Origin of the sequence: Streptomyces ziwulingensis (assembly GCF_039542605.1) — a bacterium.
In the GTDB taxonomy this organism is placed as follows: Bacteria; Actinomycetota; Actinomycetes; order Streptomycetales; family Streptomycetaceae; genus Streptomyces; species Streptomyces ziwulingensis.
On the sequence record NZ_BAABIG010000070.1, the window covers coordinates 1 to 57,671 of the forward strand.

41 protein-coding genes, 1 other RNA gene and 2 pseudogenes (1 of these 44 running past the window's edge) are annotated in these 57,671 nt (G+C 73.8%); 23 read left to right on the forward strand and 21 right to left on the reverse strand.

The window, feature by feature from the left end; translation table 11 throughout:
* Positions 1-67: 67 nt before the first annotated feature.
* The 4 genes and pseudogenes from ABEB00_RS28530 to ABEB00_RS28545 form a co-directional block, all read right to left on the reverse strand.
* Positions 68-1,840, reverse strand: a complete 1,773-nt coding sequence (locus tag ABEB00_RS28530) for a glycosyltransferase family 2 protein (RefSeq protein WP_345623322.1) — start codon at positions 1,838-1,840, stop codon at positions 68-70.
* Entirely contained in the window at positions 1,837-4,029 is a 2,193-nt protein-coding gene (locus ABEB00_RS28535) for a CDP-glycerol glycerophosphotransferase family protein (protein WP_345623404.1), read from the reverse strand. The genes ABEB00_RS28530 and ABEB00_RS28535 overlap by 4 nt, the downstream gene beginning before the upstream one ends.
* Before the next feature lie 309 nt (positions 4,030-4,338).
* A pseudogene (locus tag ABEB00_RS28540) lies at positions 4,339-5,196 on the reverse strand (ABC transporter ATP-binding protein); the annotation flags it as partial.
* Positions 5,171-6,100, reverse strand: a complete 930-nt coding sequence (locus ABEB00_RS28545) for an ABC transporter permease (RefSeq protein WP_345623324.1) — start codon at positions 6,098-6,100, stop codon at positions 5,171-5,173. The gene ABEB00_RS28545 and the pseudogene ABEB00_RS28540, both read right to left, overlap by 26 nt.
* Before the next feature lie 176 nt (positions 6,101-6,276).
* Between ABEB00_RS28545 and ABEB00_RS28550 the strand changes: the two genes are divergently transcribed.
* A complete protein-coding gene (locus ABEB00_RS28550) occupies positions 6,277-6,903 on the forward strand; it encodes a TetR/AcrR family transcriptional regulator (protein WP_345623326.1) in 627 nt (208 codons plus the stop codon).
* Between the two features lie 133 nt (positions 6,904-7,036).
* Here the strand turns inward: ABEB00_RS28550 and galE are convergent, their stop codons facing one another.
* From galE to ABEB00_RS28565, 3 genes are all read right to left on the reverse strand, one after another.
* Entirely contained in the window at positions 7,037-8,017 is a 981-nt protein-coding gene (gene galE, locus ABEB00_RS28555; protein ID WP_345623328.1) for a UDP-glucose 4-epimerase GalE, read from the reverse strand.
* Positions 8,018-8,081: 64 nt separating this feature from the next.
* Positions 8,082-9,842, reverse strand: a complete 1,761-nt coding sequence (locus ABEB00_RS28560) for a glycosyltransferase (protein ID WP_345623330.1) — start codon at positions 9,840-9,842, stop codon at positions 8,082-8,084.
* 123 nt (positions 9,843-9,965) lie between these two features.
* Entirely contained in the window at positions 9,966-10,427 is a 462-nt protein-coding gene (locus tag ABEB00_RS28565; protein ID WP_345623331.1) for a MarR family winged helix-turn-helix transcriptional regulator, read from the reverse strand.
* A 109-nt stretch (positions 10,428-10,536) separates the two neighbouring features.
* Here ABEB00_RS28565 and ABEB00_RS28570 point away from each other — a divergent pair, with 109 nt between their 5' ends.
* Positions 10,537-10,950 (forward strand): organic hydroperoxide resistance protein, encoded by a 414-nt coding sequence (locus tag ABEB00_RS28570; RefSeq protein ID WP_345623332.1) that lies wholly within the window; start codon positions 10,537-10,539, stop codon positions 10,948-10,950.
* 40 nt (positions 10,951-10,990) lie between these two features.
* On the opposite strand, the gene ABEB00_RS28575 is transcribed toward ABEB00_RS28570, so the two are convergent.
* From ABEB00_RS28575 to ABEB00_RS28615, 9 genes are all read right to left on the reverse strand, one after another.
* Positions 10,991-12,553, reverse strand: coding sequence for a hypothetical protein (locus tag ABEB00_RS28575; RefSeq protein WP_345623333.1), 1,563 nt, complete (start codon positions 12,551-12,553; stop codon positions 10,991-10,993).
* Between the two features lie 108 nt (positions 12,554-12,661).
* Complete coding sequence (locus tag ABEB00_RS28580; protein ID WP_345623334.1) at positions 12,662-13,933, reverse strand: hypothetical protein; 1,272 nt, start codon at positions 13,931-13,933, stop codon at positions 12,662-12,664.
* The gene (locus ABEB00_RS28585) at positions 13,930-16,158 is read right to left on the reverse strand and encodes a bifunctional glycosyltransferase/CDP-glycerol:glycerophosphate glycerophosphotransferase (RefSeq protein WP_345623335.1); all 2,229 of its coding nucleotides are present in this window, start codon (positions 16,156-16,158) and stop codon (positions 13,930-13,932) included. Before ABEB00_RS28585 ends, ABEB00_RS28580 begins: the two co-directional genes overlap by 4 nt.
* Before the next feature lie 7 nt (positions 16,159-16,165).
* Complete coding sequence (locus ABEB00_RS28590) at positions 16,166-18,367, reverse strand: CDP-glycerol glycerophosphotransferase family protein (RefSeq protein ID WP_345623337.1); 2,202 nt, start codon at positions 18,365-18,367, stop codon at positions 16,166-16,168.
* A gap of 181 nt (positions 18,368-18,548) precedes the next feature.
* On the reverse strand, positions 18,549-20,792 hold the full coding sequence (locus ABEB00_RS28595) for a bifunctional glycosyltransferase/CDP-glycerol:glycerophosphate glycerophosphotransferase (protein ID WP_345623339.1): 2,244 nt from the start codon (positions 20,790-20,792) through the stop codon (positions 18,549-18,551).
* 247 nt (positions 20,793-21,039) lie between these two features.
* Complete coding sequence (locus tag ABEB00_RS28600) at positions 21,040-21,942, reverse strand: carbohydrate ABC transporter permease (RefSeq protein WP_345623341.1); 903 nt, start codon at positions 21,940-21,942, stop codon at positions 21,040-21,042.
* Positions 21,939-23,222 (reverse strand): carbohydrate ABC transporter permease, encoded by a 1,284-nt coding sequence (locus tag ABEB00_RS28605; RefSeq protein ID WP_345623343.1) that lies wholly within the window; start codon positions 23,220-23,222, stop codon positions 21,939-21,941. Before ABEB00_RS28605 ends, ABEB00_RS28600 begins: the two co-directional genes overlap by 4 nt.
* Positions 23,223-23,289: 67 nt before the next feature.
* On the reverse strand, positions 23,290-24,732 hold the full coding sequence (locus ABEB00_RS28610; protein ID WP_345623344.1) for an ABC transporter substrate-binding protein: 1,443 nt from the start codon (positions 24,730-24,732) through the stop codon (positions 23,290-23,292).
* 236 nt (positions 24,733-24,968) lie between these two features.
* Positions 24,969-29,117, reverse strand: coding sequence for an FHA domain-containing protein (locus tag ABEB00_RS28615; RefSeq protein ID WP_345623345.1), 4,149 nt, complete (start codon positions 29,115-29,117; stop codon positions 24,969-24,971).
* 411 nt (positions 29,118-29,528) lie between these two features.
* On the opposite strand from ABEB00_RS28615, the gene ABEB00_RS28620 reads away from it, so the two are divergent.
* The 4 genes from ABEB00_RS28620 (at position 29,529) to ABEB00_RS28635 (ending at position 35,116) form a co-directional block, all read left to right on the forward strand.
* On the forward strand, positions 29,529-31,238 hold the full coding sequence (locus ABEB00_RS28620; RefSeq protein ID WP_345623346.1) for a serine/threonine-protein kinase: 1,710 nt from the start codon (positions 29,529-29,531) through the stop codon (positions 31,236-31,238).
* A 207-nt stretch (positions 31,239-31,445) separates the two neighbouring features.
* The gene (locus tag ABEB00_RS28625) at positions 31,446-32,696 is read left to right on the forward strand and encodes a serine/threonine-protein kinase (RefSeq protein ID WP_345623347.1); all 1,251 of its coding nucleotides are present in this window, start codon (positions 31,446-31,448) and stop codon (positions 32,694-32,696) included.
* Positions 32,697-32,805: 109 nt separating this feature from the next.
* Complete coding sequence (gene prfB, locus ABEB00_RS28630; RefSeq protein ID WP_345623348.1) at positions 32,806-33,912, forward strand: peptide chain release factor 2; 1,107 nt, start codon at positions 32,806-32,808, stop codon at positions 33,910-33,912.
* A 277-nt stretch (positions 33,913-34,189) separates the two neighbouring features.
* Positions 34,190-35,116 (forward strand): hypothetical protein, encoded by a 927-nt coding sequence (locus tag ABEB00_RS28635; RefSeq protein ID WP_345623349.1) that lies wholly within the window; start codon positions 34,190-34,192, stop codon positions 35,114-35,116.
* Between the two features lie 123 nt (positions 35,117-35,239).
* Here the strand turns inward: ABEB00_RS28635 and ABEB00_RS28640 are convergent, their stop codons facing one another.
* Complete coding sequence (locus tag ABEB00_RS28640; RefSeq protein ID WP_345623350.1) at positions 35,240-35,431, reverse strand: hypothetical protein; 192 nt, start codon at positions 35,429-35,431, stop codon at positions 35,240-35,242.
* A gap of 224 nt (positions 35,432-35,655) precedes the next feature.
* Here ABEB00_RS28640 and ftsE point away from each other — a divergent pair, with 224 nt between their 5' ends.
* From ftsE to ssrA, 5 genes are all read left to right on the forward strand, one after another.
* Complete coding sequence (gene ftsE, locus ABEB00_RS28645; protein ID WP_345623351.1) at positions 35,656-36,345, forward strand: cell division ATP-binding protein FtsE; 690 nt, start codon at positions 35,656-35,658, stop codon at positions 36,343-36,345.
* A gap of 46 nt (positions 36,346-36,391) precedes the next feature.
* Positions 36,392-37,309, forward strand: coding sequence for a permease-like cell division protein FtsX (ftsX, locus tag ABEB00_RS28650; protein WP_345623352.1), 918 nt, complete (start codon positions 36,392-36,394; stop codon positions 37,307-37,309).
* A gap of 68 nt (positions 37,310-37,377) precedes the next feature.
* Positions 37,378-38,550: a S41 family peptidase gene (locus ABEB00_RS28655; protein ID WP_345623353.1), complete on the forward strand. Its 1,173-nt coding sequence runs from the start codon at positions 37,378-37,380 to the stop codon at positions 38,548-38,550.
* A 103-nt stretch (positions 38,551-38,653) separates the two neighbouring features.
* Positions 38,654-39,193: an SsrA-binding protein SmpB gene (gene smpB, locus ABEB00_RS28660; protein ID WP_345623354.1), complete on the forward strand. Its 540-nt coding sequence runs from the start codon at positions 38,654-38,656 to the stop codon at positions 39,191-39,193.
* 132 nt (positions 39,194-39,325) lie between these two features.
* Positions 39,326-39,725, forward strand: a transfer-messenger RNA (tmRNA) gene (gene ssrA / locus ABEB00_RS28665).
* Between the two features lie 48 nt (positions 39,726-39,773).
* Here ssrA and ABEB00_RS28670 read toward each other — a convergent pair.
* Positions 39,774-41,202: pseudogene (locus ABEB00_RS28670) on the reverse strand (MFS transporter).
* An 83-nt stretch (positions 41,203-41,285) separates the two neighbouring features.
* Here ABEB00_RS28670 and ABEB00_RS28675 point away from each other — a divergent pair.
* The 4 genes from ABEB00_RS28675 (at position 41,286) to ABEB00_RS28690 (ending at position 47,207) form a co-directional block, all read left to right on the forward strand.
* The gene (locus tag ABEB00_RS28675) at positions 41,286-42,254 is read left to right on the forward strand and encodes a LysR family transcriptional regulator (protein ID WP_345623355.1); all 969 of its coding nucleotides are present in this window, start codon (positions 41,286-41,288) and stop codon (positions 42,252-42,254) included.
* A 167-nt stretch (positions 42,255-42,421) separates the two neighbouring features.
* Entirely contained in the window at positions 42,422-43,735 is a 1,314-nt protein-coding gene (locus ABEB00_RS28680; protein WP_345623356.1) for a hypothetical protein, read from the forward strand.
* Positions 43,735-45,933, forward strand: a complete 2,199-nt coding sequence (locus tag ABEB00_RS28685; RefSeq protein ID WP_345623357.1) for a bifunctional polysaccharide deacetylase/glycosyltransferase family 2 protein — start codon at positions 43,735-43,737, stop codon at positions 45,931-45,933. Before ABEB00_RS28680 ends, ABEB00_RS28685 begins: the two co-directional genes overlap by 1 nt.
* A 32-nt stretch (positions 45,934-45,965) precedes the next feature.
* The gene (locus tag ABEB00_RS28690; protein WP_425586586.1) at positions 45,966-47,207 is read left to right on the forward strand and encodes an acyltransferase family protein; all 1,242 of its coding nucleotides are present in this window, start codon (positions 45,966-45,968) and stop codon (positions 47,205-47,207) included.
* Positions 47,208-47,276: 69 nt separating this feature from the next.
* On the opposite strand, the gene ABEB00_RS28695 is transcribed toward ABEB00_RS28690, so the two are convergent.
* From ABEB00_RS28695 to ABEB00_RS28705, 3 genes are all read right to left on the reverse strand, one after another.
* Positions 47,277-47,498 carry a DUF397 domain-containing protein gene (locus ABEB00_RS28695; RefSeq protein ID WP_345623360.1) on the reverse strand — a complete coding sequence of 74 codons (222 nt, stop codon included), beginning with the start codon at positions 47,496-47,498 and terminating at the stop codon, positions 47,277-47,279.
* Complete coding sequence (locus tag ABEB00_RS28700; protein ID WP_345623361.1) at positions 47,495-48,043, reverse strand: DUF5753 domain-containing protein; 549 nt, start codon at positions 48,041-48,043, stop codon at positions 47,495-47,497. Before ABEB00_RS28700 ends, ABEB00_RS28695 begins: the two co-directional genes overlap by 4 nt.
* 85 nt (positions 48,044-48,128) lie before the next feature.
* Entirely contained in the window at positions 48,129-48,365 is a 237-nt protein-coding gene (locus ABEB00_RS28705; protein WP_345623362.1) for a helix-turn-helix domain-containing protein, read from the reverse strand.
* A 295-nt stretch (positions 48,366-48,660) separates the two neighbouring features.
* Here ABEB00_RS28705 and ABEB00_RS28710 point away from each other — a divergent pair, with 295 nt between their 5' ends.
* The 8 genes from ABEB00_RS28710 to ABEB00_RS28745 form a co-directional block, all read left to right on the forward strand.
* Positions 48,661-49,113 carry an ATP-binding protein gene (locus ABEB00_RS28710; protein ID WP_345623363.1) on the forward strand — a complete coding sequence of 151 codons (453 nt, stop codon included), beginning with the start codon at positions 48,661-48,663 and terminating at the stop codon, positions 49,111-49,113.
* Between the two features lie 131 nt (positions 49,114-49,244).
* The gene (locus ABEB00_RS28715) at positions 49,245-50,603 is read left to right on the forward strand and encodes a nitrate/nitrite transporter (protein ID WP_345623364.1); all 1,359 of its coding nucleotides are present in this window, start codon (positions 49,245-49,247) and stop codon (positions 50,601-50,603) included.
* Between the two features lie 132 nt (positions 50,604-50,735).
* The gene (locus ABEB00_RS28720; protein ID WP_345623365.1) at positions 50,736-51,917 is read left to right on the forward strand and encodes a uroporphyrinogen-III synthase; all 1,182 of its coding nucleotides are present in this window, start codon (positions 50,736-50,738) and stop codon (positions 51,915-51,917) included.
* Between the two features lie 221 nt (positions 51,918-52,138).
* Positions 52,139-52,762 carry a CGNR zinc finger domain-containing protein gene (locus ABEB00_RS28725; RefSeq protein WP_345623366.1) on the forward strand — a complete coding sequence of 208 codons (624 nt, stop codon included), beginning with the start codon at positions 52,139-52,141 and terminating at the stop codon, positions 52,760-52,762.
* Between the two features lie 90 nt (positions 52,763-52,852).
* Positions 52,853-53,437 carry a sigma-70 family RNA polymerase sigma factor gene (locus ABEB00_RS28730; protein WP_345623367.1) on the forward strand — a complete coding sequence of 195 codons (585 nt, stop codon included), beginning with the start codon at positions 52,853-52,855 and terminating at the stop codon, positions 53,435-53,437.
* A 53-nt stretch (positions 53,438-53,490) separates the two neighbouring features.
* Positions 53,491-54,264 (forward strand): anti-sigma factor, encoded by a 774-nt coding sequence (locus tag ABEB00_RS28735; RefSeq protein ID WP_345623369.1) that lies wholly within the window; start codon positions 53,491-53,493, stop codon positions 54,262-54,264.
* 59 nt (positions 54,265-54,323) lie between these two features.
* Positions 54,324-56,693, forward strand: a complete 2,370-nt coding sequence (locus ABEB00_RS28740) for a HelD family protein (RefSeq protein ID WP_345623370.1) — start codon at positions 54,324-54,326, stop codon at positions 56,691-56,693.
* 439 nt (positions 56,694-57,132) lie between these two features.
* On the forward strand, positions 57,133-57,671 hold the 5' end (the start) of the coding sequence (locus ABEB00_RS28745; RefSeq protein ID WP_345623371.1) for an NAD-dependent malic enzyme. Its footprint extends 880 nt past the window's final position; only the first 539 of its 1,419 coding nucleotides appear in the window; the start codon lies at positions 57,133-57,135; its stop codon lies beyond the right edge, outside the window.

The following is a 57,671-nucleotide window of genomic DNA, read 5'->3' on the forward strand; positions in this document are numbered from 1 at the left end:
GCCCGGCGGGCGCGCCCGCCGGGCCGGCGGACCTCAGGCGGGCAGGCAGTTCTCCGGCGGGCGGTCCTCAGCGCAGTACGCTCGCCGCCAGGCGGGCCGCTCGCTTCAGGCGGGGGCGGGCCAGCCCGCGGACCACCGGGCGGATCAGCCGGGCCGTCACCCCGACGGGTTCCCAGCGCACCTGGAGGCGGCCCGGAGCGTGCCCCTCCGGTTCGACGGTGACGCGGTGCGGGGTGGCGCCGGAGCGGTACGGGACCCGGGCGGTCAGCGCCGGGAAGCCGAGCGGGCCCAGCAGCAGACCGGTGTGGAACTGGCCCTGGTGGCGCAGGCGGAGCACGGGGTGCCGCAGCCCCGCGAAGCCCTGGAGCGGCGGGCGGGCCGTCGCCAGGTCCAGCCGGACCCGGCCCTCGAAGACGCCCGGGCGGACCGGCGAGAGCCGGAAGGGCACCGTCAGCCGGCGCCCGCCCGGCGCGAGCAGGAGGGCGGCGCGCTGGGGGCCGACCGGCAGCCGCAGCGCCGGGTCGTAGGTGCGCACGGCCAGGTCGACCGAGGCGCCCGCGCCCCGCACGACGTCCGTGATCTCGTGCCGGAACCGGGCGCCGGCGAACGGCCGGACGTCCAGCTCCAGTGCGGTCAGGTCCAGCTCGCGGCGGGCCCGCCCGCTCCTCGGGACCTCCGCGCCCCAGTACGTCCGCCCCTCGGCGTCCGTCGCCGTCCACCGGGGCGCCACCCCGTGGCCCAGCCCGCGCGCCGCCTGCCGGACGTCACCGAACCGCCGGTCGCGCAACAGTTCGAGGACGATCCGTTCGGCGCGCGGCAGCCGGGCGTACGCCCCCTCGGACAGCGTGTCGAGGTAGGGGTTGACGACGTCCGCGAAGGCGGCCAGCCAGGCGTCGTCGCGGTACGGCAGGTCACCGGCGTACATCCGGAAGTCGTGCTTGAGGAACTTGAAGTCCTTCTCCTCGCGCAGCGACTCGTGCCCGCTCTCGGCGAGGAAGGCGTCGATCAGGCGCTGGACGTGGACCCGGTCGGCGACGTTGCTCAGCCGGTCCCGCTGGTTGGAGATGGAGGCGGCGCCGGCGGCGGCGTACGGGGCGATGTACCAGAGGTAGACCGGGTCGGGGACCACGGTGAACGCCTTGGCCAGGCAGTACGCCTGCGCGGAGAAGAGCTGGTCCTCGTAGTGGATGTCCTCGGGGAAGCGCAGGGAGTGGCGGTCGAGGAAGGCGCGGGAGTACATCTTGCTGGTCGCCAGGTGCTCGAAGAGGAGCCGCGGGTCGTCCTCGATGCCGTCCAGTGTGCGGCCCTCGGCCACCAGGTGCTCCATCCACGTCGAGCGGCGGCCGGTGTCCACCCGTACCCGCCGCACCGCGCCCATCGCGAAGTCGATCTCGCGCGCGCGGTGGGCGGAGAGCAGTACCTCCACGGCGCGCTCGGGCAGTTCGTCGTCGCTGTCGAGGAACATCAGGTACGGCGCCCGCGCGATCTCAAGGCCGCGGTTGCGCGGGGTGCCGCAGCCGCCGCTGTTCTCGTCCAGCCGCAGGTAGATGATCCGCGGGTCCGCGGCGGCCAGCGCGCGGGCCACCCGCGGGGTGTCGTCGGTGGAGTGGTCGTCGCTGATGACGATCTCCAGATTGGCGTGGGTCTGCCGGCGGACGGACGCCACGGCCCGGGGGAGGCGGGCGGCGTCGTCGTGGACGATCACCGTGACGGTGACGTCCGGGGGGCCGGTGGTGCCGGGGGGACTGGCGGTACCACGGGTTCCGGCGGGACTGGCGGTACTAAGGGTTCTGGCGGGACTGGTGGTGTCGGTGGCTCCGGTGGGGGGTGTGCGGGTCATGCGGTCTCCTCCGGGCTCGGGGCCGGGGTGCGTTCCTCCAGGGGCAGGACGGGGGGCAGCGACTCCTCGTCCGCGCCGAGGAAGACCCTGCGGACGACGCGTTCGGCGGCGCGGCCGTCGTCGTACTCGCAGAACCGGCGCCGGAAGGCGGCCCGGGCCTTCGCCGCGCTCTCGTCGCGCCAGGCGTCGGTGGTGAGCAGCTCCGTCAGCTCCTCCTGGGTGCGGGCCACCGGACCCGGCGCGTCGGCCATCAGGTCGAAGTAGACACCGCGGGTGGTGCGGTACGTCTCCCAGTCGTCGGCGTGGATCACGATCGGGCGGTCCAGGTTGGCGTAGTCGAACATGATCGACGAGTAGTCCGTGACCAGGGCGTCGGCGGCCAGGCAGAGATCCTCGACGGGGTCGTAGGCGGAGACGTCGACGAGGCGGCCGGTGCGGCGCAGGCCGGCCAGGGGGGAGGCGGTGCCCTCGTGGAAGTAGTGCGCCCGCACCAGCAGGACCGTTTCCTCGCCGAGGCGGTCGGCGAGGGCGGCGAGGTCGAGGCGGGGGGTCCAGCCGGACTCGTAGTCGCGGTGGGTCGGGGCGTAGAGGACGGCCCGGCGGCCCGGTGCGATGCCGAGGCGCTCGCGCACCGCGCGGACCTGCTCGGCGCCGGCCGTGTAGTACACGTCGTTGCGCGGGTAGCCGTGGTCGAGGGAGACGTGGCGGGCCGGGTAGGCGCGCTCCCACATGCGGGTGGAGTGGGTGTTGGCGGAGACGCTGTAGTCCCAGCGGTCCACCCGGGCCAGCAGGGCTTGGAAGTCGAACCCCCTCGCGGCGGCCGGGTAGGGCATCTGGTCCAGGCCCATGCGCTTCAGCGGGGTGCCGTGGTGGGTCTGGAGGTGCACCGCGTCGGGGCGTTTGACCACGGCGTCGGGGAAGTTGACGTTGTTGACCAGGTACTTCGCGCGGGCCAGCACCTCCCAGTAGCGGCGGGTGCCGGGGACGACGTGGTCGGTGCCGGGCGGCAGCAGGGCGGCGTTGTCGGCGCTCACCACCCACACCGGGTGGATGTCCGGGGCGAGTTCGCCGAGCTTCGCGGCGATCGCGGCCGGGCTGCAGGCCACGCCGCGGTTCCAGTAGGCGGAGAAGACCGCGAGGCGCGGGTCGACCGGGCCGGCGAGCGCGCGGCGGTACTGGTGCCGGCGGAGCTCCGCGACGGCCCGGCGGCCGCGGGCCCGTACCTCGCGGCGCACGGCGCGGTGGGCACGGTTGGCGGTCTGGAAGGCGCGGTAGCGGGGGTAGGAGCCCTGCTCCAGCAGCGACCGGCGGACCCCTTCGGGGCCGGCCGGGCGGCGGTGTCCCTCGGGGCGCCGGCGCAGCGCCGTCAGCGAGGCCCGGCGGAAGAACTCGCGGGCGACGGGCTCCGGGAGGCCGCCGCCGGCGAAGGTGTGCAGGAAGTCGCGGACCATGACGTCGTAGAGGACGGCGTACGACCGCGGCCGGTCCCGGGCGAGGTCCAGCAGTGTCTCGTAGCGCTCCACGAGGGCGTACTGCCGCTCGGCGGTGACCGGCGGGAGGCTCTCGGGGCGCAGCCGCCGGTCCTCGTACGCCGGGTGCGGCCACGCGGCGACGCGGTCCGCGAGGAGCAGGGCGGCGTAGGCGGCGAACGGCTCGTCGTCCGTGGTGAGGAGCCGCGCGTGGGCGTGCCAGAAGGAGGCGCGGAACACGCGGTTGCCGAGCAGCGCGGTGGTGCGCAGCAGGGGCGCGCGGTCGTCCGGCGCGGCCTCGGTACCGGCCGCGCGGGCGAGCCGGGGGCCGTCCGGGGAGGCCAGGTGGGAGGTCCGCCAGGTGGAGCGGACGTGGTCGACGAGGAGGACGTCCACCGGGCCGGGGAGGGCGGCGGTGTGCTCGGCGACCGCGCGCGGGGCGCCGGCGGGCAGTCCGTCCTTGGCGTGCGCGAAGTGCAGCCAGCGGCCGGTCGCCCGCGCGGCCCCCGCCGCGCGGGCCGCCGAGTCGCGCGCGCCGTCCGGCAGCGGCACCACCTGGAAGGCGGGGGTGTGCCGCTCGGCCGCCTCCCGGGCCCAGTCGCCCACCGCGGCGACGATCACCTCGGTGTCCCCCTGCGGGTGGGCGGCCAGGGAGTCCAGCAGCCCGGTGAGGTGGTCCTGGGTGTTGGGCCCGTGCACGACGACACTGAGTTCGGGCATCGCGGTGGACTCCTTCGCCTCGGTCGCTCCCGGCATGCCTATTCGGTCATAGTGGCACAAACCGATGAAAGGGTTAACCGAGGCTGCGCCTCGTGGGGGAGGGCGGGCGCGAGGCTACGGGGCGGAGGCGGTTCCCGGCCGGGGGGTGCCCTCCGGTTGCGGCTCGGGGCCCGCCTCGGGCTTGGGCTCGACCGAGGCGTCGGGCTCGACCGAGGCGTCGGGCTTGACCTGCGGGGGGACCGCGACCTCGGCCTCGGCCTTGGGCATGACCGCGACTTCGGCCTTGGCCTTCGGTACGACCGCGACCTCGGCCTTGGGTTCTGCCTTCGGCTTCGGCTTGGGCTTGGGCTTCGGCTTGGCCTTGTCCGGGCCGCCGGTGAACGCCTCGTACTCCTTGAGGACCTCGTCCGTGGGTCCGTCCATGCGCAGCTCGCCGCGCTCCAGCCACAGCACCCGGTCGCAGGTGTCGCGGATGGACTTGTTGCTGTGGCTGACCAGGAACACCGTGCCCGCGTGCTTGCGCAGCTCGCGGATGCGGGCCTCGGAGCGCTTCTGGAAGGAGCGGTCGCCGGTGGCCAGCGCCTCGTCGACGAGGAGGACGTCGTGGTCCTTGGCGGCGGCGATGGAGAACCGCAGCCGGGCGGCCATGCCGGAGGAGTACGTACGCATCGGCAGGGTGATGAAGTCGCCCTTGTCGTTGATGCCGGAGAAGTCGACGATCTCCTGGTAGCGCGCCCGGACCTGCTCGCGGGTCATGCCCATGGCCAGGCCGCCGAGGTACACGTTGCGCTCGCCGGTCAGGTCGTTCATCAGGGCCGCGTTCACGCCCAGCAGGGACGGCTGGCCGTCCGTGTAGATCCTGCCGTTCTCCACCGGCAGCAGCCCCGCCACCGCCTTCAGCAGCGTCGACTTGCCCGAACCGTTGGTGCCGATCAGCCCGATGGCCTCACCCCGGTACGCGGCGAACGACACGTTGCGCACCGCGTGCACCCGGCGTACGCCCGCCGCCTTCTCGCTCTGCTTGCGGCGGAACATGCGGTTGAGGGCGGCGGTCGCGGTGCCCCGCCCGCCGCCGGTGCCGTTGACCCGGTAGACGATGTCGACGCCGTCGGCGACGACGGTGGGGATCTTCTCGTTGGTGTCAGCCACGGCCGTAGGTCTCCTCAGCCTTCCAGAAGTAGATGAAGCCGCCGACCCCGGCGAGCAGGGCCCAGCCCGTGGCGAGCAGCCAGACGTGGGACGGGAGCTGGCTCGCGTGGAAGGTGTCGATCAGGGCGAACCGCATCAGGTCGATGTAGACGGCGGCCGGGTTGGCCTGGAGGACGGGGCCGACCCAGGACGGCAGGTCACCGTGTTTCGCGATGAGCTGGTCGATGCTCCACATCACACCGGAGATGTACATCCAGGTGCGCAGCGCGAACGGCATGAGCTGGGCGATGTCGGGGATCTTCGACCCGAGCCGGGCCATGATCATCGCCACGCCGGCGTTGAAGGTGAACTGGAGCACCAGGGCCGGGACCGCCAGCACCCAGGACGCGGCCGGCGGTACGCCGAACGCCAGCAGGATGACGACGAGCGCGGCCATGGAGTACAGCAACTGCTTGAGCTGCTGGAGGCAGAAGGAGACCGGCAGCGCGGCGCGCGGGAAGTGCAGGGCCCGCACCAGGCCGAGGTTGCCGGAGATCGCGCGGGTGCCCGACATGATCGAACTCTGGGTGAAGGTCCAGATGAACACGCCCGTGACCAGGAAGGGCACGTAGTCCGGCACGCCCTTCTTGGTCTGCAGCAGCACGCCGAAGATGAGGAAGTACACCGCCGCGTTGAGCAGCGGGGTCATCACCTGCCAGACCTGGCCCAGCTTCGCCTGGCTGTACTGCGCGGTCAGCTTGGCGGTGGAGAAGGCGCCGATGAAGTGCCGGCGGGCCCACAACTGGCTCAGGTAGGCGGGCAGGGAGGGGCGGGCCCCGCTGACCGACAGGCCGTGACGGGCGGCGAGGGCCGCGAAGTCCTCGGCGGCCGGGGCGGGTGCGGGGACCGGGGTGGGGGGCGGTGTGTCGAGGACCTGGCTCACATCCGCTGCTTTCGCTCGGGGGGAGGGGTGGGACGCCATGCGGACGAACACGGTGACGTACGGAGATCGCGCGGTCACCCACGTCGGGACGGGACCGTATCGTCGTAACGGGAGCGTAGGCGGAATCGACGTCGGAACGCAACCGTTTCGTCGTGACGCCCCTATGCTTGGGGCGTATGACGACCAACGCCGACGAGCCCCAGCCCCGTCCGCGCCGCAGGGCCCCCGCGGGGGCGGCCGTACTGCGGGCGGACGTGACGGAGGCGATCCGGGCGGCCGTCTTCGGGGAACTGGCGGCGGTCGGCTACGCGCGGATGTCCATCGAGGGGATCGCGCGCCGCGCGGGGGTGGGCAAGACCGCGGTGTACCGGCGCTGGCGTTCCAAGCTGCACCTGGTGCTCGACATCGTCTCGGCGCTGGCCGTGCAGGGGCTGCCCGCGCCGGACACCGGCACGCTGGAGGGCGATCTGCGGCTGCTCTACGAGGTGACGTCCAGGGCGCTGCGGCACCCGGTGGCCTCGCAGGTCATCCCCGACCTCCAGGCGGAGGCGGCCCGCAACCCCGAGATCGCCGAGGCGCTGCGGAAGGCGCTGCGGGAGGGGCAGGACTCGGTCGCCAGCTCGATCCTCGCGGCGGCCGAGCGCCGCGGTGAACTCCGCGGCGGCTTCGACCACGACCTCGCCCTGGACCTGATCTCCGGCCCGCTGTACTGGCGGTCGGTGGTCATCCGCGGCCCGAAGCCACCGAAGGGCTATCTGGCGGCACTGACCCGGGCCACGGCCGCGGCGCTGAAGGCGATGTAGGCGATGCGAGCGATGTAGGCGGTGCAGGCGATGCAGGCGATGCAGGCGATGCAGGCACTGTGCGGGTGTGACGGGTGTGACGGGTGTGGCGGGCGTGGCGGGTGCCGGCCGTTCTCCGGGCACCCGGCGGGTGTCAGGCCCGCGCCGCCTCCGGGTGCAGGCGTACCCAGCCCGCCCAGGCCGACGTGATCATGTCCTGTACGTCGTACTTGGCCTTCCAGCCCAGCTCGGTGGCGGCGCGTTCGGCCGAGGCGACGACGTTGGCCGGGTCGCCGGGGCGGCGCGGGGCCACCGCGGGGGCACGGTCGTGGCCGGTGGTGGCGTTGATGAGGTCGATCATCTCGCGGACGGAGACGCCCTCGCCGCGGCCGATGTTGAGGGTGAGGGTGTGGCCGGGGGCGGACCGCAGGGCGCGGGCCGCCGCCACATGGGCCTCAGCTAGGTCCAGTACGTGGATGTAGTCGCGCACGCAGGTGCCGTCCGGCGTCGGGTAGTCGTCGCCGAAGACGCGCGGGGCGGCGCCCTCGGTGAGCTTCTCGAAGACCATCGGGACCAGGTTGGTGACGCCGGTGTCGGCCAGTTCCGGGCTGCCCGCGCCCGCCACGTTGAAGTACCGCAGGGACGCGGTGGCGAGCCCGGTCGCCCGGCCGGTCGCCCGCACCAGCCACTCGCCGGCCAGCTTGGTCTCGCCGTAGGGGGACATCGGCACGCAGGGCGTCTCCTCGGTGACCAGGTCCACGTCGGGCGTGCCGTAGACCGCCGCCGAGGAGGAGAAGACGAAGGAGGGCACCCCGGCCGCCGTCACCGCCTCCAGCAGTACGCGCAGGCCCTCGACGTTCTCCCGGTAGTACTGGAGCGGCAGCTCCACCGACTCGCCGACCTGCTTGCGCGCCGCGAGGTGGACGACGCCGGTGACGCGGTGGCCGGTGAGGGTGCGGGCCAGTCGCTCCGCGTCGAGGACCGAGCCCACCACCAGGGGGACGCCGTCCGGTACGCGTTCGGCGATGCCGGTGGACAGGTCGTCGTACACCACCACCGCCTCGCCCGCCGCGGTCATCGCCCGTACGACGTGCGCCCCGATGTAGCCGGCGCCGCCGGTGATCAGCCAGGTCATGGTGGCCGTCTCCTCGTCAGTCAGTTGCCTCGTGACGGCCTGCCCCGCGTGACATGGCCGCCCTTCAGTGAAGCAGGCGCCGGAGCCTGCCGCGCACCACCGCCGCCACTCCCCGCACCCCCGGCGCGACCCGCAGCGCCAGCGCGCCGGAGTGCGTGGCATACGGCTGGACCAGCACGATCGCGTGCCGGGCGCTCGGCAGGGCGCGGCGGCGCAGCCGGCCGGCGCCCGTGCGGGCGTGCGCCGTGACCTCGCGCCGGGAGCCGTCCCGGAAGCGCAGCAGCAGCCGCAGGTCCCAGGTGCCGGGGCCGAGCCCGTCCGGGCCGGTGAGGGCCACTCCGGTCTCGGCCCGCCAGACCGGTCCGTCCGCACCCGCGGCGTCGGACGTGGTGCCGGGCGGGGTGCCGGAAGGGGCCTCGGGTGGGGCGCCTGGCGGAGTGCCGGGCTCGGGGGGTGCGAAGAGCGCCGTGCGCAGCGCGCGGACGCGGCCGTCCTCGCGCCTGCGCCACTCCGCCTCGACCGTCTCCGGGCCCGCCGCCGCCACCCGGCCGTACAGCTCGTACAGCCGCAGCCGCAGCCGCAGCCGCAGCCGCAGACGCAGCCGTAGTCGGGTGTCCCGCACGCGGGGGGACAGTTCCGCGTCGACGGCCAGGGGGAGCAGGGGCACCGGGCGGGTCAGCAGGGGTTCCAGGGTGACTTGGGGGAGGTCGTCGGCCCAGACGGGCGTGGTGTCGGGGGCGCGGGCGTAGGGCGCCAGCAGGCGGGCCGGGCGGGCCGCGAGGTCGCGCAGCCGGGGCAGGTCGCGCGGTTCGGCGCAGGCGAGCACGACCCGGCCGATCAGCCGGCCCGGCGCGGTCGGCGCGCGCGTCCAGTCGGCCGCGTCGTACTCGGCGAGGTACGCCCGCGTGTGCGCCCACCACGCGCGCTGGTAGCGCACGTCCCGCAGGCCCAGCTCGCGCGCGTACATCCGCAGTTCGTGGTCGAGGAACTTGGCGCGGGCCGCCCGCGCGAGTTCCTTCTGCCCGGCGGCCAGCAGGATGTCGTACGCCGTGCGGCACGCGTGGGTACGGTCCCGCCAGTTGCCGACGTCCGCGCGGTCCAGCGAGATCGACAGCGTCTCGGCGGACCGGCGCACGTGCCAGACGTAGACCGGGTCCGGGACGAGCGCCACGCGCGGGTCGGCGGCGAGCACCCGCGCGGTGAGGACGAAGTCCTCGTAGCGGAAGCGGCCCTCGGGGAAGCGGATGCCGTGCTCGCGCAGGAAGGCGGTGCGGTAGAGCTTGTTGACGCAGAGGGTGTCGTGGACCAGGCGCGGGCGCAGGGCGGGGCGTGCGACGACCGCGCGCGCCGCGTAGAGCGCCGGCTGCCACGGCACGTCGCGCCCGGCGGGCAGCTCCCGGCGTACGCACAGCCCGCCCGCCACCTCGGCGCGCTCCTCGACGGCCGCCGCCAGCAGCGCGTCCACCGCACCCGGCGGGAGGACGTCGTCGCTGTCCAGGAACATCAGGTACGGCGAGGTCACCGCGTCCATGCCGGTGTTGCGCGGGGTGCCGCAGCCGCCGCTGTTGACCGGCCGCCGCAGGACCGTCAGCCGGGGGTCCGTCCCGGCCAGGCGGTCGAGCAGGTCCGCGCTGCCGTCGGTCGAGCCGTCGTCCACCGCGACGACCTCACCGACGGCCGGCCCCTGCGCCAGCGCCGAGCGCACGGCGTCGGTCACATGGGCCGCGTCCTGGTGGCCGATGACGACGACGGCGACGGCGGCGACGGCGGCGACGACCTGGTCCGGTCCCGGGCTCGGGCTCGGACCCGGAGGTGGAGGGGGCATCGACGGATCGTAATCCGTACGAAAGTCATATGAAGTGCCGCACACGCCCCTTCAGGCGAACAAGGCGGCCAAACCGGTGAATCCGGTGAATCCGGTGAATCCGGTGCGGCCGGTGAACCCCGGCTACTCCCGGTCGGCTGTCGTCGCCGTGTCCAAGGCGTCCGTGAGGCGGTCCAGGCGGGTCCGGAGATCCTGGATCTCGTCCAGGTCGAAGCCGGTCGCGGCGGCTATCCGGCGGGGCACCTCCAGGGCCCGCTCGCGCAGCGCGCGTCCCTCCTCGGTGGGCCGCACCCGCACCGAGCGCTCGTCGCTCGCGCTGCGCTCGCGCCGGACCAGCCCGGCCGCCTCCAGCCGCTTCAGCAACGGCGAGAGCGTGCCGGAGTCGAGCCGCAGGTGCTCGCCGAGCCGCTTCACCGGCAGCTCGCCGTGCTCCCACAGGACCAGCATGACCAGGTACTGCGGGTAGGTGAGCCCGAGATCCTTGAGGATCACGCGGTAGACGCCGCCGAAGGCGCGCGCGGCCGCGTTCAGCGAGAAGCAGATCTGCTGGTCGAGGCGGAGCCAGTCCGCTGTGGGCGTGGTCATGGTCCCAGGATAACGACATCTCCTTGCGTGGCACTTGATTGTGCGCAACTTAATTGTGTGCTTCACTGGTGGTCGTCAGGACGCACCGCCTCAAGAGGGATGGTTTTCCATGGACCCGCTCTACACCGCCGTCGCCACCGCCACCCACGGCCGCGAGGGCCGCGCCGTCAGCTCCGACGGCAAGCTGGACCTCGGTCTCAGCGCCCCGGTCGAGCTGGGCGGCAACGGTCAGGGCACCAACCCCGAGCAGCTCTTCGCCGCCGGTTACGCCGCCTGCTTCGGCAGCGCCCTCGGCGCCGTCGGCCGCGCGGCCAAGGTCGACGTCACCGACGCCGCGGTGACCGCCGAGGTCGGCATCGGCAAGGAGGGCGAGGGCTTCGCGCTCGCCGTCACGCTCCGCGTCGAGCTGCCCGACACCGTGGACGAGGAGACCGGCCGCAAGCTGGTCGAGCAGGCCCACCAGGTCTGCCCGTACTCCAACGCCACCCGCGGCAACATCCCGGTCGAGCTGGTCATCGAGTAGTCACCGGATCTCACCGGCCACCGCAACACCGGCCACCGCCTCACCGGCCCGCGACCCGCGCCAGCACCTCGCCGGTCCGTTCGCTCCACGCCACCACCACGGCCTCCTCGGGCACCGGCTGCCAGCGCGTCAGCAGCAGCCAGCGCACCCGGTGGCGGCGGACGACGGCCGCCCGCTCGGCGCGGGTCGTCCCCCTGGCCAGGTACGACCGCACGTCCGCCTCGCGCCGCCCGCGCTCCCGCTCGTCCAGGGACGGGTCCGGCCAGGCGGGCGCGGCCAGGTTCGGGCCGTACCCGGCGATCGCGTGACCGGCGTAGTAGCCGTCGGTGATCACCACCTCGCCGGGGCCGATGTGCCGGGCCGCCCAGGTGTAGTCGGGCCACGCGGGCGGCTGCGCGAAGCCGACCGGGTCCAGGGCGCGCGGCACCACCGCCCCCGCGTGGACGGTGAGAAAGCCCAGCGCCGCCCCGGCCGCCGCCGCCCACCCCAGCACCCGCCGCCCCGGCCGCCACGGCCGGGGCGCCGCCAGTTCCACCGCCAGCGCGCACTGCAACGGCACCAGGGTGAGCCCGAGGATCCGGCCGTAGGTGTAGTGGCCGCCGGCCCAGCCGTACGCCACCACCAGACAGTCCAGGGCGAACATCAGCACCAGCGGGTCCCGCGGCGAGCGGCGCCCGCGCAGCCACAGCGCCGGCAGTCCCACCACCAGGGCCAGCCAGAACTGCCCGCCGAGATCGGCGTAGAGCGTGCGGTGGATCGCGTCCACGCTGTCGTCCCCGGCCAGCGCGTACACGTCGAAGTACGGCCACACCGCGCCGGTCAGCAGCGCCGCGGCCCCGGCCAGCGCCCAGCGGCCCAGCAGCGCCGGCCGCCACCGCCGCTCCCAGCCGGCGATCAGTGCCAGCGCGCCCAGCACCGCCGCCATCGCCGTGATCGGGTGGACCAGCAGGATCAGCCCGTACACCACGCCGAGCCCGGCGTACCCGGGCAGGCCGCGCAGGCCGCCGGGCCCGACGTACCGCACCCGGCGCAGGTCCCGGGTGCGCGCGCCGGTCAGTGCCCAGGCCCACAGGGTCAGCCCGATCGCGAAGGCGGACGGGTAGCCGAGGTTGCCGGTCATGGACATCAGCCCGAGGTAGCCGCTCCACCAGGCCCGCTCGGTGCCCCACAGCAGCGTCATCGCCCCGAGCGCCAGCACCGGCGCCCACCGGCGCGGGCTCAGCACCCGGACGAATCTCCTCAGGCCGGTCAGCAGCACCAGCAGGTTGACCGGCCCGGCCAGCCGGACCACCTCCCAGCCGCCGAGCCCGGTGAGCCGGGCGGACGCGCCCTGCGCGAGGGCGTACGGCGAGTAGTACGCGCTGCCCGCGCCCGGCAGGTCCGCCATCGGATGACGGGGGTGGAACAGGTCGGCCTTCAGCCGCTCGACGACGGCCGCGTGCTGGCCCGCGTCGCAGCACAGCGGCACCCGCCAGTACGCCAGCGTCATCACCAGCCAGAACAGGAAGCCCGCGACCAGGTACGGCGTGGGGCGCCGGAGCGGGCCGCCGCGCAGCGCGGTGGCGCCGTGCACGGCCCGCCGGGCGAGGACTCCGGTGCTCACCGGACGGGAGGGGAGGGGAGCGACGTGGGCATCTGCCGTATGTTCCCGATTGAGTCAACGGCATGACGTGTGATCACCCCATCGGGTGATTGTCCGGCGATGCGGTGATCAGTTGACCGCGCGGACCCGGTCGGTGTGCCCCTGCGCCGGCAGGGACATCCCGTCCCGCACCACCGGCGCCAGCAGCAGCGGCACCCCCAGGACCGGCAGCAGCCAGGCCATCACGATCAGCCGGCCCCCGATGCCGACGTCCGGATGCCCGGCCTGGGTGAGGACGCCGGTGGCCGCCGCCGCGACCACGAAGGCGCCGAACGCGGGGCGGCGCAGCGCGCCCCACACCCCGGCCGCCAACGCCGTGACGAACAGCGGGTCCCGCGCCTGCCGGCGCGACCACTCGGTCCAGAAGTTGCCCTGCAACTGGAAGAACTCCGCCCACGGCCGCGCCCGGTCCGGCCGGGCGAAGTGGTGGGTCAGCAGATCCTGGAGGCTCTCCGACTCCGAGGGGTGGTGCAGCAGCCGGGCCAGCGCCACCGTGGCCAGGGCGGACCCCAGGCCCACCGCCGCCAGCCGGAGCACGTCCGGGCCCGGCGGCCGGCCCCGCCGGTGCCGCCGCCACGCCACCGCCGCGCCCGCCGCCGCCAGGCACCCCCCGAGGAAGAGCGCCTGCGAGTGCTTCACGGTGAACAGCGCCGCCGACGCCCCCGCGACCAGCGCGAACCCCGCCCGCGCCCGCCCCGCGCACAGCACCAGCGCACAGCCCCACACCGCCGCCAGGGTCAGCGCCAGCAGCAGCCCCTCGGTCATCGGGCGCATGGCGGTCGCCCCGGTCGGCAGCACGTAGTACAGCGCCTGCCCGGTCAGCGCGAACGGCACCGGCACGGAGACGGTGCGCAGGATCAGGAAGGCCAGCACCCCGCCCCCGGCCGCGAGCAGCACGCCCGCCGTCCACACCCCCCAGGTCACCCCGAGCAGGGTCACGAAGGGCACCAGGAACACCGGGTAGCCGGGGCGCGCCTCGAAGATCCGCATGAAGCGCTCCGGCATGAACGGCGCGGTGTGGCCGCCGGTCCGCCCGGCCCGCAGCCCCCGCTCGATCGCCCGCCACTCCCGCTCCCGGCACTCCGCCCGCACCAGCGGCGCGGGGTCGGCCCGGTGGAAGCGGACCACATGCACGCTCTGCGCGCGCTTCGCGTCCGAGGCCCGGCTCGCGCAGAAATGCTCGATGGCACCCGCCGCCGCCTCCCGCTTCTGCGCCCCGGCCAGACTCAAGGCGTACGACACGTAGTTCTTGCTGTCCGGGGTGGACCGCCCGGTGACGTCGGTGAGCTGGAGCAGCGCGAAGACCGCCGCCAGGAGCAGGACCCAGGCGCGCGGTCTCACGAGGAGGTCATCAGGTCACGGCCGGCCGACCGGGCCGACCGGGCGTCCGGCACGGACACCTGCCCCGGCAGCTCCTCGCCCAGCATCAGCGTCCGCACCACCCGCTCGGCGGCCCGCCCGTCGTCGAACGCGCAGAACCGTCCGGCGAACGCCGACCGCAGCCGCCCGGCCTCCTCGTCCCGCCACGCGCCCGAGGTGAAGAGATACGCCAGTTCCCGGTAGGTGCCCGCCACCTGGCCCGGCGGCTCGGCGGTGATGTCGAAGTAGGTGCCCCGGCTCGCCGCGTACGCCTCCCGGTCGTCGGCGAGGATCACGATCGGCCGGTCCAGGTTGGCGTAGTCGAACATCAGGGCGGAGTAGTCGGTGACCAGGACGTCGGAGGCGAGCATGACCTCCTCGACGTGCGGTTCGTCGGTGGCGTCGACCAGCACGCCCCGCCGGTGCAGCTCGCTCAGGCCCAGACCGCGCGCGGGGGAGGCGGCGAGGGAGGGGTGCAGACGGACCACCAGGGTGTGCCCGGGGCCCAGGTCGGCCGCCAGCCGGGCCGGGTCGAACCGCTCGACGTGGCCGCCACGCCGGTAGTCGCGGCGGGTCGGCGCGTACAGCACCACCGTGTGGTCCGCCGGAATGCCGTACCGCAGGCGGAACCCGGCCCCGGCCGCCCGGTCGGCGCGCCCCCGGACCAGGACGTCGTTGCGCGGGCTGCCGGTGCGGGCCGAGGCGAAGTGGCACGGATAGGCCCGCTCCCACACCCGCTCCGAGTGCGGGTTGGCGACCAGGCTGTGGTCCCAGCGGTCGGCGCGGCGCAGCATCTGCGGCACGTCCACGCCCAGCCGGGCGCCGGGCTTGTCCAGCAGGTCCGCGCCCATGTACTTCAGCGGCGTCCCCTGGTGGGTGTGGATGTGGACGCTGCCGGGCCGCTTGCGCAGCGCGCCCGGCCAGTTGACGTTGTTGACGAAGAACGTGGCCCGCTCGGTCACCCGGCGGTAGGCGGCGCTGCCGAGGAGGACGTGCTCCACCCCGGCGGGCAGCAGCGGCACCTGCTCCTCGTCCCGCAGCACCCACACCCCGCGCAGGTGCGGGGCCCAGTGCCGGGCCGCCCGGTAGATCGCCGCGGGGTCGCCGTACACCCCCCGGTGGGAGAAGGCCGAGTAGACGGCCAGCTCCGGGTCGAGCGGACGGCGGACGGTGAGAAGCGGGCGGGCCCGGCCCAGCTTCCCGGCCGCCGCCGTCCGCGTCCGCCCCGCCCGGCGGGCCGCGGCGCGCACCGCCTGCCCGGCCCGCCGCCGGGCCGCGTAGACCGCGTACCCCTGCTCCAGCACCCGCAGCCCGGCCGGGACCGGCGCGCCCGGCGGCCGGTGGGCGCGGAAGAGTGCGGCGGTGCGGCGGAAGAACTCGGCCCGGTCGGACGGCGGCAGCCGGTCCGGCTTGGAGAGGATGTCCAGACAGTGCTCGCCCATCTTGATGTGCAGGTACGGCCGCCACCCGGCGAGCTGCGGGCGGGCGTCGAGGAAGGCGAAGACCCGCTCGTACTGCGCGTGGATGTCGAAGTGCTTGCGGCTGGTGGTGGAGAGGATGTTGCCCTGGCGGCGCTGCCGGTAGTCCAGGCAGATCCGGTCCAGCACCGCGATCCGCCCGGCGCTGAGCAGCACCGGGAAGGTCCAGGGCGTGTCCTCGTAGTAACCCGGCGGGAAGGTGAAACCCTCGCGCTCCACGAAGTCGCGCCGGTACGCCTTGTTCCAGACCACCATCAGCAGGTCGAGGATCTCGGGGCGTTCGGTGAGGGTGAAGGTGGCGCCCCGGGCGTCGGCGAGGACGTGGGCGAGGGCGTTGCGGCGGGTGCCGCCCCACCAGTAGGTGCGCGCGTAGTCGAAGACCAGCACGTCCGGGTCGTCGGTCTCGGCCAGCCGGTCGGCCATCGCGCGCAGCGCGCCGGGGGTGAGCGTGTCGTCGCTGTCGAGGAAGAGGAGGTAGTCGCCGGTGGCGAGCGGCATCCCGGCGTTGCGGGCCCGGCCCAGGCCCACGTTCTCCGCCAGGTGCAGCACGCGCAGCCGCTCGTCGCGGGCCGCGTACTCGTCCAGGATCGCGCCGCAGCCGTCCGGGGAGCGGTCGTCGACGGCGATCACCTCGACGTCCCGGTAGGACTGCCCGAGGACCGAGTCGAGGCACTCGCGCAGGAAGCCCTGCACCTTGTAGCAGGGGATGATGACGCTGAAGCGGGGCACGTCGGGTTCAGCTCCTTACGAGGGTGGCGGCGGCGGGGGCCGGGACCCGCTCGGCGAGCGGCAGCACGGGCGGGAGCGCCTCGGGGTCCTCGCCGAGCAGCACCCGGCGGACGACGCGCTCGGCGGCCCGGCCGTCGTCGAACTCGCAGAACCGCTCCCGGAACCGGGCCCGCAGGGCGGCCGACTCCGGTCCCGCCCAGGAGCCGTCGGCGAAGAGGCGGGCCAGCTCCTCGGGGGTGCGGGCGACGGGGCCGGGCGGCTCGGCCATCAGGTCGAAGTAGACGCCGCGGGTCTCCCGGTAGACGTCCCAGTCGTCGGCGTACACGACGATCGGCCGGTCCAGGTTGGCGTAGTCGAACATGATCGACGAGTAGTCGGTGACCAGCGCGTCGGCGGCCAGGCAGACGTCCTCGGCGGAGCGGTGCGCGGTGACGTCGATGATCCTTTCGCCGCCGAGCGCGCCGCCCCGGTCGTAGAAGTAGTGGGCGCGCAGCAGGATCACGACGTCCTCGCCGGCCGCCGCGCAGAACGCCGCCAGGTCGAGACCGGACTCGAAGCCGGAGCGGTGGTCGCGGTGGGTGGGGGCGTACAGCACGGCCGTCTTCCCCTCGGGGACGCCGAGTTCGTGCCGGATCCGGGCCACGTCCTCGGCGGTCGCCGTGGTGTAGACGTCGTTGCGCGGATAGCCGTACTCCAGGTGCTCGTAGGAGCCGGGGAAGGCGCGCTCCCACATCTGGGTGGAGTGGCGGTTGGCGGAGAGGTTGTAGTCCCAGCGGTCCACCCGGCCCAGCAGCCTGGTGAAGCTGCCGGAGGCCGCGGCCACCACCGGGTACGTCGACTGGTCGACACCCATCTTCTTCAGCGGGGTGCCGTGCTGGGTCTGGAGGTGGACGCTGCCGGGGCGCTTGACGACACCCTCGGCGAAGTTGGCGTTGTTCACCAGGTACTTGGCGCGGGCCAGCACCTCCCAGTAGCGGCGGCCGCCGATCACCGCGTGCTCCACGTCCTCCGGCATCGTGTGCGCCTGGCCGGCCTCGACCAGGAAGACCGCCCGCAGATGCGGGGCGAGTTCGCGGGCCTTGGCGTGGATCGCGGCCGGATTGCAGGCGTAGCCCCGGCCCCAGTAGGCGCAGTACACGACGAGGTTCTCGTCGAGCGGGCGGGCCAGGTGGAACCGGTAGCGCAGCCGGGTGCGCAGGCCGCGCGGCCGGGGCAGCCGGGTCAGTACGGCCGTCACCGCCCGGTTGGCGCCGCGCAGCACACGGAACGCGCCGTACGCGCCCCGGGCCAGCAGCCGGTGCTGCACCCCGAGGCTGCCGCCGGGCAGCGCGAAACCGGCCGGACGGTGCGCCCGGTACAGCGCGCTCGCCCGGCGGAAGAAGGCCCGGCGGTCCGCGGGCAGCCGCCTCGGGTGCGCCGCCGTCTTCAGGACCGCCGCGAAGAGCTGCTCGAACAGCGCACCCGCCCGTTCGGCGCCGAGCCCGAGCCCGGCGACGCGGACCAGCACCCGCTCGACCTGGTCCAGCAGTTCGGCGTGGTGCGCGCCCGGCAGGTTCAGCCGGTTGCCCTGGCGCCGCACCAGATGCCGCACGACGACCGACCGCAGCACCGCGATCCGCCGGGCCTCCGCCGTGACCAGAGCGCCGAAGCCGACGTCGGTGAAGTGCCCGGCGGGAAAGGACAGCCGCCGCTCGGCCAGGAAGGCACGGCGGTAGGCCGCGCTCCAGGCCGGCAGCCGCACACCGGTCAGTCCGGGCGCGGCACCCGGCGGGAAGGCGCCACCCGGGGCGTCCGCCAGCAGCGGGGCGGCCGGATTGGTCGGCTCGCCCTCCCACCAGGGGACCTTCTCGTGCTCGAAGTACAGGACGTCCACGTCGCCGGTGACGGTCAGCCGGGCGTCCAGCGCCGCCAGCGCGCCCGGGACGAGGGCGTCGTCGCCGTCGAGGAAGAGCAGATACGTGCCGGTCGCCGCCCGGACCCCGGTGTCGCGCGCCCCGGCCAGACCGTCCGCCGGCGGCGAGTGCACGGGCGCCACCCGCGAGTCCCGCCGCGCGAGGGCGGCGGCCACCTCCGCGGCCGGACAGTCCGGCGTCCGGCACACCGGGATCAGCTCGAAGTCGCCGAAGGACTGGGCGAGGACCGAGTCCAGCGCCTGGGCCAGCCGGCCGGCGACCCCGTGGGAGGGGACGATGATGCTGAAGCGGGGCATTGCGTTCTCTCTGTCTCACGTCGGCTTGCTGTCTTGAGCCCGCCGCCGGACCGGCGGCCGGGACCGGCTCAGGCGGCCCGGGGGCGGCCGGGCCGTCCCGTCGGCCGCCGCACGGGCGGCCGGATCGGCGTGGGCCGCGACGGGCTCAGGGGCATGGCGGACTCCCGGTGCACAACGGCGGTCAGTGGCGGTCGGTGACGGCGCGCGGACCGGCCGGGCCGGGCACGGTGACGAGCTGGGGACGGGCGCGCGCCGCGGCGGCCGGGGCCGGACGGCGCCCGGCGGGCGGGACGACCGGCAGCGGCTCGCTCTCGCCCAGCACGATCCGGCGCACCGCGCGCTCGGCGGCGCGGCCGTCGTCGTACGGGCAGAACCGCTCCCGGAACGCCGCCCTGAGCGCGGTGGCACGGGAGTCGCGCCACTGCCCGCCCGCGAAGACGCCGATCAGCTCGTCCTCGCTGCGCGCGAGCGCCCCCGGCGGGAAGGAGCACAGGTCGACGTAGGTGCCGCGGGCCGCCTCGTACGCCTGGAGGTCCTCGGTGTGCAGCACGATCGGCCGGTCCAGGCCCGCGTAGTCGAACATCAGCGGCGAGTAGTCGGTGACCAGGGCGTCCGAGGCCAGGCAGAGCGCGGCGAGGTCCGGGTGGCCGGTGACGTCGAGGAGACGGCCGGCGGCGCGGACGTCGGGCACACCGCGGGCCAGCACGACGAAGCGCGGGCCGAGGCGGCGCAGGACGCGTTCCAGGTCGAGGACGGGGCGCTGGGTGCGCCACCAGTCGCGGTGGGCGGGCGCGTACAGCAGCGCGACCGCGCCCTGCGGGATGCCGAACACCTCGCGCAGCCGGGCCACGTCCGCGGCCGTCGCCCGCTGGAAGACGTCGGTACGGGGCTGGCCGCACTCCAGCGTCGTGTAGCCGCCGGGGAAGACGCGCTCCCAGGTCAGGGTCGAGTGGCGGTTGGCGGAGAGCACCCAGTCCCAGGAGTCCACCTCGCGCAGCAGCCGGGCGAAGTCGGTCCGGCCGGCCGCCGCCGGGCGCTCCTGGAGGTCCAGGCCCAGGTGCCCCAGCGGGGTGCCGGCCCGCGTCTGCACCAGCACCTGGCCCCTGCGCTTGACCAGCAGCGGGTCCGTGGCGCCGTTGTGCACCAGGTACTTGGCGCGGGCCAGCGCGGTGAGGTACGCCGCCGTGCCCGGGGACAGCCGGCGCGGGCCCGGCGGGACGTCGTGGTGATGGGCGCGGCCGGTCGCCCACGCCGTACGGATGTGCGGCGCCAGATCGCGGAACGCCCGCTCCAGGGCGCCCGGGTTGCAGCCGTGCCCGCCGCCCCCGTCGACGGCGAACAGCGCCCGGTCGGCCCGGACGGGCAGCAGCCGCTGCACGCGGTAGTGCAGGCGCAGGGCGGCGGACCGCGCCGCGCGCGGCGCCCGCCCGGTGAGCCGCCCGGCGCGCCGGGCGAGGGCCGAGGCCAGTCGCAGGCAGTGGTAGGTGCGGTGCAGGCCGAGCCGGAGCAGGGCGTGGCGCAGCCGGACCGGCAGCGGGGCCGGGGCGCCGGGGACGCGGTAGCGGCGCAGGTGGGCGCGGACCTGCCGCAGGAACGCGGCGCGTGAGCCGCGCGGCAGCCGCGCGCGCCGGGTGAACACCACCGTCAGGTGGTCGGCCATCCGCCGGTACAGCACCGGCCGCCAGCGGGCCAGCGCCGGATCGGAGTCGAGGAACGCGAAGACCCGGTCGTACTGGTCGAAGACGTCGAAGTGCCGGTCGCTGGCCGTGCCCAGGATGGAGCCCCGGCGGCGCTGGCGGTAGTGCACGCAGACCCGGTCCAGGGTCGCGATGGACTCCGCCGCCATCAGCACGGGGTACGTCCACGGGGTGTCCTCGTAGAAACCCGGCGGGAAGGCGAGGCCGCGGCGCCGCACGAACTCCCGGCGGCAGGTCTTGTTCCAGGCCACCATCATCAGGTTCAGCAGCTCGGGGCGGTCGGCCAGCCGGAACGGGGCCGGGCCCCGCTCGCCGAGCCGGGCGGCGGCCTGGTTGCGCACCGCCTCGCCCGTCCAGTAGGTGCGCGCGTAGTCGTAGACCAGGACGTCCGGCTCGCCGGTCTCCTTCAGCCGGTCGGCCAGCGTCCGCAGCGCGTGCGGGGTGAGCGTGTCGTCGCCGTCGAGGAAGACCAGGTAGTCGCCGCGGGCGTGGCGCATCCCGGCGTTGCGGGCCGGGCCCAGGCCCTGGTTCTCGGGCAGCCGGACCGGCCGGACCCGCCCGTCGCGCGCCGCGAACTCCTCGATGATGTCGCCGCAGGCGTCCGGCGAGGCGTCGTCGACCGCGATCAGTTCGAGATCCGGGTACGACTGGGACAGCACCGATTCCAGGCACTCGTGCAGATACGCCTGGACCTGGTACGCGGGGACGATGACACTGAACCTGGGCACAGGGGGACATCCATGGGTCGGCGCGGGCGTTCCGGCCCGGGAACGGCCGATGGAGTGACTTGGTTACGCCGCCTGTGGCATACGGGGGACCCGGAGCCAGGGAAAAGCCAGGGAAAACGAGGGGAAGCGAGGAAAAGAGGTGGAAAGTGAGAGAAAAGGGACGAACCGGTGTCGGTCCGTCCCCCCTCGCTCACGTGTCCGCCGGCCGTGCCCGCCCGCCGGTCACTTCACCGTGCCCGCCCGCCGGTCACTTCACCGCGCCCGCCATCACGCCGGACACGAACTGCCGCTGGAACGCGAAGAACACGGCCAGCGGGATCACCATGGAGATGAACGCGCCGGGTGCCAGCACGTCGATGTTGTTGCCGAACTGCCGTACCTGTGTCTGCAGGGCGACCGTGATCGGCTGGTTCCCGGAGTCCGAGAAGATCAGCGCGACCAGCATGTCGTTCCACACCCACAGGAACTGGAAGATGCCGAGGCTCGCGATGGCCGGGCCGCCCAGCGGCATCACCACCCGGGCGAACAGCCGCAGTTCACCGGCGCCGTCCAGGCGGGCCGCCTCCAGCAGCTCCCGCGGGATCTCGGCGAAGAAGTTCCGCAGCAGGAACACCGCGAACGGCAGGCCGAACCCGACGTGGAAGAGGACCACGCCCAGCAGCGAACCGAACAGGCCGACCTTGCCGAACAGTTCGGCGATCGGGATCAGCGCGACCTGCACCGGCACCACCAGCAGCCCGACCACGCCCAGGAACCACCAGTCGCGGCCGGGGAACTCCATCCAGGCGAACGCGTAACCGGCCAGCGAGCCGATCACCACCACCAGGACGGTGGCCGGGACCGTGATCAGCACGGTGTTGAGCAGCGAGTCGGTGATGTCGCCGTTCTTCAGCAGTTCCTGGTAGGCACCGAAGGTGAGCCGGGAGGGCTCGGCGAACACCTGCCACCAGCCGTCGGCGGCCATGTCCTGCGAGGTCCGCAGCGAGGACAGCAGCAGACCGATCGTCGGGACCAGCCAGAACAGGCCCACCAGGAGCAGTACCACCCGCACCAGGCCGCCGCTCGCGCGCCCGGCCAGCCGGGCACCCAGCGACCGGCGGGGCCGGGCGCCCCGCGCCGCCTTCGGGACGGAGCCCGCGTCCGCGGTCATCGCCGCACCTCCCGCCGCAGCCGTCGCACGTTGAACCACATCACCGGGATCACCAGGAGCAGCAGGAAGACCGAGATCGCGCTCGCGACGCCCGGCTGGTCCTCGGCGAAGCCCTTGCGGTACAGCTCCAGCGCGAGGACGTTCGCGTCGTCCTGCGAGGAGCCCGGGGCGATGATGAACACCAGGTCGAAGATCTTCAGCACGTTGATCATCAGGGTGACGGCGACGACCGCGAGGACCGGGGCGAGGAGGGGGACGGTGACCCTGCGGAACACCTGCCACTCGCTCGCCCCGTCGACGCGCGCCGCCTCCAGCAGCTCCCGGGGGATACCCGCGAGCCCGGCCGCGATCAGCACCATCGCGAACCCCGCCCACATCCACACGTACGAGCCGATGACGGCCGGGGTGACCAGCGCCGGGCCGAGCCAGTCCAGGCCGTTGTACGGCTCCTCGAAGTTGTCCGCGGGCAGCCGCAGCAGCGCCCCGTCGGCCGCCGCGGGCAGCGTGAACGTGCCGTCGCCCGCCGCCTCGGTGGCCGCGACGACCGCACCGTCCCGGACCGCCTCGATCCGCATGCCGGGGTAGCCGAGTTCGCCGGCGTCGACCCCGCCGAGGGTGCCGACGCCCTTGCCGCGGGTGAAGTCCTGCCAGGTGGTGCCGGTGACCCTGCCGTCCTCGGGCTGCGCCGCCGCGGCGGGCTCCGCGCCGTCCGGCAGCAGGTCCGGGGCGACCCCGACCAGCGGCAGCACGACCGGCCGGCCGGCCCGGACCGGCTCCTTGGTGACGAACGCGCCCCCGCCGGCCGCCTCCAGTGGCGAATCGCGCCCGGGGTGCGCCTTGGGGAACGCCGACGACTCGGCGAACGTGTCGTGCACGCCCACCCACACCGCGTTGGCGATGCCCTTGTCCGGGTCCTGGTCGTAGACCAGCCGGAAGATGATGCCGGCCGCGAGCATCGAGATCGCCATCGGCATGAAGACGACCAGCTTGAACGCCGTGCCCCAGCGCACCCGTTCGGTCAGCACCGCGAAGACCAGGCCGAGGGCGGTGGCCACGGTCGGCGCGAACACCACCCAGACGATGTTGTTCTTCAGCGCGGTACGGATGCCGTCGTCGGTGAACAGGGCCTGGTAGTTGTCCAGTCCGGCGAAGCCGTCACCGGACTGGTCGTAGAAGCTGCGGACGAGCGAGTACCCGATCGGGTAGACCACGAGCGCGCCGAGCAGCACGAAGGCGGGCAGCAGGAACAACACCGCCACGGTCCTGCGGGTGCCGGTCACACTCCTGCGCGACTTGGGGGCGGCGGGGCCCGCAGGGCCCCCCGCCGCCGCGGTCGACGCCACCGCGTCAGTCCCCGTAGGCGGCCGCCGCGTCCGCCTCCAGCTTCCGCTGCGCGCCCGCGATGTCCTTCGGGTCCTTCAGGAAGTCCTGCAGCGCCTTCCACTCGCCCTTGCCGGGCGTGCCGCCGAACGCCTGCGGCGCCTGGTCGGACATGTCGAAGCGGAAGTCGTCGCCGGCCGCGATGAGCGCCTCGGCCATCTCGCGCTGCACGTCGTTCGGGTACGCGGCGGCGTCGACGCTTCTGTTCGGCGAGAGGTAGCCGCCCAGCTTCGCCTGGATCGTCGCCGCGTCCGGTGAGGCCAGGAAGGTGGCCAGCGCCTGCGCCGCCTTCGACTCCTCCAGGATCACCGCCGCGTCGCCGCCGGAGACCACCGGCGCGGTGTCACCCACCGGCGGGAACGGGAACACCTTCGCGTCCGTGCCGACCTTCGCCTTGGTCTCCCCGATGTTGACCTGCACGAAGTCGCCCTCGTAGACCATGCCGGCCTTCGGCTGGTCGCCGCCGGTGAAGGTCTGGGTCACCGAGGCCGGGAACTCCGTCTGGAGGGCGCCCTGCGCGCCGCCCGCCACATAGTCCTTCTTGCCCCAGATCCCGGCGAGGGTGGTCAGGGCGTCCTGCACGGACGGGTCGGTCCACTTGATCTCGTGCGCGGCGAGCTGGTCGTACTTCTCCGGGCCCGCCTGGGAGAGGTAGATGTTCTCGAACCAGTCGGTGAGGGTCCAGCCGTCGGCGCCGCCGACCGAGAACGGCGTGACGCCGGAGTCGTAGACGGTCTGCGCGGTGGTCAGCAACTCGTCCCAGGTCTTCGGCTCGGTGGCGCCCGCGTTCTCGAAGACCTGGGCGTTGTACCAGATCAGCGACTTGTTGGCGGCCTTGTAGTAGACGCCGTACGGCTTGCCGTCGACCGTGCCGATGTCCTGCCAGCCCTGCGAGTAGTTCTTGGCCAGCTCCGCGCGGGCCGCGTCGCCCAGCGGCTTCGCCCAGCCCTTCTCGACCGCCTGCTTGACGGCGCCCGGCTGCGGCAGCATCGCCACGTCCGGCGGGGCACCGCCGGCGATCTTCGACCCGAGGAAGTTGATGATCGGGTCCTGCGCGGGCACGAAGGTCACCTTGGCGCCGGTGCGCCTCTCGAACTCGGCGAGGACCTGCTTGAAGTTCTTCTGCTCGGCGCCGGTCCAGACGGCGGCGACCTCCAGGCTCTCGCCGTCCAGCTTCGGCAGGGTGACGGTGGCCGCCGTCTCCTTGCCGCCGGTGTCCGCGCCGCCCTTGTCGTCCCCGTCGTCGTCGCCCCCGCACGCGGTGAGCGTGACCGCCAGCGCGCCCGCGACGACGGCCGCGGCGGCCCGCGCGGCGGTGGCGGATCTCGTGACGGTGGCGGCCCCCGTGGCGGTCGCGGGCCTCGTGCCCCTCGCGGTCCGGCGTGTCCGGATGGTGCTGCTCCTGCGCATCACTGCCCCGTTCTTCGTTCCTCGTCGAACGTCTCCGCGCTGTTCCGTGGGCTCTGTGTACGCCCGGGGGGACGGGGGCGGCAAGAGCGCGTCCCACGCCTACCGGGGGATCGTGACTCCCTCGTGACCAGGGGCGGGGAGCAGGGCAGGGCTCAGCGCGGGGAGCGGGGCAGGGCTCAGCGACGGGAGCGCGGCGGGGCTCAGCGAGGGGAGCGCGGCGGGGCTCAGCGAGGGGATCAGAGCAGGGAGGGCACCTGGGCCGCCGACACCTGCCGGGCCGCCCGCTCCAACGCGCTGGCCAGCAGGGCCAGATCGGTCGGCCCGTTGCCCAGTTCGCGCACCGGGCGGCGGGCCGGCGGGTCGCCCATGCGGTGCCACTCCAGCGGCACCACCGTGGGGCGCAGGGTCGCCGTCCGAGGGATGCGGCCGGTGACCCGGCCGCCCTGGAACGGGACCGTACGGCCGTCCGCCCACGCCAACCGGCCGCGTCCCGGCACCGGTTCGTCCGGTCCCGGCACCGGCGGGTCGAGCGTGACCCGCAGCGCGGCCCGGCGGGCCGGTTCCGTCTGCGCGGTACGGCCCCCGGGCACGGCGGCGGCCACCAGGTGCACGCCCAGCCGCTCGCCCTCGCGCGCGACGGCCTCCAGCGCCCGCATCACCGACCCGGCGGCGGGCCGCCCGGGCGAGCCCAGCGGGGGAGCGACCAACGCGTCGAGGTCGTCCACGATCACCACCAGGCGGGGCAGCGGCGGCGCCGCCTCCGCCCGCCGCCGGGCCGCCCCCGGCCGCAGCCGCAGCGTCGAACTGGGCGGGCTGTCCAGATCCGCGGCCCCGCAGCGCACCCCGCCCGGCGCGCCCTGCCCCGCCGCCGGTCCGTCCGCGCCGCGCGTCGTACCCGCCGAGCGCTGGGCGACCAGCCGGCCGGACACCTCGTGCCCGGTGTGCCACCGGGCGAAGTCCGAACGCCCGAGCAGCTCCGCCCGCCGTTTCAGTTCGGCGCTCAGCGACTGGGCGAACTCCCGCATCCGCACCGGGTCGTCGGCGGTGAGGTGGGTGGTCACGTGCGGGACGTCCGTGCAGACCCGCAGCCCCTCACCGGACGCGCCGCCCGCACCGGTGCTGTCCCGCCCGTCCATCAGCACGATGCCGAGGCGGTCGGGGCGTTCGGCGGAGGCGAGCGAGGCGACGAGGGCGCGCAGCAGTTCCGTACGGCCGCTGCCCGGCGCCCCCTCGATCAGCAGGTGCGGTCCCTCGGCGGCGAGGTCCACGACGACCGGGCCGCGCGGTCCGGCGCCCAGCACGCCCTGCGCCCGTCCGCCGAGGGCCTGCGCGTCGTCGGCGGCGTCCGCCCAGCGCGCCATCAGGGACGCGGGGGTGGCGCGGGCGAGTCCCAGTTCGTCGAGGAGGCGGGCCGCCTGGGGCAGCGGCGCGGACACCCGCGCGTGCCGCTCACCGGCGCCGCCCTCCGTGCGCAGCGGGGCCAGCGCCCGCGCGAAGCGCTCCGCCCAGGCCAGGGAGACGGCGTCCACGGTGCCCAGGGTGCCGTGCCCGACCGGACCGGCCGGGGCCGACCCCGCGGGGGCGACGCGCAGCAGCCGCAGGGCCGTCGCCACGTCCCCGCTGAGCAGCGCCACCGCGCCGCAGTGCCGGAACACCGGCGACACCGCGCAGGCCGCCTCGTACGTCCGCGTCACCGGGGAGAGGGGGGAGGCGGGGGGCGTCTCGGCGAGACACACGACGTGGATGCCGGCCCCCGGCCCCTCCACGGCCAGCCGCGCCACCGCCTCGCGCAGATCGGCGCCGGGCAGATCACCGTCCACGACGACGACGGTGTACGGCCCCGGGAAGCCGCGCCCGGCACCCTCGCCGGCGCCGGCCACGCCGGCCGCGTCGTCCGGGAGCGCCCAGGAGGGGCGGCGGTGGTCGGACGCGGGGACGGCCTGCGCGGAGGTGGGCTGCGCGGAGGTGGCCTGCGCGGGGGCGGCCTGCGCGGGGACGGCCTGCGCCGGGGTGGTCAGGCCGGTGACCGGGCCCGTCGCCGGGTCCGGCACCGCGACCGTCCGGTGGTCCTCCAGGTGGTCTTCGAGGCGGCGCAGGAGTTCCTGGGTGCGGGCCGTGGCCTGTTCGCGGTCGTGGGCGAGCAGGAGCCGGCAGTCCTGGCCGTGCCCCGGGCGCAGGTGCGGCAGCCAGCCGAGCCAGGACCACTCCGCGGCGCGGTCCGCCGCGGGGCGGGTACGGTCCGCGCTGATCAGGACGATCTCCAGGGCGTCGGGCGAGTGCAGGGCGGCGAGCTGGGCCAGCACGGCGCGGGCCAGCCCCGCGAGCCGCTCGCGCGGTCCGGCCAGCCCCAGCGCCCCGGCCTCGCGGAGCCCGGCGGTCACCGGGACGGCGGGCAGCGGCGCCGCGCCGCCGGGGGCGACCCGGTCGGCGGTGCCGAGCCGCACGGCGAGCGCCTCCGGGTGACCCGGACCGCGCTCCCACAGCCGGGGGCCGGGGGCCAGCGCCGTCAGCAGCAGCGAGGCCGGGTCCGGCCAGGTCTCCGGCACCGGGGAGGGACCGGCCACCGGCTCCACCGGGGCGCCGGCCGGTTCCTCGGGGGCGCCGGGGACCTGGCCGGACCCGGCCGCCGGTTCCTCGGCCCGCCCGCCGGCCAGCCGCCGCGCCCAGGCCGACAGCCCACCACGCCGACGCACACCCTGCGGGGCGTCGGTCCCGCGCAACGGCGTCCCTTTACGCCCGCTCGTGGTGTTGTACGGGACGCCGGTCCCGTCGCCGTCGCTGTAGCCGTCGTCGTAGCCGTGATCGTCGCCGTAGCCGTCGCTGGGGGGAGTTCCTCGGCGGGAGACCCCGGGGGCGGACGCCTCCGGTTCCGACCCGTCCCGCGGACCGGCCTCCCGCGTGTGCCCGGCGTACGGGTCACCCGGCCGTCCGGCCCTGTCGTGCGACCCGCTCACGGACCCGCCGCCCCTGGAGGCGGTCTCGCCGTACCCGGACGGCGCCCGCGAGCCCTCCTCGCGCCCGTGCGCGCGGGCGGCGCCGCCGTCCGGCCCCGCCTCTCCGTACCGGCCGGTCCCTCCGTACGGGCCCGCCCCTTGCCCCCGATGTGCGTCGCGCGGGTCGGCCGCGTGTCCCCCGAGGGCCGGCCCGTCCCCCCGGTACGGATCGTCCCCCCGGTACGGATCGTCCGCCCGGTACGGATCGTCCGCCCGGTACGGATCGTCCGCCCCGGACGTCGCCGGGACGTCTCCCGCTCCGGAACGTCCCCCGTGCGTGCCGCCGCCGCCCACCGCGTCTGGGCGCTGGTTCTCGATCCGCGGGGCGAGGCCCTGCCCGGGGACGAGGGGCTCGACCGGGCCGTGGCCCCGCGCGCCGGACGCCTCGTCGGCGCCCCAGCCCTCCGCGCCGTAACCGTGCCCGGCGGACCGGCCCCGCCCGCTCCCTGTGAACCCGTCGCCCACGCGTGCGCCCGCCGCCCCCGGCCCGGACGCGGGACTGCCCCCCGCCCCCGGCCCGGACGCGGAACCGCTCTGCGCCCCCGGCCCGCCGGAGGAGCCCTGCCCCGCCGCCGAGTCACCGCCCACGCGCGTGCGTGCCGTCCGCCCCGGCCCGGACGCGGCACCGTCACCCGCCCCCGGTCCGGCTGCCGCCCGGTGCCTCTCGGCGGCCCCGCCGGCCGGCCCGTGCTCCCCGCCGCCCCGGGTGGACACCCGTACGTGCCCCTCCCCGTCCGGCGTCGTCGCCACGCGTGTCCCCGTGCCGGGGGCCGGGACCAGGCGCAGGGCCGACTCGCCGACCCGCAGCAGCGCCCCCGGCGGGAACCGCACCGGGCGTTCGCCCACCCGCCTGCCGTCCAGGCAGGTGCCGTTGGTGGAGCCGAGGTCGGCGACCGTGACCCGGCCGTCGGCGGCGACGGTCACGGCGCAGTGCGCCCGGGAGACGTCGGGGTCGTCGAGCGCCACGTCCGCGTCGGCGGCGCGGCCGAGCTGGATCTGGCCGCCGTGCAGCAGGTGGACGCCGCCCGCGTCGGGACCGGCGACGACGTGGAGCTGGGTCGGGGCGTCGGCCGACTCGGGGTGCGGCTGGGGATCGCCCGGGGCGCCCAGGAAGAGCACGGCACCGTCGATCAAGGGGGGCTCGCCCAGCGTGCAGCGCTGCGCGTCGAGCCGCCGCTCGGCCGCGTACAGCACCACCGAACCGGAGCCACCGGAACCGGGGCCCGGACCGGAGGCGTCCCCGCCCGGGACCGCCGCGGCCAGCGCGGGCGCCACCGTGGCGAGGGCGGTGCCCGCGGGCGCCGTGACGAGCACGTCGCAGCGCGCGGCGCTCCCCGCCGAGGGGGAGGAGAACGGGCCCAGCGGGTCTACGACGGTCAGCCGGATCTGCATCGCCGTCAGCGGTCCCTTCGCGCGGGCGCCCGCGCGGCCGATGGGGACGAAGCAGCCCCGTGGTCCCCCACCACGGACTTCCCCCACCGCCACACGAACACGTCGGCCAGTACTGACCCGCATCCTCGCACCTGCCACTGACAACGCGCCCGCCCCGCACTGTCAAATGATCTTGATTGGTCGGCTCTGCCCTCAAAAATGCCTGACCAGTGCTGCCCAGATGATCGTTTGAACGCCTCTTAAGATCGGTCGCCTTCACCCCCCGGCAACCGGAGCGCCGCGTCCCGCGTCTTTCCTTCGGACGCGTTCCGGAACCGCTCCGGAACCGGAACCACCCCGGCACTACAGTGGGTCGGAACAGGCGACAAGCAACTCGGCAAGCAACCCAGCAAGCAGCAAGGAGCGCATGACGTGCGGCCGGTAGGCAGCAAGTACCTCCTCGAAGAGCCGCTGGGACGCGGTGCCACGGGGACCGTCTGGCGGGCCAGCCAGCGGGAGACCGCGGGCGCCGAGGCGGCCGTGCCCGGACAGCCCGGCGAGACCGTCGCGATCAAGGTCCTCAAGGAGGAGCTCGCGAACGACCCGGACATCGTGATGCGCTTCCTGCGGGAGCGCTCCGTCCTGCTGCGGCTGACCCACCCGAACATCGTCCGGGTCCGCGACCTGGTCGTCGAGGGCGATCTGCTGGCGCTGGTCATGGACCTCGTCGACGGCCCCGACCTGCACCGCTACCTGCGCGAGAACGGGCCGTTCAGCCCCGTCGCCGCGGCGCTGCTCACCGCCCAGATCGCCGACGCGCTCGCCGCCAGCCACGCCGACGGCGTGGTGCACCGCGACCTGAAGCCGGCCAACGTCCTGCTCGCGCAGACCGGCGGCGAGATGCACCCGATGCTCACCGACTTCGGCATCGCCCGCCTCGCCGACTCGCCCGGCCTCACCCGCACCCACGAGTTCGTCGGCACCCCCGCGTACATCGCGCCGGAGTCCGCCGAGGGCCGCCCGCAGACCTCCGCCGTCGACATCTACGGCGCCGGCATCCTGCTGTACGAGCTGGTCACCGGGCGTCCGCCGTTCTCCGGCAACTCCGCTCTGGAGGTGCTGCACCAGCACCTGAGCGCCGAGCCGCGCCGCCCCTCGACCGTCCCCGACCCGCTGTGGACGGTCATCGAGCGCTGCCTGAGCAAGAACCCCGACGCCCGCCCGAGCGCCGAGAACCTCGCCCGCGCCCTGCGCGTGGTCGCCGAGGGCGTCGGCGTGCACGCCAACTCCGCGCAGATCGCCGCCGCCGAGCACATCGGCGTGCTGCTCGCCCCCGACCCGGCCCCCGCGCCGGTCCCCGGCACGCCCGGCGCCGCCGACGCCACACAGGTGCTCCCGCAAAATCCGGACGGCGCCTACGACCCGAACGCCGCCACCAGCGTCCTGCCGCACACCGGCGGCCCGGCCGGCGCCGCCGATCCCACCGCCGTACTGCCCAGTACGGGGGCGGGCGCGGCCGACCCGACCGCCGTCATGCCGCCGGTGCCGCCGGGACAGCCCGGCGGGCCCGGTCAGGGGCAGGGGCCCGAGGACCCGCACCCCTGGCAGAACCAGCTCCGCGCCGCCCGCGACCGCAACGAGCAGACGCAGGTGCAGTACCTCGACCCGAACGAGGACCCGCTGCGCCGCCGCCCCCAGCGCCAGGTCTCCCGGCCGCAGCAGCAGCCCCGCCAGGCGCCCCAGCAGCCCCCGCAGGGCTACGGCTACCCGCAGCAACAGCAGCGACAGCAACAGCAGCAGCAACGACAGCAGCAGCCCCAGCCGCGGCGGTACGCCACCCCGCAGCCCCAGCAGCCCCAGCCGCAGCGGTACGCCCCGCCGCCGACACCCGAGCCGCAGCGCCCCCGGCGCGAGCCCCGGCCGCCGCGGCAGCGCAGCGCCAACCCGGTGCGCATCCCCGGCCTGGGCTGCCTCAAGGGCTGCCTGGTCACGCTGGTCGTCCTCTTCGTGGCCGGCTGGCTGATCTGGGAGCTGAGCCCGCTCCAGGACTGGATCGGCACCGGCAAGGGCTACTGGGATCAGCTCTCCGACTGGGTCGGTGACGTCACCGGCTGGATCGAGGACCTCGGCGCCGGCAACTGACCTCCCCGGAGCCGTCGTGCACGGCCGCCGCGCACGGCGACTCCGGGGATTTGTCGACTTCCGACGGGTGATTTCCGCCTCGGTGGTGAAGGCCGGCTCTTTCGGCGCGTACTTTTGTCGACCGAGGGCCGGCTCAGCCGGCCGGGGGTCCGGGGGCCGTCCCCCGGATCGGCGCAGCGTCGGCAACACGCGTCGGTAGGAGCAGTCTTGGCACGGAAGATCGGCAGCCGGTACACCGCCCACCAGATCCTCGGGCGGGGCAGCGCCGGCACGGTGTGGCTGGGCGAGGGTCCCGAGGGACCCGTCGCGATCAAGCTGCTGCGCGAGGACCTCGCGTCCGACCAGGAGCTGGTCGGCCGCTTCGTGCAGGAGCGCACCGCCCTGCTCGGTCTCGAACACCCCCACGTCGTCTCCGTGCGCGACCTCGTGGTCGACGGCAACGACCTGGCGCTCGTCATGGACCTGGTCCGCGGCACCGACCTGCGCACCCGGCTCGACCGTGAGCGGCGCCTGTCGCCCGAGGCCGCGGTGGCGATCACCGCCGACGTCGCCGACGGACTGGCCGCCGCGCACGCCGCCGGGGTCGTGCACCGCGACGTCAAGCCGGAGAACGTCCTCCTCGACATGCGGGGCCCGCTCGGCCCCGGCGGCTCGCACCGCGCGCTGCTGACCGACTTCGGGGTGGCCAAACTCATCGACACCCCGCGCCGCACCCGCGCCACGAAGATCATCGGCACCCCCGACTACCTCGCCCCGGAGATCGTCGAGGGCCTGCCGCCGCGCGCCGCCGTGGACATCTACGCCCTGGCCACCGTCCTGTACGAGCTGCTGGCGGGCTTCACCCCGTTCGGCGGCGGCCACCCCGGGGCGGTACTGCGCCGCCACGTCACGGAGACCGTCGTCCCCCTCCCCGGCATCCCCGACGAGCTGTGGCAGCTCCTCGTGCAGTGCCTGGCCAAGGCGCCCGCCTCCCGGCTGCGCGCCTCCGAGCTGGGCGGCCGGCTGCGCGAGCTGCTGCCGCTGCTGGCCGGGATGGGGCCGCTCGACGTGGACGAGCCCGGCGCCGAGCAGCCGGAGGAGACCGGGGGCGGCGCCGAGGAGCCGCCCGCCGGGCCCGCCCCGGCGGGCGACCCGGTGCGCCGGCGCGGCGCGGTTCCGCTCGTTCCCGGCGCCAGACCCGCCGACTCCAACCGCGACACCCACACCTCCATGCGGGTCCCGGCCGCCGACGAACTGGCCGGCGGCGCCCTCGGCACGGCGCGGGCGCCACGCGCGGCCGGCGCCCCCCGCCCCGGCTCCGCCCGCAACCGCGCGGCCACCCGGCGGCGCCGGATCGCGCTGGGCGCGGGCGCCCTCGTCCTGGTGGCGGCCGGCGTCGGCACCTGGCTGGCCGCGGACGGCGACGACCCGGGCGCGGAGCCCCAGGACACGCGGAACTCGGCACCCGCCTCCCCCTGAGGCCGGACCCTCCCGGCGCCGGGCCGCGGGGCGCCGCGGTGAGCAGGCCCACCCGCCGCGGCGCCCCGGTCCGGCGAGGACCGCTTGGCGGAGCCGTTAGGCTGGAGGCGTGGCAGTCGTCGATGTTTCCGAAGAGCTCAAGTCCCTCTCCTCGACCATGGAGTCGATCGAGGCCGTTCTGGACCTCGACAAGCTGAGGGCAGACATCGCCGTGCTCGAGGAGCAGGCGGCCGCGCCGTCCCTGTGGGACAACCCGGACGAGGCGCAGAAGATCACCAGCAAGCTGTCCCACCTCCAGGCCGAGGTGCGCAAGGCCGAGGCCCTGCGCGGCCGGATCGACGATCTCGGTGTGCTGTTCGAGATGGCCGAGGAGGAGGACGACCCGGACACCCGCGCCGAGGCCGATGCGGAGCTGGTGTCGGTGCGCAAGGCGCTGGCCGAGATGGAGGTCCGCACCCTGCTCTCGGGCGACTACGACGCCCGTGAGGCGCTGGTCAACATCCGCGCCGAGGCCGGTGGCGTGGACGCCGCGGACTTCGCCGAGAAGCTCCAGCGGATGTACCTGCGCTGGGCCGAGCAGCACGGCTACAAGACGGAGATCTACGAGACCTCGTACGCGGAGGAGGCCGGCATCAAGTCGACCACCTTCGCCGTGCAGGTGCCGTACGCCTACGGCAACCTCTCCGTGGAGCAGGGCACGCACCGGCTGGTGCGCATCTCGCCCTTCGACAACCAGGGACGCCGGCAGACCTCGTTCGCGGGCGTCGAGATCCTGCCCGTGGTCGAGCAGACCGACCACATCGAGATCGACGAGTCCGAGCTGCGGGTGGACGTCTACCGCTCCTCCGGCCCCGGCGGCCAGGGCGTGAACACCACCGACTCCGCGGTGCGCCTCACCCACCTCCCCACCGGCATCGTCGTCTCCTGCCAGAACGAGCGCTCGCAGATCCAGAACAAGGCGACCGCGATGAACGTCCTCCAGGCCAAGCTCCTTGAGCGGCGCCGCCAGGAGGAGCAGGCCAAGATGGACGCGCTCAAGGGCGACGGCGGCAACTCCTGGGGCAACCAGATGCGTTCCTACGTGCTGCACCCCTACCAGATGGTCAAGGACCTGCGCACCGACCACGAGGTGGGCAACCCCGAGGCCGTCTTCAACGGTGAGATCGACGGCTTCCTGGAGGCCGGCATTCGCTGGCGCAAGCAGCAGGAGAAGTAACTTTGTCGATACGACAACTGCCGTCCACCGGGCGGCAGTTGTCGTATGTCCGGTTTTTACGGCACGCTCACATACTTTGTATCAGGCCATACTCCCCGTTCCGGGACATCCCGTACGCAATGGCCTTGACGTTGCTATGAAAAATAGGAATGGTGAGGCGCGGCATGCGTATTCCTGGGGCGCATGTGAACCGGGGGACTTCCAAGCGCTACTCCCGTCGATCACGGCCCCGAGCGCGGCCGCATCGACTATTTCAGCTACTGGGGGTAGCAACCATATGACGAAGAAGACGCGGATCCGTGTCGCGCGGATAGCGGCCGGTGCCGTGATCGCGGCCGGAGCCTCGCTGACCGCCGCGGGTGCCGCCTCGGCACTCGATTTCAATGTCGGCGTGACCCTCACGGGCGAGCCCGACCCGTGCGACATCGTGGTCGACCCGACCTGCGAGGACGACGGGGGCGCGGCCGGCGGCTCCACGGGCGACACCACGTCCGGTGGCACCACCGGCGACACCACGACCGGTGGTACCACGGGCGACACCACGTCCGGTGGTACGACCGGCGACACCACGACGGGTGGTACGACCGGCGACACCACGACCGGTGGTACGACCGGCGACACCACGACCGGTGGTACCACGGGCGACACCACGTCCGGTGGTACGACCGGCGACACCACGACGGGTGGTACGACCGGCGACACCACGACCGGTGGTACCACGGGCGACACCACGACGGGTGGCACGACCGGCGACACCACCACCGGTGGCAGCACCTCCGGTGGCTCCACCAGCGGTGGCAGCACGTCCGGCGGTGGCACGACGTCCGGCGGTTCGACCGGCGACACCACCACCGGTGGCAGCACCTCCGGCGGTTCCACCAGCGGTGGCGGCTCGACCGGCGGTGGCGGCTCCACCGGCGGTTCCGGCGGCTCGGACGCCACCGGTGGTTCCACCGGCGGCAACACCAACCCCGACGGTGGCAACGACAACGTCACCCAGAACCAGGGCTCCTCGGCCCTCACCGAGACCGGCGACGACTCGCCGGCCGACACCGCGGCCCAGGGCAGCGGCGAGGAGCTGGCCGAGACCGGTGCCGCGGAGACCACGTTCCTGATCATCGGTGCCGCCACGATGATCGCCGGCGGCGTCGGCTTCCGCGTGCTGCCGCGCCTCATGAACGGCCGGGGCGCCGCCGCGGCCTGACCGCGACCGCCCGCGTACGCCCCGCGCGTACGACCACGGCACAGACGAGAGGCCCGGAGCGTGTCCCACGCTCCGGGCCTCTCGCCCGTTGTCCCTGCTGGTCCCTGCCGATCGCTGCCGGTCTCAGACGGTCTGGTGGGCCAGCATGGCCACGGCCGCCACCAGTACCGCGAGCAGCGCGATCAGCGCCACCGGGTTGAGATCCGCGAAGAAGTTCCCCTGCTGCAGCCGCTCGCGGTTGGCCCGGCAGACGGGACAGCGGCCCTCGCTCACGGGCGCCGCGCAGTTCGCGCACACCAGCCGGTCGTACGTCATGCGCTCGCCCTCCTCGCACCGGTTCCACGTACACAACGCCCGCGCGTGCGCGAACGTTCCCCTTCCACTGTGCCAGGTTCCGCGAGTCGCTGCGCGTGGTCCGTACCGGCAGGGTGTACGGACATAAGGCGCAACCATGGCGCAACCCCGACCGGTGACTGCGGGCGCCCGTCCCCTTCGCGTATGGTCACGCACATCTACCCCCGGCGACCCGTGGTGCATCCGTGATCCGATTCGACAACGTCTCCAAGGTCTACCCGAAGCAGAACCACCCAGCCCTCAGGGACATCTCCCTGGAGGTCGAGAAGGGCGAGTTCGTCTTCCTCGTGGGGTCCTCCGGCTCCGGCAAGTCCACCTTCCTGCGGCTGGTCCTCCGTGAGGAGCGGTGCAGTCACGGACAGGTGCACGTCCTCGGCAAGGACCTCGCCCGGCTGTCCAACTGGAAGGTGCCGCAGATGCGGCGCCAGCTCGGGACGGTCTTCCAGGACTTCCGCCTGCTGCCCAACAAGACGGTCGGCGAGAACGTCGCCTTCGCGCAGGAGGTCATCGGCAAGTCGCGCGGTGAGATCCGCAAGTCCGTGCCGCAGGTGCTCGACCTCGTCGGGCTCGGCGGCAAGGAGGACCGCAGACCGGGTGAGCTGTCCGGCGGTGAGCAGCAGCGCGTCGCCATCGCGCGCGCCTTCGTCAACCGCCCCAAGCTGCTGATCGCCGACGAGCCCACCGGCAACCTCGACCCGCAGACCTCCGTCGGCATCATGAAGCTGCTCGACCGGATCAACCGGACGGGCACCACAGTGATCATGGCGACCCACGACCAGAACATCGTGGACCAGATGCGCAAGCGCGTCATCGAGCTGGAGAAGGGGCGCCTCGTCCGCGACCAGGCGCGCGGTGTCTACGGCTACCAGCACTGAGACCCGCCGCTCGCCCGGTATCCACGGAAAGGCTTGACCAGACGCCATGCGCGCCCAGTTCGTCCTCTCGGAGATCGGTGTCGGTCTCCGCCGCAACCTGACCATGACCTTCGCGGTCATCGTCTCCGTAGCCCTGTCCCTGGCCCTGTTCGGCGGCTCGCTGCTGATGAGCGACCAGGTCACCACCATGAAGGGCTACTGGTACGACAAGGTCAACGTCTCCGTCTTCCTCTGCAACAAGAGCGACGCGGAGTCCGACCCCAACTGCGCCAAGGGCGCGGTGACCGACGACCAGAAGAAGCAGATCCTCACCGACCTCGACAAGATGGCGGTCGTGGACGACGTGACGTACGAGTCGCAGGACGACGCGTACAAGCACTACAAGGAGCAGTTCGGCGACTCGCCGCTGGCCAGCTCCCTGACGCCGGACCAGATGCAGGAGTCGTACCGGATCAAGCTGAAGGACCCGGAGAAGTACCAGGTCATCGCGACCGCCTTCGACGGGCGGGACGGTGTGCAGTCCGTGCAGGACCAGAAGGGCATCCTGGACAACCTCTTCGGGCTGCTCAACGGCATGAACTGGGCGGCCCGCGCGATCATGGCGCTGATGCTGGTCGTCGCGCTGATGCTGATCGTCAACACCGTGCGCGTCTCCGCCTTCAGCCGGCGCCGCGAGACCGGCATCATGCGCCTGGTCGGCGCCTCCGGCTTCTACATCCAGGCGCCGTTCATCATGGAGGCGGCGGTCGCCGGACTCATCGGCGGCGGCGTCGCCTGCGCCTTCCTGGTGATCGCGCGGTACTTCATCATCGACCACGGCCTGGCCCTGTCCGAGAAGCTGAATCTGATCAACTTCATCGGCTGGGACGCGGTGTTGACGAAGCTTCCGCTCATCCTCGCCACCAGCCTGCTGATGCCCGCGCTGGCCGCGTTCTTCGCGCTGCGCAAGTACCTGAAGGTGTGACACACGACAAGAGGGTCGTACGGGCAAGCCGCCGTGCGGCCCTCTCGCCGTGTCCTAGACTCACCGGCATGTCAGGTCGTGACCTGTTCTGTCAGCCCCGCCGCGTCCGCCGCGGGGCCGCCCTGACCTTGGTGTTCGCCAGTGTTCTGGTCGCCGGGGCGGCCACCGGCTCGCTCCCCGAGGCCGACCGGAAGACGGCCCCTCACGCGGCCCGTCCGGCCGCCCCCAGCGGGAGCCACACCGAGGTCGCGCGGGCGGCCGCCGAGGCGCTGGCCGACGGCAAGTCCCCCGAGGAGGCCGCCGAACGGGCCGTCAGCCGCAGCGGGGACCGCTGGGCCGCCGTCTACTCCCCGGGCGAGTACGAGGAGTTGGAGGAGGCCCTGGACGGCCAGTACACCGGCGTCGGGCTGTCGGCGCGGCGCGAGCGGGGCGGTTCCATCGAGGTGACGAAGGTGCGTTCCGGGTCGCCCGCGGCCGGCGCCGGGGTTCGCGAGGGCGACCGGCTGCGCAGCGTCGACGGGGTGCCGGTCGGCGGGCGCCCGGTCACCGAGGTCGTCTCCCTGCTGCGCGGCGACGCCGAGGACGCGCCCGCCGGCACCGCCGTCCGGCTCGGCCTGGAGCGGGGCGGCCGGGCGTGGACCGAGACCGTGCGCCGGGCCCGGCTGCGCACCGAACCCGTCTCCGTGCGCCGGCTCGCGGGCGGGGCCACCGTCGTCCGGGTCACCTCCTTCACCAAGGGCGTCGGCGACCAGGTCCGCACCGCCGTACGGCGCGCGCCGGGCCGCACGGGCATCGTCCTGGACCTGCGCGGCAACTCCGGGGGACTGGTCGGCGAGGCCGTCACCGCCGCCGCCGCCTTCCTCGACGGCGGCCTCGTCGCCACCTACGACGTCGAGGGCGACCAGCGGGCCCTGCACGCCCCGGACGGCGGCGACACCACCCGCCCGCTGGTCACACTCGTCGACGGCGGCACGATGAGCGCCGCCGAACTCCTCACCGGGGCGCTCCAGGACCGCGGGCGCGCGGTCGTGCTGGGCTCGCGCACCTTCGGCAAGGGGTCGGTGCAGATGCCCAGCCGGCTGCCCGGCGGCGCGGTCGCCGAGCTGACCGTCGGCCACTACCGCACCCCGTCGGGCCGCGGCGTCGACGGCCGGGGCATCACCCCCGACCTGGACGTGGACCCCGCGCGTCCGGCGGCCCTGGACCGCGCCGAGACGGTCCTCAGCGGTCTGGGGGCGTAGCCGGCCCCCTCCCGGGCCCCCGGGGTCTCGCGCGGCGCGTCGTAATCGACTTCCCGCGGACCCGCTTCGTAGTGCGAAAATGGGCGGCACTATGAACAAGGGAATGTACGTACCCAAGGAGTCCCAGGCCAAGCAGGGCGGCGGGGCGGCCAAGGCGCAGGACGGCGAGAAGGGCGGCAAGCGCAAAATCGTCGCCCAGAACAAGAAGGCCCGGCACGACTACGCGATCATCGACACCTTCGAGGCCGGGCTGGTGCTCACCGGCACCGAGGTCAAGTCGCTGCGCGAGGGGCGGACCTCGCTGACCGACGGCTTCGTCCAGATCGACGGGGGCGAGGCGTGGCTGCACAACGCCCACATCCCCGAGTATCACCAGGGGAGCTGGACCAACCACTCCGCGCGCCGCAAGCGCAAGCTGCTCCTGCACCGCGAGGAGATCGACAAGCTGGAGGCCAAGAACCAGGAGACCGGCCACACGATCGTGCCCCTCGCGCTGTACTTCAAGGACGGCCGGGCCAAGGCCGAGATCGCGCTGGCGCGCGGCAAGAAGGAGTACGACAAGCGGCAGACCCTCCGCGAGCACCAGGACCGGCGTGAGGCGGAGCGCACCATGTCCGCGATCCGGCGCAAGCAGCGGGCCTGACGCCGGGCGGGGGCGGGGCGGGGGCGGGGCGCGGGGAATAGGCTGGCCCCGACCTGCGTTGGTCACGTACGATGGCAACGCACCTCACAGCGGGTGCGCGCTCCCTCTCCGGAGGGGTTGAAAAAACAACATGGGGATGATCGGTTTCGACAGCGGATGTCGAAGCAGGGGAAGCGTGTCGAGGAAGCGGCCATGATCTCGTAAACCACAGGCCGAAAAAAATAATCGCCAATTCCAAGCGCGATTCCTCCCAGCAGGCCTTCGCCCTCGCTGCCTGATCTCAGGTAGCGAAGCGAGCCTCCTACTAAGGGAGTGTCAGCCCGGGGCTGTTCCCGACCCGGATCCTGGCATCAGCTAGGGGACTAAACCTTGATCCCGGTCACGGGGTGAAGAGGGAAATCCAACAGTGACTGAGCCCGTCGGAGACTTGTCCGCGTGATCTCCGGGGCTGAGAAAATCGAAGCGGACTGCACACGGAGAAGCCCTGATTCCGCACCGTTGGACGCGGGTTCGATTCCCGCCATCTCCACAGTTCCCATGTGGGCGCAGGCCCCGTCGCTTCCGAGCGGCGGGGCCTTCGTCATGCCCGGACGCCCGGGTCGGAAGAGTCGGCCGGCGAGGAGCGGACCACCGTGGTCGGGGTCGGGGTCAGGGTCAGGGTCAGGAGCAGGGCTGTCGTGGCGAAGGCGACCGGTACGGCGTAGCCGAGTGCCGCCGGGAGGTGTTCCACCGTCCAGCCGCCGAGCGCGCTGCCGCAGGCGATGCCGCCGAGCAGGCCGGTCACGGCCAGGGTCATGCCCCTCGTTCAGCCGGTCCTCGGGGGTGTACCGCTGGACCAGCGTCATCGTGGTGACCATCGTCGGCGCGGTCGCCATCCCGGCCAGCAGCAGCGCGCCCGCCAGCAGCGGCAGCGACCCCGGGCCGGCCGCCGCCAGCAGCGGCAGCGTCAGCAGCGCCGCCATCGCCGCGACGCACCGGGCCAGCCGCGTCCGGTCCGGACCGGACGGCTTCAGCGCCCCGTACAGCAGACCGGCCGCGCAGGAACCGCCCGCCTGGAGGGCGAGTACCGCGCCGGCCGCCGTGCGGTGGCCCTGCGCGTCGGCGAAGGCGATCGTGACGACCTCCATCGCGCCGAACACCCCGCCCGTCGCCAGGCACACGGCGAGCAGCGGGGGGATGCCGGGGGCGCGCAGCGGGGCCCGCGCGGTCGACCGGGGCCGGGCGGGCGGCTCGGTGGCCCGCTGGGCGGTGAACAGCAGCATGCCGGTCATCAGCAGCCCCGCCGCGACGAGCGTGCCCGCCTCCGGGGCGACCGTCCCGCACAGGAACGCCGCCAGCACCGGGCCGAACAGGTAGCACAGCTCGTCCATGGCCTGTTCGAAGGAGTGGGCGGTGTGCAGGGCGGCGGCGTCGCCCTTCAGCAGACGCGACCAGCGGGCGCGGGCCATACCGCCGGTGTTGGGGGTGGTGGCGGTGGCGGCGTACGCGGCGAACAGCGTCCAGTCGGGGGCGTCCCGCCGCACGCACCACAGCAGGGCGAGCGAACCGAGGACCGCGGTCACCGTGGCCGGTACCGCCACCCGGGCCTGCCCGCGCCGGTCGACCAGCCGCGCGATCAGCGGGGCGACCAGGGCGGTCGCCGCCAGCCCCGTCGCGACGACGGCGCCGGCCAGGGCGTACGACCCCCGGGTGGCGGCGATCATCATCACCGCGCTGACGCTGAACATCCCCTGCGGAAGGCGCGCGACGAGGTTCCCGGCTGTGAAGGCGCGGGCGCCGGGTACGGCGAGAATTCGCCGGTACGGGCCGGGCGGCCGTTGTCGCGGAGGGGTACGCGGACGGGTGCGCGGACGGGTGCGTGGACGGGGAGGCGGAGGGGTGCGCGGAGCGGCGGGTCGAGCGGTGGGTGGACGGGTACGCGGACGCAGGTCCACGGCGACGAGCGTGTCGGCGGTGACGGTCAGCAGCACGGCCGGTGCGGGCGGCTGACGGGACATCGGATGCGGCATGTGCCCACCGTCGCCCGGGTCCCGCCGGGCGGTCCAACACCTTCCGCGCGCCCATTCACGCACCCCTGTTGTAAGTTCGCCCGATGCCCGCCCGCCCGAGCCACCTCGACCCCCGCCTCCTGCGTGCCTTCGTCACCGTCGCCGAGGAACTGCACTTCACCCGCGCCGCGAGCCGTCTCTACGTCGCCCAGCAGGCGCTCAGCCGGGATGTGCGGCGCCTGGAGCGGGAGTTGGGCGCCGACCTGTTCGTACGGACCACCCGGCAGGTGACGCTGACCGCCGACGGTGAGCGGCTGCTGCCCCACGCCCGGCGTGCCCTCCAGGCCCAGGACGACCTGCTCGCCGCCTTCGGGCAGGCCCGCCCCCTGCTGGTGGACCTCAACTCCCCGGGCCTGTCCACCGGCCGCCGGGTACTGCGCGCGGCCCGCGCCCTCGCCCCCGAACTGGAGCTGATGGCCCGCTTCGAGAGCGGTCTGACCTGGGCGGCGTCCGAACTGCTCGGCGGCCGGCTGGACGCCTCCTTCGGACGGTTCGCGGGCCTGCCGCCGGCGCTGCGGGCGGGCCTGGACCAGCAGCCCGTACGGTACGAGCGGATGGCCGTGGTCCTGCCCGAGGCGCATCCGCTGGCCGGGCTGGCGGAGGTGCCGCTGGGGGCGCTCGCGGGCGAGACCGTGTACGCCGGGGCGGGCAACGACCGCACGCCGGAGTGGACCGATCTCGGCCGCCGCCTGTTCGAGGGGCGCGGCATCGAGGTGGCGCCGCCGGCGCCGCTCGCCGTCGGGGACGAGGAGTTCGAACGTCTTATCGGGAGGACCGGGACGCCGGTGCTCGCCGTGGTGGACTTTCCGGCCATGTCCTCGACGGTGGTGCGTCCGCTGGTCGACCCGGTCCCGCTCTCGCCGGTGTCACTGGTCTGGCGAAAGGGGCTGGTGCACCCCGCGTTCCCCGCCCTGCGCCGGGCCGCCGCGCGGCTCGCGGCGGCGGAGGGATGGCTGGACAGACCGGCCGATGGATGGATTCCGGACGGTGACGAGAAGGTGATGACCTCTTAACAAATGGGAACCGAGTCAACACGCCGCCTCTCCGGTGCGCTACATTCCTCTCCCGGGCACCGTGTGATAAAGGGGGCGCTCGAACACTGGTGGGGGCCGTGTTCGATCGACGAGTGCTCGGAGTCGACAGCGCACCCCGACCCGTCTGTGGGGGGAAGTGCGTGCACGTGAACGACCGTCAGAACAACGCCCGACCGGAGTGGCCCGAAGCCGCGTCGGCGACGCGTGAGACCCCCGAGGACCGGATAGCCCGGGGCGCGTGGACGCCCACCGACAGACAGCCGGCCCCCGCCCCGAAGACCCCGGCGGCGACCGCCGCGAAGACCCCGGCGGCGACCGCCCCGAAGACCCCGGCGGCGACCGCCCCGAAGGCACCGGCGGCGACCGGTCCGGAGACCACCCGCACCGACATCCTCCGCTTCCGCCGGGGCCTGGGCCCCGCCGAGCCGGACGTCCTGTCGCCGGGTCCCGGAACCGCCGCGACCGACGTGCTCCCTCCGGTCCCCGGCCCCGCCGTGACCGAGGGGCTGCCCGCGATCCCCAAGCCCGCGTTCCCCAGACTCGCGGCCCCCCGGCCCACCGCCACCGCCGTACGGCCCCCGTTCCCTGGGACCGGCCCCACCACGGCCACCGCCGCTGCCACCGCCGGCGGCGCCGCCGTGCGCGATCCCTGGCGGGACACCGGCTCCGGTACCGCGCGGGCGGTCCGGCCCGCGTCGGCCGGTCAGCACCACGATCCGCACGAGGTGACCGTCCAGCTCGACGCCGTCCAGCTCGGCGACGGGATGCTGCGCCGGGTCCCCGGCGGAACCGACGGCGGGGCCGGTGGCTTCAGCGACCGTGCCGACCGTGCCGACCGTCCCGTCTTCGTCGACGAGTCCGGCCGCCGCATCCGCCGCTACCGGCGGATCGGCATAGCCGTCGGCCTCGCCTGCGCGGTCTACGCCGTCGCCATGGTCGCCACCCTGCTGTCGGGGAACTCCGACGCACCCTGGCTGCCCGTACCCGGCCAGGAGCAGGGGCGGCCGGCCGGCCAGGTCGACACCACTCCGGGCCGCACCGAGCCGGCCGAGCCCACCGCCACCGCCAGTGCCGCACCGCAGACCTCCGCGCCGGCCCTCGGCGGCGCGACCTACGCGCCCGGCACCGACACCCGGGCCACCGCCACCGCCCCGACGTCCGCGTCGCCGGACGCCTCCGCGGACCCGTCGCCCACCGCCACGCAGACCACGCCGCAACCCGGCGCCGGCGATGCGAGCGAACCGGCCCCGACCACCACGGCCGTGGAACCCGACCCCACCGCGACCGACCCCGGCCCGACGGGCGGCACCGACCCGACCGCCGGTCCGACCGAGACCGCCGGCGAGGACGGCGGCACCGGCGACGGTTCCGGCACCGTCGCCCACGGAGCGGGCGACCCCGCCCAGGTCGCCGGCGCCGCCCCCACCTCCCCCTCACCGCACGTGGAGCACACCCTCTGATGGCCGTCCCCACCCGCCGTCGCGGCCCCGCGAAGGGAGCCCGTGGCGGCTCCCGGCGGCGCCGTCTGCCCCTGCGCCTGCTGCTGCCGGTGCTCGTCCTCGTCGCGATGACGGCGATGCTCCTGCTGCGCGGCTACGTGCACAGCGAGATACTCGCCGACCACCGCGTCCAGCCGCCCGCCGCCACCGACAAGGTGCCGCAGAAGATCCTGGACGGCGGGCCGGTCATCGACACCCGCGGCGGCCGCACCGACAGCATGAGCGTCCCCGACCGCCGTCTCGTCCTCACCTTCGACGACGGCCCCGACCCGACCTGGACCCCGAAGGTCCTGGACGTGCTGAAGAAGTACGACGCCCACGCCGTCTTCTTCGTCACCGGCACCATGGCCTCCCGCTACCCCGACCTGGTCCGGCGCATGGTCGACGAGGGCCACGAGATCGGCCTGCACACCTTCAACCACCCCGACCTGTCCTACCAGTCGAAGGACCGCATCGACTGGGAGCTGTCGCAGAACCAGCTCGCCCTGACCGGTGCCGCCGGCATCCGCACCTCGCTCTTCCGCCCGCCCTACTCGTCCTTCGCCGACGCCATGGACGACAAGTCCTGGCCGGTCACCGAGTACATCGGCAGCCGCGGCTACCTCACGGTCGTCAACAACACCGACAGCGAGGACTGGAAGAAGCCCGGCGTCGCCGAGATCGTCCGGCGCGCCACCCCGCGGGGCGACAAGGGCGCCATCGTCCTCATGCACGACTCCGGCGGCGACCGCCACCAGACCGTGCGGGCGCTGGACACGCTCCTGCCCGACCTGCAGCGGCGCGGCTACGAGTTCGACAACCTCACCGAGGCCCTCGACGCGCCCAGCGCACACACCCCGGTCACCGGCGCCGCCCTGTGGAAGGGCAAGGCGTGGATCGTCCTGGTCCAGGCCGCGGACGACATCACCGACGTCCTGGTGGTCGGCCTGGCCGTCATCGGCACCCTGGTCATCGGCCGGTTCGGACTGATGCTGCTGCTCTCCGCCGTGCACGCCCGCCGGGTCCGCCGCAAGGGCGCCGGCTGGGGCCCGCCGGTCACCGGACCGGTGTCGGTGCTGGTCCCGGCGTACAACGAGGCCAAGTGCATCGAGAACACGGTGCGTTCGCTGATGCTGAGCGACCACCCCGTCGAGGTCATCGTCATCGACGACGGCTCCACCGACGGCACCGCCCGGATCGTGGAGGCGATGAACCTGCCGGGCGTGCGGGTGATCCGCCAGCTCAACGCGGGCAAGCCCGCCGCCCTCAACCGGGGCCTGGCCAACGCCAGTCACGACATCGTCGTGATGATGGACGGCGACACCGTCTTCGAACCGACCACCGTCCGCGAACTCGTCCAGCCCTTCGCCGACCCGAAGGTCGGCGCGGTCGCGGGCAACGCCAAGGTCGGCAACAAGGACAGCCTCATCGGGGCCTGGCAGCACATCGAGTACGTGATGGGCTTCAACCTCGACCGCCGCATGTACGACGTGCTGCGCTGCATGCCCACCATCCCCGGCGCCGTCGGCGCCTTCCGCCGCTCCGCGCTGACGCCGATCGGCGGCATGAGCGACGACACCCTCGCCGAGGACACCGACGTCACCATGGCGCTGCACCGGGCGGGCTGGCGGGTCGTCTACGCCGAGAACGCCCGCGCCTGGACCGAGGCCCCGGAGTCCGTGCAGCAGCTCTGGTCCCAGCGCTACCGCTGGTCCTACGGCACCATGCAGGCGATCTGGAAGCACCGCCGCGCGGTGATCGAGAAGGGCCCCTCCGGCCGCTTCGGCCGCGTCGGCCTCCCCTTCGTCTCCCTCTTCATGGTCGTCGCCCCGCTGCTCGCCCCGCTGATCGACATCTTCCTGCTCTACGGGGTCGTCTTCGGCCCGACCGAGAAGACGATCGGCGCCTGGCTGGGCGTACTGGCCCTCCAACTGGTCTGCGCGGTCTACGCCTTCGCCCTGGACCGCGAGCGCCTCACCCCGCTGATCTCGATGCCGCTCCAGCAGATCCTCTACCGGCAGCTCATGTACGTCGTCCTGCTCCAGTCCTGGATCACCGCCCTCACCGGCGGCCGGCTGCGCTGGCAGAAGCTGCGCCGCACCGGGGGAGTGGCCACGCCCGGGGGCGTACCGACCCAGCGCCGGCGCGTGCCGCAGGAGGAGCAGGAGTACGTCCGATGAGCACGACGCCGCAGAAAGCACCGAACCAGAACATGACCGCACCCCCGCTCTCGCCCGGTCCCGCCCTGTCGCCCGCGGCCCCACCGGTACCACCCGCCGACGCCACCGAGGCCGCCCCGGTGAAGCGGACGCCCGTCCGTGACCGCTACTTCGACCTGCTGCGCGCGGTCGCCCTCTTCCGGGTCGTCTTCTACCACCTGATGGGCTGGGCCTGGCTGCCGGTGGTCTTCCCGTCCATGGGCGTGATGTTCGCGCTCGCCGGAAACCTGATGGCCCGCTCCCTGAAGCGGCCGGCCCTCCATGTCGTACGCGGCCGGATGCGCCGGCTGCTGCCCCCGCTGTGGCTGCTCGGCGCGGTCGGCGTCACCGGCATGGTGATCCAGGGCTGGGGGCCGGACGCGGAGGGCCACCCGGGCTGGTGGTGGTTCGACCTCCTCTACTGGATCGTCCCGCTGAGCGACCCGCCCTACGCCGAGGGCCTGCCCGGCATCCACGGCCTCATCGGCGAGGACTGGGCCGCCGAACTGGCCGGACCGCTCTGGTACATCCGCGCCTACCTCTGGTACGTGCTGCTCTCCCCGTTCCTCCTGAAGGCGCTGCGCGCGCTGCCCTGGCCGACGATCCTGTCACCGATCGCGCTCGCCGCCGCCCTGGAGTTCGGCTGGCTGCACATCCCGTTCGTGCGGATCGACTCGGCCGTCACCGACTTCAGCACCTTCGGCGCCTGCTGGATCGTCGGCATGGCCCACCAGGAAGGCGTCCTCGGCCGCCTGCCGCGCTACGTCATCCCCTCCCTGGTGCCGTTCGTCGCCGGCTACGGCCTCTGGTACGCGCTGACGCACGGCTTCGCGCCCGGCCACGACCTCGACGACATCCCGTTCGCGCAGTCCCTGTGGTCCTTCGCCACGGTGCTGCTGCTCCTGCACCTCAGCCCCTCGTGGACCGAGTGGCCGCGCCTCCTGCGCCGCTGGGACCGGCTGATCACTCTCCTCAACTCCCGTGCCGTCACGATCTACCTCTGGCACAACACCTGCATCCTCGTCGCCGCCACCGTCTGGGACCGGCTCTGGAACTTCGACACGCTCGCGGACCACGAGGCCTGGCTCCTGGAGAGCCCGTGGCCGGTCCTGCTGCTGGTGTGGCTCCTCATCGGCGCCTGCGTCGTCTGCTTCGGCTGGGTGGAGGACGTGGCGGCCAAACGCCGGCCGCGACTGTGGCCGGACCGAGACCGGTCCGCGCCCACACGGCAGAAGGCGGCGGCCCACCGGGCCTGACGGCACCGGCCCGCCACCCCCCGCCGCAGTGCTCCGCCCCGCTGGACGACATCCAGCGGGGCGGACGCGTCAGAGGGAGCCGAACCCGCCGGCGCCGACAGCGGTGACGAACGCGGCGAACGACGCGCGCGGGAAGAGGAGCGCGGGTCCCTCCGGGGTTTTGCTGTCCCGGACGGGGACGGCGCCGGGGATGTCCGCGGCGACCTCCAGGCACGCCTGCTCGCCGCCGCTGTAGGAGGACTTGAACCACTGGGCGCCGGTCAGTGCCTGTGTGGTCTGAGGGCTTATCACCTTTGCATTCCTTCCATGATCGCCTTGATGGTCTCCCGTGACACGTCGACGGGAAGTGCGGCGGCGACCACTCGGTCGAAAGCGGTCTCGAACACCGCCGCGTCGTCACCTTCCAGGAAGAAGCCGCCTCGGAGATTTTCGAGGTTGACTACGGTCGGCCACGGTCCGGTGAAGGAGACGATGTCGAAGGGGCCGGTCATGCCGGGGTGGGGACTGGCTTCCATCGGCATGACCTGGATGTCGACCGTGGGCAGTTCGCTCAGGTCGAGGAGCCTCCTGAGCTGTTCGGTCATCACTGTCGGCCGGGACGGGAACCGCTGACGCAAAGCCGCCTCGTGGATGACGGCCCAGATTTTCAGCGGGTTGCCCTGACGCGTGAGGACGGCCTGACGTGCCAGCCGGACCTCGGCCAGGGCAGCTACCTCTTCCGGGGTGCGCGTGAGCGCGGTCGCGGCGATCACCTCGCGGGTGTAGGCGCTGGTCTGCAAGAGGCCGTGCAGGAGGTTGGAGGAGTAGACGCGGAGGCCGGCGGCGTCCTGCTCCAAGAACATGTAGTCGGCGTATCCACCGCCGATGACGCTGCCGTACGTCTGCCACCAGCCCTGTTTCCCGGCGTCGCGCGCCAGTTCTTCAAGGGCCGTGATGATCGCCGGGTCCTCGATCCCGTAGATAGATCTTGAGCAGCGGGGCGATCTCCTTCGGCCAGATGTGTGCCTTGGCGTTCTCGATCCGGCTCAGCTTGCCCTTGTCCCAGCCGTTGGCCGCCGCGGCGGCCTCGACCGTGAGCCCGGCCTTTCCCCGGAAGCCCTGGAGCGCACCGCCGAGCCGCCGACGGCGCAGCGTGGGTTTCGCTCGGACGTTGGGCATACGTTCCTCCCTCGACGGTGCCAAGTGGGCGCCGCAGGTGCTTGTTTGCGCTGCGCAGGTGCAGTGTGTCGCACCTCGGGTGTCACCGTCGACAGGAACAAAGGTGCGGCTTTTTGCGGGAAGGGTGACGTGTGTTGTCACCGGCTCTGCAATGGGTCATTCTGCGTGTGTGTGACTGCGCGTCGCCCATCGACTACCTAAGGTGCGCAGTCGTCACTCCGATGTGTCTGTCCACGCGCCCCGTCGCGGACGGCGGCACACCGGCCGACGCCGTCCGCGAGTGATTGAGGCCGCGATGACCCACCACCCCTTGAACCTCACCCTGCGCCCGCTCACCGGCACGGCGCCCGGCTACACGCAGACCCTCCTGCTCCTCCCGGAGTCCGCCGCCCTGGCCCGGCGCAGTGTCCGGACCACCCTCGCCTGCTGGGGGCTGGAAGAACTGTCCGACAGCGCCGAGGTGATCGTGAGCGAGCTGGTCACCAACGCCGTGCTGCACGGCCGTCCGGCCTGGGCGACGGCGGAGGACCCGGGCCGGTGCAGGCTGACGCTGGAGCGCCCGTCGCCGGGGGTGGTGTGGCTGACCGTCGCGGACCCCTCACCCCGCCGCCCGGTGCGGCGGACCGCACCCCCCGACGCCGAGTCCGGGCGTGGTCTCGCGGTCGTCGGGGAACTCGCGGCGCGCTTCGCGGTGCAGGCGGCGAAGACCGGCAAGGCCGTCTGGGCCGAGCTGCGGGCCGAGCCGTGACCGGAGGGGACCTCTCACTCCCGTATCCCCGGGGGTGAGAGCATCGTTCCTTTCCGGTCACCCGGAGCCACAGTGCGGAAACGCGGCCTCCCTACCTTCGGAGATCCGAGTCCGAGCACCGTGGAGGCGTCATGAAAGTCCCTGGCGGACGTTGGATCCAGCACTGGGACCCCGAGGACGAGGCGTTCTGGGAGGAGACCGGCGAGAAGACGGCCAACCGGAACCTGCTCTTCTCCGTGCTCTCCGAGCACATCGGGTTCTCCGTGTGGACCCTGTGGTCCGTGCTCGTGCTCTTCATGGGGCCGGAGTACGGGCTCACCCCCGCCGACAAGTTCCTGCTGACCTCCGTGGTCACCCTCGTCGGTGCCGTCGTCCGGGTCCCGTACACCTTCGCCGTCGCGATCTTCGGCGGCCGCAACTGGACGATCATCTCGGCGAGCCTGCTGCTCATCCCCACGACCGCCGCCTTCGTGGTGATGGAGCCGGGGACCTCCTACTCCACGTTCCTCCTGGTCGGGCTGCTGGCCGGCATCGGCGGCGGCAACTTCGCCTCCTCCATGACCAACATCAACGCCTTCTTCCCGCTGCGCAAGAAGGGCTGGGCGCTCGGCCTGAACGCGGGCGGCGGCAACATCGGCGTCCCCGTCATCCAGCTCGCCGCCCTCGCGATCATCGGCGCGAGCGGCGGACCGCGGGTGCTGCTCGGCATCTACATCCCGCTGATCGTCGTCGCCGCCGTCCTCTCCGCGCTGTTCATGGACAACATCGCCTCGGTGAAGAACGACACCGGCGCCGCCAAGGACGCCGCCCGCGACGGCCACACCTGGATCATGTCCTTCCTCTACGTCGGCACCTTCGGCTCGTTCATCGGCTACAGCTTCGCCTTCGGGCAGGTGCTGCAGAGCGGCTTCGGACGGACCCCGTTGCAGGCCGCGTACCTCACGTTCATCGGCCCGCTGCTCGGCTCCCTGATCCGGCCGGTCGGCGGGCGCCTCGCCGACCGCTGGGGCGGCGCGCGGATCACGCTGTGGAACTACGTCGCCATGGGCGCCGCCACCGCCGTACTGATCGTCGCCAGCATGCAGAAGTCGCTGGGGATGTTCGTCGCCGCCTTCGTCGTCCTGTTCGTGCTCAGCGGACTCGGCAACGGCTCGACGTTCAAGATGATCCCCGGCATCTTCCAGGCCAAGGCCGCGGCCCAGGGCCTCACCGGCGAGGCGGCGGCCTCCTACGGGCGGCGGCTCTCCGGTGCCTCCATGGGCCTGATCGGCGCCGTCGGCGCGCTCGGCGGCGTCGGCATCAACCTCGCCTTCCGCCAGTCCTTCCTCTCCTACGGCTCCGGCACCGGCGCCTTCGTCGCCTTCCTCGCCTTCTACGCCGTGTGCTTCGCACTCACCTGGGCGGTATACCTTCGCCGCCCGGCCGTGCCCGCCCCGGGCCCGGTCACCGCCACGGAGGAGAACACGCAGCTCAGCTACGCCAGGGTGTGACGTAACACCGGCGACATACAGTCGAACCGAGCCTGTCACGCGCCGTTGACAGGCTCGTTCGGCACGATGGGCGCAGTCACGACCAACGCGGCAGTCACGACGGGCGCGGCAGAACCAAGCGGGACGAGGGTTATGGACGACACACAGCAACGACCCGACGACCAACGACCCGACGACCAGCGACCCGACGACCACGGGCCCCTGGCCGGGTTCACCGTGGGGGTGACCGCCGCCCGGCGGGCCGACGAACTGGGCGCGCTCCTGACCCGGCGCGGGGCCGCGGTCCTGCACGCCCCCGCGCTGCGGATCGTGCCGCTCTCCGACGACAGCGAACTCCTCTCGGCCACGAAGGAACTGCTCGGCCAGGCCCCGGACGTCGTCATCGCCACCACCGCCATCGGCTTCCGGGGCTGGGTGGAGGCCGCCGACGGCTGGGGCCTGGGCGAGGCCCTCGTCGAGCGGCTGCGCGCGGTGCGGGTGCTGGCCCGCGGCCCCAAGGTCAAGGGCGCGGTCCGGGCCGCCGGGCTGACCGAGGAGTGGTCGCCGTCCTCCGAGTCCATGGCCGAGGTCCTGGACCGGCTCCTGGAGGAGGGCGTCGAGGGCGCCCGGATCGCCGTACAACTGCACGGGGAGCCGCTGCCGGGCTTCGTGGAGAGCCTGCGGGCCGCGGGCGCCGAGGTGGTCGGGGTGCCGGTGTACCGGTGGATGCCGCCGGAGGACATCGGGCCCGTCGACCGGCTCCTGGACGCCGCCGTCTCCCGCGGCCTGGACGCCGTGACCTTCACCAGCGCGCCCGCCGCCGCCTCCCTGCTCTCCCGCGCCGACGAGCGCGGCCTGCTGCCCGAACTGCTCACCGCCCTCGGCCACGACGTGCTCCCGGCCTGCGTCGGCCCGGTCACCGCGCTGCCGTTGCAGGCCCGCGGCGTCGACACCGTGCAGCCCGAGCGGTTCCGGCTCGGACCGCTCGTGCAGTTGCTCTGCAAGGAGTTGCCCGCCCGCGCCCGGACCCTGCCGGTCGCCGGGCACCGCATGGAGATCCGCGGCCACGCGGTGGTGGTCGACGGCGCGCTGAAACCCGTACCGCCCGCCGGGATGTCCCTGCTGCGGACGCTCGCGCGGCGCCCCGGCTGGGTGGTGCCCCGCGCCGAACTGCTGCGCGCCCTGCCCGGCACCGGACGCGACGAGCACGCCGTGGAGACGGCGATGGCCCGCCTGCGCACCGCCCTCGGCACCCCGAAGCTGATCCAGACCGTCGTCAAGCGCGGCTACCGGCTCGCCCTCGACCCGGCGGCCGACACCAAGTACGCCGAGTAGGCCGCCGCCGGACGGCCGTCCGAGGCGGTACCAGGGGGCCTTGAGCGGTCCCAGGCGGTACGAGGGGGTCCCAGGGGTTCCGGGCCGGGGAACGGGCAGGCACTGTGGGAACGGGCGGGGACTGCGGGAGGAACCGGTGCGCCGGCCTCCCGCTCCGCCCCGACCCTGGTCCGCGCCGACCCCGAGGCGGGCCCGCGACACCCCAAGGCGGTGACAGGAACATGGCACTGGGCACGGTCACGGTCCCGCACGAGCTGCGGTTCGACGCCGGTCGGCTCTGCCTCGACCTCCTCGCCACCACCCATCCGGTGGAACGGCTCGACTCCGCCGAGGCGCTGCGGGCCTGGATCACCGGCTCCGGGCTGGTCCCGCCCGGCACCCCGCTGGACCACGCCGACGCCGCCTGGCTGCCCGGGTTCCGCGACCTGCGCGCCCAGACCGCCCGCCTGGTACGCGGCTGCCTGCGGGCCCCCGCCCGCACCCGCCCCGCGCCGGGCGCACGCCCCCGCGAAGCCGCGCTCGCCCGCGTCAACGACCTGGCCCGCGCCGCGCCCCCCGCCCCCCGGGCGGTCCGCGGCGAGGACGGCGTCCTGGTGCGCGAACTGGCCGGTGAGCCGCAGCGCGAGGCCCTGCTGGCCGCCCTCGCCCGGGACGCCGTCGAACTGCTCACCGACCCCGCCGACCGGGCCCGGCTGCGCCAGTGCGAGGGCGACAACTGCCCCATCGTCTACCTGGACACCTCCCGGGGCCGCCGCCGGCGCTGGTGCTCCAGCGAGGTCTGCGGCAACCGCGAACGCGTCGCCCGCCACCGCCGCCGCGCCGCCCTCGCCGACCGGCCCGGGTGAGAAACCGCCGCCTCCCTTTGAACACCCGGCACTCCACGTCCGTACCGGATGGGCGAGCGACCGACTCGGGGGAACCCCCGGACACCGGAGGTGGGCGTGCGCAAGGATCCCGTCGTGGCCAAGGACCGTGGTGCGAGGGCCCGGCATCGCCTGCCCGCCCAGCCCCCGGAACCCGACGAGGAGTTGATGCGGGCGCTCTACCGGGAGCACGCGGGGCCACTGCTGGCCTATGTGCTGCGGCTGGTCGCGGGGGACCGGCAGCGCGCCGAGGACGTGGTGCAGGAGACGCTCATACGGGCCTGGAAGAACGCCGGTTCGCTCAATCGGGCGACCGGATCGGTACGCCCCTGGCTGGTGACGGTCGCCCGGCGCATCGTCATCGACGGCCATCGCAGCCGGCAGGCCCGGCCGCAGGAGGTCGATCCGTCGCCGCTGGAGGTCATCCCCGCGGAGGACGAGATCGACAAGGCGCTGTGGCTGATGACGCTGTCCGACGCGCTCGACGACCTGACCCCGGCCCACCGGGAGGTCCTGGTCGAGACGTACTTCAAGGGACGTACGGTCAACGAGGCCGCCCGGACGCTGGGCATCCCGAGCGGTACCGTCCGCTCCAGGGTGTTCTACGCCCTGCGGTCGATGAAGCTGGCACTGGAGGAGCGGGGGGTGACAGCGTGATGGGCGGTGTTCACGGGGGATTCGGAACGGGTGGTACGGGTATGCCTGGCCCCATGCGGGAAGTGCCGAACGAACACGAGACGGTCGGCGCCTACGCCCTCGGCATCCTCGACGACGCCGAGGCAACCGCTTTCGAGGCGCACCTGGCCACCTGCCAGTGGTGCGCCCGGCAGCTCGACGAACTCGCCGGCATGGAGCCGATGCTCGCCGCCCTCGCGGACCTGCCGGGCACCGGGACGCCCGAGATCGCCGAGTCGCTGTCGGCGCGGCCCGCCCCGCGGCTGACCGAGAAACTCGTCGACGAGGTCGCCGAGCGGCGCGCCCGCAAGAAGCGCCGCAACCTCTACCTGGTGGGCACCGCCGCCGCGCTGATCATCGGCGGCCCGTTCGCCGCCGTGGCGACGACCAGCGGGGGCGAGGACAGCGGCGGCGGTGGCGGCCGCGGCACCCAGGCGCGGCCGGAGAGCCCCGCCCGGTCCGCCTTCACCGACATGCCCGACCGGGTCAGCGCCACCGACCCGGGCACCCAGGTCACCGCCACCGTCGGCCTGGCGAAGAAGAACTGGGGCACCGACGCGGTCCTGGAGCTGAAGAACGTCAAGGGCCCCCAGAAGTGCCTGCTGATCGCGGTGGGCACGGACGGCGCGCGCGAGACGGTCACCTCCTGGTCGGTCCCCGACCGGGGCTACGGCATCCCCGACGCCACCACGGAGAAGGCCAGGCAGCCGCTCTACGTGCACGGCGGCGCCGCCTTCCAGCCGGACGAGATCGACCGCTTCGAGGTCGTCACCTTCGACGGCAAGCGTCTGGTGGAGGTCGACGCGTAGCTTCACCGGCCCCCTTCGCGTACGGTTGACGGCTGCCCAGCACGTCAGAAGGGGGCCCGGTGGCCGCACAGGCGCAACAGGACTCGGCGGTCGACTCGGTTCGCGACTCCGCAGCCGACTCCGTACGGAAATCCGTACCGGATTCGGTGCGGGACCGAGAGATCAGCGTGGAGCAGGAACACCTGGACCGGGTGTACCGCCGACTGGAGGAGAAGATCCACGAGGCGGAATTCCTCATGAACGACGCCGCCCAGCGCGGCCAGGTCGGCACCCCCGGCGCGCTGGCCGAGCGCGACGCGCAGGTCTTCCGGGCGGGTATCCACCTCAACCGCCTGAACAACGAGTTCGAGGACTTCCTCTTCGGCCGCATCGACCTGCTGGCCGGCCGGGACGGCAAGAAGGGCCCGGACGGCGCCTACACGGCCGTGGAGCCCGCCGAGGGCGCCGTCCGGGACGACCGCACCGCCGACATCGCCGAGACCCTGCACATCGGCCGCATCGGCGTCCTGGACGCCGAGTACTCCCCGCTGGTCATCGACTGGCGGGCGCCGGCCGCGGCCCCGTTCTACCGCTCCACCCCGGCCGACCCGGGCCGGGTGGTGCGCCGGCGCGTCATCCGCTCCAAGGGGCGCCAGGTGCTCGGCGTCGAGGACGACCTGATGCGGCCCGAGGTCAGGGCCTACCTCGACGGCGAGGAACTGGCCGTGACCGGCGACGGCGCGCTGATGGCCGCCCTCGGCCAGGCCCGCACCCACACCATGCGGGACATCGTCGCCTCCATCCAGGCGGAGCAGGACCGCGTCATCCGGGCCCCCGCCGCCTCCGTGACCTTCGTCGAGGGCGGCCCCGGCACCGGCAAGACCGCGGTCGCCCTGCACCGCGCCGCCTACCTGCTCTACCAGGACCGGCGCCGCTACTCCGGCGGCATCCTGATCGTCTCCCCGACCCCGCTCCTGGTGGCGTACACCGAGGGCGTGCTGCCCTCCCTCGGCGAGGAGGGCCAGGTCGCGATCCGCGCCATCGGCTCGCTGGTCGACGGCGCCGAGGCCACGCTGTACGACTCCCCGGCCACCGCCCGCGCCAAGGGCTCCGCCCGCATGCTCAAGGTGCTGCGCAAGGCCGCGCGCGGCGCCCTGGAGCTGAACGACTCGCCGACCCGGCTGCGAGTGGTCGCCTTCGGCCGCCGCCTCGAACTGGAGGCCGGGGAGCTGGCCCACATCCGCGACTCGGTCCTCGGCGGCACCGCCCCGGTGAACCTGCTGCGCCCGCGCGCCCGCAGACTCCTCCTGGACGCCCTGTACGAGCGTTCCGGCGCCGGCACCCGGCACAGCGACGCCGAACTCGCCGCCGAACTGCGTTCCTCCTTCGACGAGGACGTCTCCTCGGAGGACGCCTTCCTCGCCTTCCTCGACGCCTGGTGGCCCGAGCTGACGCCGCGTACGGTCCTCGCCGCCATGGCCGACGAGAGACGGCTCGGCCGCTGGGCACGGCGGGTGCTGAACCCGGGCGAGGTGCGCCGGGTGGCCCGTTCGCTGCGGCGCGAGGGGTGGTCCGTGCACGACATCGCGCTGCTCGACGAGTTGCACGCGATCCTCGGCGCCCCGGCCCGCCCCCGCAGGCGGCGCGAGCTGGACCCGCTGGACCAGCTCACCGGCCTGGAGGAGCTGATGCCGCAGCGCGAGGAGACCCAGCGCGAGCGCGCCGAACGCCTCGCCCAGGAGCGCACCGAGTACGCCCACGTCATCGTGGACGAGGCGCAGGACCTCACGCCGATGCAGTGGCGCATGGTCGGCCGCCGCGGCCGGCACGCGACCTGGACGGTGGTGGGCGACCCGGCCCAGTCCTCCTGGTCCGACCCCGAGGAGGCCGCCGAGGCCCGTGACGAGGCGCTGAACCTGCGCTACGCCGGCGGCCGCCCGGCCGGGGGCGCCTCCTCGCGCGGGCGCCGGTTCATGCTCACCGTGAACTACCGCAACCCGGCCGAGATCGCCGACCTGGCGGCGAAGGTGCTGGCGCTGGCGATGCCGGGCGCCGAATCGCCCTCGGCGGTGCGCTCCACCGGTGTCGAGCCCCGTTTCGCGGTGGTCCGCGACTCGCCGGCCGACACCGTCCGGGCGGAGGCGGCCCGGCTCCTGGAGCGGGTCGACGGCACGGTCGGCGTGGTGGTGGCGATGAACCGGCGCGAGGAGGCCCGCCGCTGGCTCGCGGACCTCGGGGAGCGGGTGGTGGCGCTCGGCAGCCTGGAGGCCAAGGGCCTGGAGTACGACGCGACCGTCGTGGTCTCGCCGGCCGAGATCGCGGACGAGTCGCCGGCCGGCCTGCGGGTGCTGTACGTCGCCCTGACCCGGGCCACCCAGCAGCTCACGGTGGTCTCCGCGGAGCGGGACGTGCCGGACGCGGCCGGGGTGCCGGACCTGCTGCGCGACTGAAGCCGGGGCGGGAACGGGGGCAGGACACGCACGAGGGGCCCGCGCCGGGAAGGCGCGGGCCCCTCGTCCCGTTTAGGTGACACCGACCCGCCATGCTCGCCTCGCGGCAAGTGGTCGCTCGTAGCGACGAAGGTTGGGCCCGGGGGCTTGGATCGGGCCGGTGTCACATCCAAGGTAACAAACGATCCCCGCAAGTCGATTCCCGTCCCGCGGGTTCTCTTCGGGACGGCCCCCGGAGCCCCTTCCGTCGGCCCGGCACTTCTCGTATGGTGGAAGTGGTTTTCCGAAAAAAGTGACGTCGGGTTGACGGGCACGCGAACAAAACGTTCGCAATCCGGGGCGGCTACCGCGTACTCAGGGGTAGGTGCGACGATCGGACGGCACAACACAGCTACTCGCGGCGACACGCCGTGCACGGTGAAAGCAGAGGAAGTCGGCCATGGCAACGGCGCCCAGCGTCTCCTACTCGATGACGGTCCGACTGGAGGTGCCCGCGGGCGGAACCGCGGTCTCGCAGCTCACCACCGCGGTGGAGTCCGCCGGCGGCTCCGTCACCGGCCTCGACGTCACGGCCTCCGGCCACGACAAGCTCCGCATCGACGTCACCATCGCCGCCGGCTCGACCTCGCACGCCGACGAGATCGTGGAGCAGCTCCGCGGCATCGAGGGCGTCACCCTGGGCAAGGTCTCCGACCGGACCTTCCTGATGCACCTCGGCGGCAAGATCGAGATGGCGTCGAAGCACCCCATCCGCAACCGCGACGACCTGTCGATGATCTACACGCCGGGCGTGGCGCGGGTCTGCATGGCGATCGCCGAGAACCCCGAGGACGCCCGCCGCCTGACCATCAAGCGCAACTCGGTCGCGGTCGTCACCGACGGCTCCGCCGTCCTCGGCCTGGGCAACATCGGCCCCAAGGCCGCGCTCCCGGTCATGGAGGGCAAGGCCGCCCTGTTCAAGCGGTTCGCCGGCATCGA

Coding starts and splice junctions, on each gene's coding strand:
- ABEB00_RS28530 (WP_345623322.1), bottom strand. CDS start 1,840: ATGACCCGCACACCCCCCACCGGAGCCACCGACACCACCAGTCCCGCC.
- ABEB00_RS28535 (WP_345623404.1), bottom strand. CDS start 4,029: ATGCCCGAACTCAGTGTCGTCGTGCACGGGCCCAACACCCAGGACCAC.
- ABEB00_RS28550 (WP_345623326.1), top strand. CDS start 6,277: ATGACGACCAACGCCGACGAGCCCCAGCCCCGTCCGCGCCGCAGGGCC.
- galE (WP_345623328.1), bottom strand. CDS start 8,017: ATGACCTGGCTGATCACCGGCGGCGCCGGCTACATCGGGGCGCACGTC.
- ABEB00_RS28560 (WP_345623330.1), bottom strand. CDS start 9,842: ATGCCCCCTCCACCTCCGGGTCCGAGCCCGAGCCCGGGACCGGACCAG.
- ABEB00_RS28565 (WP_345623331.1), bottom strand. CDS start 10,427: ATGACCACGCCCACAGCGGACTGGCTCCGCCTCGACCAGCAGATCTGC.
- ABEB00_RS28570 (WP_345623332.1), top strand. CDS start 10,537: ATGGACCCGCTCTACACCGCCGTCGCCACCGCCACCCACGGCCGCGAG.
- ABEB00_RS28590 (WP_345623337.1), bottom strand. CDS start 18,367: ATGCCCCGCTTCAGCATCATCGTCCCCTCCCACGGGGTCGCCGGCCGG.
- ABEB00_RS28600 (WP_345623341.1), bottom strand. CDS start 21,942: ATGACCGCGGACGCGGGCTCCGTCCCGAAGGCGGCGCGGGGCGCCCGG.
- ABEB00_RS28610 (WP_345623344.1), bottom strand. CDS start 24,732: ATGCGCAGGAGCAGCACCATCCGGACACGCCGGACCGCGAGGGGCACG.
- ABEB00_RS28615 (WP_345623345.1), bottom strand. CDS start 29,117: ATGCAGATCCGGCTGACCGTCGTAGACCCGCTGGGCCCGTTCTCCTCC.
- ABEB00_RS28635 (WP_345623349.1), top strand. CDS start 34,190: ATGACGAAGAAGACGCGGATCCGTGTCGCGCGGATAGCGGCCGGTGCC.
- ABEB00_RS28640 (WP_345623350.1), bottom strand. CDS start 35,431: ATGACGTACGACCGGCTGGTGTGCGCGAACTGCGCGGCGCCCGTGAGC.
- ftsX (WP_345623352.1), top strand. CDS start 36,392: ATGCGCGCCCAGTTCGTCCTCTCGGAGATCGGTGTCGGTCTCCGCCGC.
- ABEB00_RS28655 (WP_345623353.1), top strand. CDS start 37,378: ATGTCAGGTCGTGACCTGTTCTGTCAGCCCCGCCGCGTCCGCCGCGGG.
- smpB (WP_345623354.1), top strand. CDS start 38,654: ATGTACGTACCCAAGGAGTCCCAGGCCAAGCAGGGCGGCGGGGCGGCC.
- ABEB00_RS28675 (WP_345623355.1), top strand. CDS start 41,286: ATGCCCGCCCGCCCGAGCCACCTCGACCCCCGCCTCCTGCGTGCCTTC.
- ABEB00_RS28685 (WP_345623357.1), top strand. CDS start 43,735: ATGGCCGTCCCCACCCGCCGTCGCGGCCCCGCGAAGGGAGCCCGTGGC.
- ABEB00_RS28690 (WP_425586586.1), top strand. CDS start 45,966: ATGACCGCACCCCCGCTCTCGCCCGGTCCCGCCCTGTCGCCCGCGGCC.
- ABEB00_RS28705 (WP_345623362.1), bottom strand. CDS start 48,365: ATGCCCAACGTCCGAGCGAAACCCACGCTGCGCCGTCGGCGGCTCGGC.
- ABEB00_RS28710 (WP_345623363.1), top strand. CDS start 48,661: ATGACCCACCACCCCTTGAACCTCACCCTGCGCCCGCTCACCGGCACG.
- ABEB00_RS28715 (WP_345623364.1), top strand. CDS start 49,245: ATGAAAGTCCCTGGCGGACGTTGGATCCAGCACTGGGACCCCGAGGAC.
- ABEB00_RS28720 (WP_345623365.1), top strand. CDS start 50,736: ATGGACGACACACAGCAACGACCCGACGACCAACGACCCGACGACCAG.
- ABEB00_RS28725 (WP_345623366.1), top strand. CDS start 52,139: ATGGCACTGGGCACGGTCACGGTCCCGCACGAGCTGCGGTTCGACGCC.
- ABEB00_RS28735 (WP_345623369.1), top strand. CDS start 53,491: ATGCGGGAAGTGCCGAACGAACACGAGACGGTCGGCGCCTACGCCCTC.